Annotated in this window: 47 protein-coding genes, 1 tRNA gene and 2 pseudogenes; 37 read left to right on the top strand and 13 right to left on the bottom strand. The window is 64.0% G+C overall.

The annotated features are described in order from the left end of the window. The first annotated feature begins 246 nt into the window (after positions 1-246). The 6 genes from ACE04A_RS01185 to ACE04A_RS01160 all read left to right on the top strand — a co-directional run bounded on the left by ACE04A_RS01185 (position 247) and on the right by ACE04A_RS01160 (position 6,725). On the top strand, positions 247-1,446 hold the full coding sequence (locus tag ACE04A_RS01185) for an ABC transporter substrate-binding protein (RefSeq protein WP_100854998.1): 1,200 nt from the start codon (positions 247-249) through the stop codon (positions 1,444-1,446). Between the two features lie 121 nt (positions 1,447-1,567). Continuing rightward, positions 1,568-2,434: a branched-chain amino acid ABC transporter permease gene (locus ACE04A_RS01180; protein ID WP_100854997.1), complete on the top strand. Its 867-nt coding sequence runs from the start codon at positions 1,568-1,570 to the stop codon at positions 2,432-2,434. A gap of 22 nt (positions 2,435-2,456) precedes the next feature. Then, a complete protein-coding gene (locus ACE04A_RS01175) occupies positions 2,457-4,238 on the top strand; it encodes a branched-chain amino acid ABC transporter ATP-binding protein/permease (protein ID WP_100854996.1) in 1,782 nt (593 codons plus the stop codon). Beyond that, the gene (locus tag ACE04A_RS01170) at positions 4,231-4,935 is read left to right on the top strand and encodes an ABC transporter ATP-binding protein (protein WP_100854995.1); all 705 of its coding nucleotides are present in this window, start codon (positions 4,231-4,233) and stop codon (positions 4,933-4,935) included. The genes ACE04A_RS01175 and ACE04A_RS01170 overlap by 8 nt, the downstream gene beginning before the upstream one ends. A gap of 18 nt (positions 4,936-4,953) precedes the next feature. Then, positions 4,954-5,949, top strand: a complete 996-nt coding sequence (locus tag ACE04A_RS01165; protein WP_485819798.1) for an NAD(P)H-quinone oxidoreductase — start codon at positions 4,954-4,956, stop codon at positions 5,947-5,949. Positions 5,950-5,957: 8 nt separating this feature from the next. After that, positions 5,958-6,725 (top strand): SDR family oxidoreductase, encoded by a 768-nt coding sequence (locus tag ACE04A_RS01160; RefSeq protein WP_259249315.1) that lies wholly within the window; start codon positions 5,958-5,960, stop codon positions 6,723-6,725. A 48-nt stretch (positions 6,726-6,773) separates the two neighbouring features. On the opposite strand, the gene ACE04A_RS01155 is transcribed toward ACE04A_RS01160, so the two are convergent. Next, positions 6,774-7,436 carry a thiopurine S-methyltransferase gene (locus tag ACE04A_RS01155; protein ID WP_259249316.1) on the bottom strand — a complete coding sequence of 221 codons (663 nt, stop codon included), beginning with the start codon at positions 7,434-7,436 and terminating at the stop codon, positions 6,774-6,776. A gap of 236 nt (positions 7,437-7,672) precedes the next feature. On the opposite strand from ACE04A_RS01155, the gene ACE04A_RS01150 reads away from it, so the two are divergent. The 5 genes from ACE04A_RS01150 to ACE04A_RS01130 all read left to right on the top strand — a co-directional run bounded on the left by ACE04A_RS01150 (position 7,673) and on the right by ACE04A_RS01130 (position 11,295). Further along, positions 7,673-8,218: a sigma-70 family RNA polymerase sigma factor gene (locus ACE04A_RS01150; protein WP_438859785.1), complete on the top strand. Its 546-nt coding sequence runs from the start codon at positions 7,673-7,675 to the stop codon at positions 8,216-8,218. After that, positions 8,215-8,913 (top strand): anti-sigma factor, encoded by a 699-nt coding sequence (locus ACE04A_RS01145; protein WP_448717805.1) that lies wholly within the window; start codon positions 8,215-8,217, stop codon positions 8,911-8,913. Before ACE04A_RS01150 ends, ACE04A_RS01145 begins: the two co-directional genes overlap by 4 nt. Positions 8,914-8,999: 86 nt before the next feature. Beyond that, positions 9,000-9,548 carry a fasciclin domain-containing protein gene (locus tag ACE04A_RS01140; RefSeq protein WP_448717804.1) on the top strand — a complete coding sequence of 183 codons (549 nt, stop codon included), beginning with the start codon at positions 9,000-9,002 and terminating at the stop codon, positions 9,546-9,548. A 213-nt stretch (positions 9,549-9,761) separates the two neighbouring features. Next, the gene (locus ACE04A_RS01135) at positions 9,762-10,472 is read left to right on the top strand and encodes a tetratricopeptide repeat protein (protein WP_448717803.1); all 711 of its coding nucleotides are present in this window, start codon (positions 9,762-9,764) and stop codon (positions 10,470-10,472) included. A gap of 10 nt (positions 10,473-10,482) precedes the next feature. Then, positions 10,483-11,295, top strand: coding sequence for a hypothetical protein (locus tag ACE04A_RS01130; protein WP_448717802.1), 813 nt, complete (start codon positions 10,483-10,485; stop codon positions 11,293-11,295). Positions 11,296-11,326: 31 nt separating this feature from the next. On the opposite strand, the pseudogene ACE04A_RS01125 reads toward ACE04A_RS01130, so the two are convergent. From ACE04A_RS01125 to ACE04A_RS01115, 3 genes and pseudogenes are all read right to left on the bottom strand, one after another. After that, a pseudogene (locus ACE04A_RS01125) lies at positions 11,327-12,064 on the bottom strand (YoaK family protein); the annotation flags it as partial. A gap of 144 nt (positions 12,065-12,208) precedes the next feature. After that, the gene (locus ACE04A_RS01120; RefSeq protein ID WP_485819797.1) at positions 12,209-13,438 is read right to left on the bottom strand and encodes an SMI1/KNR4 family protein; all 1,230 of its coding nucleotides are present in this window, start codon (positions 13,436-13,438) and stop codon (positions 12,209-12,211) included. A gap of 124 nt (positions 13,439-13,562) precedes the next feature. After that, on the bottom strand, positions 13,563-14,609 hold the full coding sequence (locus tag ACE04A_RS01115; protein ID WP_485819796.1) for an aldo/keto reductase: 1,047 nt from the start codon (positions 14,607-14,609) through the stop codon (positions 13,563-13,565). A 319-nt stretch (positions 14,610-14,928) separates the two neighbouring features. On the opposite strand from ACE04A_RS01115, the gene ACE04A_RS01110 reads away from it, so the two are divergent. From ACE04A_RS01110 to ACE04A_RS01085, 6 genes are all read left to right on the top strand, one after another. Beyond that, positions 14,929-15,939, top strand: a complete 1,011-nt coding sequence (locus tag ACE04A_RS01110) for an AraC family transcriptional regulator (protein ID WP_259249323.1) — start codon at positions 14,929-14,931, stop codon at positions 15,937-15,939. Positions 15,940-16,040: 101 nt separating this feature from the next. Beyond that, entirely contained in the window at positions 16,041-17,033 is a 993-nt protein-coding gene (locus ACE04A_RS01105) for a LysR substrate-binding domain-containing protein (RefSeq protein ID WP_259249324.1), read from the top strand. Positions 17,034-17,150: 117 nt separating this feature from the next. After that, positions 17,151-17,777: an isochorismate family cysteine hydrolase YcaC gene (gene ycaC / locus ACE04A_RS01100; protein WP_259249325.1), complete on the top strand. Its 627-nt coding sequence runs from the start codon at positions 17,151-17,153 to the stop codon at positions 17,775-17,777. 140 nt (positions 17,778-17,917) lie between these two features. Continuing rightward, on the top strand, positions 17,918-18,481 hold the full coding sequence (locus ACE04A_RS01095) for a DUF3455 domain-containing protein (protein ID WP_259249326.1): 564 nt from the start codon (positions 17,918-17,920) through the stop codon (positions 18,479-18,481). Positions 18,482-18,601: 120 nt separating this feature from the next. Continuing rightward, complete coding sequence (locus ACE04A_RS01090; RefSeq protein ID WP_050448395.1) at positions 18,602-19,171, top strand: sigma-70 family RNA polymerase sigma factor; 570 nt, start codon at positions 18,602-18,604, stop codon at positions 19,169-19,171. Further along, positions 19,168-19,911, top strand: coding sequence for an anti-sigma factor (locus ACE04A_RS01085; protein ID WP_448717796.1), 744 nt, complete (start codon positions 19,168-19,170; stop codon positions 19,909-19,911). The genes ACE04A_RS01090 and ACE04A_RS01085 overlap by 4 nt, the downstream gene beginning before the upstream one ends. A gap of 13 nt (positions 19,912-19,924) precedes the next feature. Here the strand turns inward: ACE04A_RS01085 and ACE04A_RS01080 are convergent, their stop codons facing one another. Then, the gene (locus tag ACE04A_RS01080) at positions 19,925-21,073 is read right to left on the bottom strand and encodes a sterol desaturase family protein (protein WP_100854980.1); all 1,149 of its coding nucleotides are present in this window, start codon (positions 21,071-21,073) and stop codon (positions 19,925-19,927) included. Between the two features lie 251 nt (positions 21,074-21,324). On the opposite strand from ACE04A_RS01080, the gene ACE04A_RS01075 reads away from it, so the two are divergent. Then, the gene (locus ACE04A_RS01075; protein ID WP_050448397.1) at positions 21,325-21,549 is read left to right on the top strand and encodes an HP1242/YdcH family protein; all 225 of its coding nucleotides are present in this window, start codon (positions 21,325-21,327) and stop codon (positions 21,547-21,549) included. Positions 21,550-21,580: 31 nt separating this feature from the next. On the opposite strand, the gene ACE04A_RS01070 is transcribed toward ACE04A_RS01075, so the two are convergent. From ACE04A_RS01070 to ACE04A_RS01060, 3 genes are read right to left on the bottom strand one after another with little or no spacing between them, the layout of a single operon-like run. Then, entirely contained in the window at positions 21,581-22,567 is a 987-nt protein-coding gene (locus ACE04A_RS01070) for a Bug family tripartite tricarboxylate transporter substrate binding protein (protein ID WP_485819795.1), read from the bottom strand. Between the two features lie 30 nt (positions 22,568-22,597). Beyond that, the gene (locus tag ACE04A_RS01065; protein ID WP_438858096.1) at positions 22,598-23,824 is read right to left on the bottom strand and encodes a CaiB/BaiF CoA transferase family protein; all 1,227 of its coding nucleotides are present in this window, start codon (positions 23,822-23,824) and stop codon (positions 22,598-22,600) included. A 32-nt stretch (positions 23,825-23,856) separates the two neighbouring features. Next, positions 23,857-24,813, bottom strand: a complete 957-nt coding sequence (locus ACE04A_RS01060) for a hydroxymethylglutaryl-CoA lyase (protein ID WP_448717793.1) — start codon at positions 24,811-24,813, stop codon at positions 23,857-23,859. Positions 24,814-24,943: 130 nt separating this feature from the next. On the opposite strand from ACE04A_RS01060, the pseudogene ACE04A_RS01055 reads away from it, so the two are divergent. The 3 genes and pseudogenes from ACE04A_RS01055 to ACE04A_RS01045 all read left to right on the top strand — a co-directional run bounded on the left by ACE04A_RS01055 (position 24,944) and on the right by ACE04A_RS01045 (position 27,586). After that, positions 24,944-25,851: pseudogene (locus ACE04A_RS01055) on the top strand (LysR family transcriptional regulator). Between the two features lie 118 nt (positions 25,852-25,969). Then, entirely contained in the window at positions 25,970-26,572 is a 603-nt protein-coding gene (locus tag ACE04A_RS01050; RefSeq protein WP_100854976.1) for a LysE/ArgO family amino acid transporter, read from the top strand. Positions 26,573-26,677: 105 nt separating this feature from the next. Then, complete coding sequence (locus ACE04A_RS01045; RefSeq protein ID WP_448717792.1) at positions 26,678-27,586, top strand: DNA/RNA non-specific endonuclease; 909 nt, start codon at positions 26,678-26,680, stop codon at positions 27,584-27,586. 18 nt (positions 27,587-27,604) lie between these two features. Here the strand turns inward: ACE04A_RS01045 and ACE04A_RS01040 are convergent, their stop codons facing one another. Further along, positions 27,605-28,774 (bottom strand): zinc-dependent alcohol dehydrogenase, encoded by a 1,170-nt coding sequence (locus tag ACE04A_RS01040; RefSeq protein ID WP_485819794.1) that lies wholly within the window; start codon positions 28,772-28,774, stop codon positions 27,605-27,607. Positions 28,775-28,982: 208 nt separating this feature from the next. Here ACE04A_RS01040 and ACE04A_RS01035 point away from each other — a divergent pair, with 208 nt between their 5' ends. Continuing rightward, on the top strand, positions 28,983-29,552 hold the full coding sequence (locus ACE04A_RS01035; RefSeq protein WP_448717790.1) for a DUF4142 domain-containing protein: 570 nt from the start codon (positions 28,983-28,985) through the stop codon (positions 29,550-29,552). An 89-nt stretch (positions 29,553-29,641) separates the two neighbouring features. Further along, a complete protein-coding gene (locus ACE04A_RS01030) occupies positions 29,642-30,148 on the top strand; it encodes a YciE/YciF ferroxidase family protein (RefSeq protein ID WP_485819793.1) in 507 nt (168 codons plus the stop codon). 39 nt (positions 30,149-30,187) lie between these two features. On the opposite strand, the gene ACE04A_RS01025 is transcribed toward ACE04A_RS01030, so the two are convergent. Continuing rightward, complete coding sequence (locus ACE04A_RS01025; RefSeq protein ID WP_485819792.1) at positions 30,188-30,706, bottom strand: hypothetical protein; 519 nt, start codon at positions 30,704-30,706, stop codon at positions 30,188-30,190. Between the two features lie 99 nt (positions 30,707-30,805). Here ACE04A_RS01025 and ACE04A_RS01020 point away from each other — a divergent pair, with 99 nt between their 5' ends. The 4 genes from ACE04A_RS01020 (at position 30,806) to ACE04A_RS01005 (ending at position 33,454) form a co-directional block, all read left to right on the top strand. Then, the gene (locus ACE04A_RS01020; RefSeq protein ID WP_448717787.1) at positions 30,806-32,104 is read left to right on the top strand and encodes an SDR family oxidoreductase; all 1,299 of its coding nucleotides are present in this window, start codon (positions 30,806-30,808) and stop codon (positions 32,102-32,104) included. Then, a complete protein-coding gene (locus ACE04A_RS01015; RefSeq protein ID WP_448717786.1) occupies positions 32,104-32,568 on the top strand; it encodes a DUF2269 family protein in 465 nt (154 codons plus the stop codon). Before ACE04A_RS01020 ends, ACE04A_RS01015 begins: the two co-directional genes overlap by 1 nt. 97 nt (positions 32,569-32,665) lie before the next feature. Further along, positions 32,666-33,211: a DUF305 domain-containing protein gene (locus ACE04A_RS01010; RefSeq protein ID WP_485819791.1), complete on the top strand. Its 546-nt coding sequence runs from the start codon at positions 32,666-32,668 to the stop codon at positions 33,209-33,211. 21 nt (positions 33,212-33,232) lie between these two features. Next, positions 33,233-33,454: a hypothetical protein gene (locus ACE04A_RS01005; RefSeq protein ID WP_448717784.1), complete on the top strand. Its 222-nt coding sequence runs from the start codon at positions 33,233-33,235 to the stop codon at positions 33,452-33,454. 47 nt (positions 33,455-33,501) lie between these two features. Here the strand turns inward: ACE04A_RS01005 and ACE04A_RS01000 are convergent, their stop codons facing one another. Then, complete coding sequence (locus ACE04A_RS01000; protein WP_279997197.1) at positions 33,502-34,338, bottom strand: FadR/GntR family transcriptional regulator; 837 nt, start codon at positions 34,336-34,338, stop codon at positions 33,502-33,504. A gap of 140 nt (positions 34,339-34,478) precedes the next feature. Here ACE04A_RS01000 and ACE04A_RS00995 point away from each other — a divergent pair, with 140 nt between their 5' ends. From ACE04A_RS00995 to ACE04A_RS00950, 10 genes are all read left to right on the top strand, one after another. Further along, a complete protein-coding gene (locus ACE04A_RS00995; protein ID WP_448717783.1) occupies positions 34,479-35,267 on the top strand; it encodes an SDR family NAD(P)-dependent oxidoreductase in 789 nt (262 codons plus the stop codon). Between the two features lie 61 nt (positions 35,268-35,328). Further along, entirely contained in the window at positions 35,329-36,294 is a 966-nt protein-coding gene (locus ACE04A_RS00990) for a Bug family tripartite tricarboxylate transporter substrate binding protein (protein ID WP_448717782.1), read from the top strand. 61 nt (positions 36,295-36,355) lie between these two features. After that, a complete protein-coding gene (locus ACE04A_RS00985) occupies positions 36,356-36,988 on the top strand; it encodes a glutathione S-transferase family protein (RefSeq protein ID WP_279997194.1) in 633 nt (210 codons plus the stop codon). A gap of 5 nt (positions 36,989-36,993) precedes the next feature. Further along, positions 36,994-38,544 carry an acetolactate synthase large subunit gene (locus ACE04A_RS00980; RefSeq protein WP_485819805.1) on the top strand — a complete coding sequence of 517 codons (1,551 nt, stop codon included), beginning with the start codon at positions 36,994-36,996 and terminating at the stop codon, positions 38,542-38,544. A gap of 37 nt (positions 38,545-38,581) precedes the next feature. Further along, complete coding sequence (locus ACE04A_RS00975) at positions 38,582-39,688, top strand: enolase C-terminal domain-like protein (RefSeq protein WP_448717781.1); 1,107 nt, start codon at positions 38,582-38,584, stop codon at positions 39,686-39,688. A 169-nt stretch (positions 39,689-39,857) separates the two neighbouring features. After that, entirely contained in the window at positions 39,858-40,754 is an 897-nt protein-coding gene (locus ACE04A_RS00970) for a LysR family transcriptional regulator (RefSeq protein ID WP_100854965.1), read from the top strand. A gap of 141 nt (positions 40,755-40,895) precedes the next feature. Then, on the top strand, positions 40,896-42,089 hold the full coding sequence (locus tag ACE04A_RS00965; protein WP_448717779.1) for a CaiB/BaiF CoA transferase family protein: 1,194 nt from the start codon (positions 40,896-40,898) through the stop codon (positions 42,087-42,089). Further along, a complete protein-coding gene (locus ACE04A_RS00960) occupies positions 42,086-43,033 on the top strand; it encodes a hydroxymethylglutaryl-CoA lyase (RefSeq protein WP_448717778.1) in 948 nt (315 codons plus the stop codon). Before ACE04A_RS00965 ends, ACE04A_RS00960 begins: the two co-directional genes overlap by 4 nt. A 135-nt stretch (positions 43,034-43,168) precedes the next feature. Beyond that, the gene (locus ACE04A_RS00955; protein ID WP_259249341.1) at positions 43,169-44,155 is read left to right on the top strand and encodes a Bug family tripartite tricarboxylate transporter substrate binding protein; all 987 of its coding nucleotides are present in this window, start codon (positions 43,169-43,171) and stop codon (positions 44,153-44,155) included. Positions 44,156-44,463: 308 nt separating this feature from the next. Continuing rightward, on the top strand, positions 44,464-45,531 hold the full coding sequence (locus ACE04A_RS00950; protein ID WP_279997189.1) for a type VI immunity family protein: 1,068 nt from the start codon (positions 44,464-44,466) through the stop codon (positions 45,529-45,531). A gap of 188 nt (positions 45,532-45,719) precedes the next feature. Here ACE04A_RS00950 and ACE04A_RS00945 read toward each other — a convergent pair. Both ACE04A_RS00945 and pstB read right to left on the bottom strand, forming a co-directional pair. Beyond that, positions 45,720-45,796 (bottom strand) — tRNA-Pro (locus ACE04A_RS00945). A 122-nt stretch (positions 45,797-45,918) separates the two neighbouring features. Further along, entirely contained in the window at positions 45,919-46,695 is a 777-nt protein-coding gene (gene pstB, locus ACE04A_RS00940) for a phosphate ABC transporter ATP-binding protein PstB (RefSeq protein ID WP_050449049.1), read from the bottom strand. Positions 46,696-46,719 lie beyond the last annotated feature (24 nt).

Raw genomic sequence — 46,719 nt, 5'->3', positions numbered from 1 at the left:
CGCGCCCCCCCCCCCCCGGAACGGCACCGTCCGCCTGACGGAATTTTGCGCTTTATTTCCCATACTATCGGCCGCTAAGGCTTTATTCATGCGGCTTTAGGGAATTCCCCGATTCGGCTTGAAGCGACCCCCACTAGAATCCAATTCGGGGTTTTTGTACCTGGCCGGCACATATATCATATATTTAAAAAAGACGGACAACACTCAAAACAGTCCGCATCCCATACCGACAAAGGAGCGTAGACAGTGTTCAAGTTCAACAAGATTATTTTGGCGCTGGGCGTGTGCGGCGCACTGGCAAGCGGCACCGCGGCGGCCGACATGAAAGTGGGCGCCCTCTTCCCGTTCAGCGGCGCGCTTGCGCTTCTGGGACAAGAGAGCTATCGCGGGCTGGAGCTTGCCGTCAACGAAATCAACGCCGCGGGCGGCGTCAACGGAGAAAAGATCGAACTCATCAAGGCGGACGCCGTGGACCCGACGCAAGCCGTGTCGGAAACCAAGCGCCTGATCTCGTCCAACGTGGTGGGCGTGTTCGGCAGCTACGCCTCGGGCATCTCGTACGCGGCCACGCCCGTGACCGAACTGGCCGGCGTGCCCTATTTCGAACTGGGCGCCACCGCCCACAAGATCACCACGCGCGGCTACAAGTACCTGTTCCGCAGCAACCCCAACACGGCGCTGTACGGCGTGTCGGTGGTCAACGCGCTGCATGACACCATCGCCCCGGGCATGGGTCTGAACCCCAAGGACATCAAGATCGGCATCATCCACGAAGACGGGCCGTATGGCACCGACGTGGCGGCCACCGAGAAAAAACGCGCGCAGGAACTGGGTTACACCGTGGCCGAAGTACTGCCCTATTCGGCCAAGACGGTGGACTTGTCGTCGTTGATCCTGCGCTTGAAGGGCGCCAAGGTCGACGTCGTGCTGCAAACGGCCTACCAGAACGACGCCATCCTGTACTTCAGCCAGGCACGCGCGGCGGGCTTCAAGCCCAAGGTCGTGATTGGCGCGGGCGGCGGCTATTCCCTGGCCGACACGGCCAAGGCCGTGGGCGCCGACATGAACGGCGTGTTCGACCTGGACTTTCCCCAATCGTCCATCAACCCGGCCGGCGCGCCGGGCCTGGATAAATTCCTGGCCGCCTACAAAGCCACCTACAAGAGCGACCCTCAGTCCGGCCACAGCCTGACGAACTACGTGGGCGCCAAGGCCTTCTTCGAAGCCATCGGCAACGCCAAGTCCACCGACAAGGACAAGATCCGCGAAGCTGTCCTGGCCTACAAGAAGCCGGCCGGCCAAACGGCCAACGGCTGGGCGTTCGACTTCGGCGAAGACGGCCAGAACAACGCGTCGACGTTCTACGTCATGCAGTGGCAGGACGGCAAGCTCGTCACCATTGCGCCCAGCAACCTCGCACTTGGCAAGCCCATCTTCAAGAAGTAAGCGCGACGCCAGTGATCAGGCGCTCGGGGGCGCCTGACGTTTCCCGGGATTGTCGCGCCCCGGCGCGGCCGACTTCACAGCGGCCACGCCGGGGCCGCGTCCCGCTCTAAGAGGTTGCACCATGGATATTTTCATTCAACTGGTCATCAACGGCCTGTTGCTGGGCGGCGCATACACCATCATCAGCCTGGGGCTGACGTTGATCTTCGGCGTCGTGCGCGTCGTGAACTTCGCGCATGGCGAGTTCCTGATGGTTGGCATGTACCTGGTTTATTTGATTGCCGCGCAATTCGGCGTCCACCCTTATGTGGGCCTGGTGCCGGTAGCGGTGATTCTGTTCGCGCTGGGCGCGCTGACGCAAAAAGGCATCATCCAGCCGCTGTTGAACGCCGACCAGCACATCCAGATTTTCGCCACGGTGGGCGTGTCCACCATCTTGCTGAACCTGGCGCTGGTGATCTTCGGCGCCAACGTGTATCGCGCGCCGGTGGAGTTGGGCACGAACGCCATCGATGTGGGCAATTTCTCGATGGTGACGGGCCAACTGATCACCTTCGTCATTGGCATCAGCCTGGCGATATTGCTGCATCTGTTCATGCATCGCACCTATCTGGGCCGTGCGCTGCGCGCGGTGGCCCAGCATCGCTATGCCGCCACGCTGATGGGCGTGAACGTCAACAACGTCTACGCCATCGCCTTCGGCCTGGGCACGGCGTTTGTCGGCATCGCGGCGGGCTTGCTGGCGCCGCAGTATCCGGTGTTTCCGACAGTGGGCACGTACTTCGTGCTGACGGCCTTCGTGATCGTGGTGCTGGGCGGACTGGGCAGCCTGTACGGCGCCGTGGCCGGCTCCATGATCATCGGCATCGTGGATACGCTGGCCGGTTATTACATCGCCCCCGACCTGAAAGAGGTCGTGTATTTCGGGATCTTCCTCTTGATCCTTGTCTTGCGACCGAACGGCCTGTTCGGCGTCGGTACAGAGTGATCAGAGCCACAAGGAGCGAGACGTGTTTCCCGACTTTCGAAGCCCCAAAGCCTACGTCAGCCTGATTCTGCTGATTGTGATGTTCCTCGTGCCCGTCGTCATGGGCACGCCTTTCTGGACCAACCTGTTTGTCTTGCTGTTCGTCTTCGCCTCGCTGTCCGTGGCGTGGAATATCGTGGGCGGCTATGCGGGCCAGCTTTCGCTGGGCCATGCAGTGTTCTACGGCATCGGCGGCTACACCGCCACGCTGCTGACGCAGAACTTCGGCATCTCGCCGTGGATCGGCATGCTGGCGGGCGCGGCGATCTCGGCGGCCGTGGCCATCCTGATCAGCTATCCCACCTTGCGGCTGCGCGGCCCGTTCTTCGCGCTGGCCACCATCGCCATTCTTGAAGTGGTGCGCCTGCTGGTCATCCACGAGGAAAGCTGGACGGGCGGCTCCAGCGGCATCAGCCTGCCGTTGAATATCGGCTGGGCATGGATCGTGTTCCGCGAAAAGCTCAACTACGTGATCATCGCGTTCGGGCTGTTCCTGTTCGTGACCTGGGTGTCGTGGGCGATACGCAAGTCACGCCTGGGCCATTACCTGATCGCCATCCGCGAACGCGAAGACGCCGCGCTGGCCGTGGGCATCCATACCGTGCGGGTGAAGATCATCGCGGCCGTGGTGTCCGCCATGCTGACCAGCATCATCGGCACCTTCCACATCACCTACCTGACCTTCGTGGACCCTAGCTCGGCGTTCTCGTTGGAACTGTCGATCCAGGTTGCCATGTTCGCGCTTATCGGCGGCCTGGGCACCGTGGCCGGCCCCATCGCGGGCACCTTCCTGGTGCTGCCCATCGCGGAGCTGGCGCGCGGCTGGTTGTCCAGCGTGGGCAACGGCATGCACGGGCTGATCTACGGCCTGATCCTGGTGGCCGTGGTGCTGACCATTCCGCGCGGACTGGCCGGAGCGTTCGGCCCCGCCATCGAACGCGGACTGGCGCGCTTGCCGTATCTGGGCACGCCTCGCAAGAAGCGGCAATTGGCTGACGAACTGCGCCTGCACAGCGCCACCCGCTCCGAGCAGCCGGTGTTGAAGGCAGACAAGCTGTTCAAGAGCTTTGGCGGCCTGCGCGCCACCAACGACGTGTCGCTGACGCTGAACCAGAACGAAATCCTGGGCATGATCGGGCCGAACGGCGCGGGCAAGACCACGGTGTTCAACCTGCTGTCCGGATTTCTGTCGCCAGACAAGGGCGATATTTCGATGCTGGACGCGGACGGCAACTGGGTCACGTGCAAGACGCCGGACGAGTTCGCACACAAGGGGCTGGGCCGCACGTTCCAGATCGCCAAGCCTTTCACTGGCTTGACGGTGTTGGAAAACATCATGCTGGGCGCGTTCATCCGCACGTCGAACCGTGATGAGGCCGAGCAGATTGCGCTGAAGGTGGCCGAGCAGACGGACTTGACCAAGTACCTGAACACCGAGGCGCGCAGCCTGACGGTGGGCGGCATGAAGCGTCTGGAAATCGCCCGCGCGCTGGCCATCAAGCCGCGCATCCTGCTGCTGGACGAAGTGATGGCTGGGCTGAACCCGACCGACATCGAGAAGTCCATCCAGATGATCCGGCGCATCCGCGATTCCGGCGTGTCGGTGCTGCTGATCGAACACATGATGCAGGCCACGATGGCACTGTCCGACCGCATCATCGTCCTGAACGAAGGTGGCGTGCTGGTCAGCGGCGCGCCGAAGGACGTGGTCGAGAACCCCGCCGTCATCGAGGCGTATTTGGGCAAGGAGTACCAGGATGCTTAAGGTGTCGAATCTGACGTCGGGCTATGGCAAGAGCCAAGTGCTGAACGGCTTGAACTTCGAGGTCAACGCGGGCGAAATCGTGACCCTGATCGGCGCGAACGGGGCGGGCAAGACCACCACCCTGAAAACGCTGTGCGGCGTCATTCCCACGCTGCAAGGCAAGGTGGAATTCGAAGGCCGCGACCTCACCAACCACAACCCCTACGACATCGTGGACGCCGGCATCACGATGATTCCAGAAGGCCGCCAACTGTTTCCCCACTTCACGGTGAAAGACAACCTGCTGATGGGTTCATACAAGCGCGCCGCGCGCCCCATCGTGCAGCAGAAGATGGACGAGGTGCTGCGCATTTTCCCGCGCGTGAAAGAACGCCTGTCGCAGTACGCCGGGTCATTGTCGGGCGGTGAACAACAGATGGTGGCCATCGCGCGCGGCATGATGGCCGATCCGAAGCTGCTGGTGTTCGACGAGCCGTCGCTGGGCTTGTCGCCCCTGCTGGTGCAGCAGATGTTCGACATCATCCGCGACGTCACCTCGCATGGCGTGACGGTGCTGCTGGTCGAGCAAAACGTATTCCGCACCCTGCGCCTGGCCGACCGTGGCTACGTGCTGGAAAACGGCGCCATCGTGCGCACCGGCACGGGCGCCGAATTGCTTAGCGACCCGCATGTAAAGAAGGCCTATCTAGGCCATTGAAACCAGGATCTTCCGCTTATGACCCTACGCTGCACATTCATCGACCATGGCAAGGGCGGCACGCCTGATTGCATGCAGGTTGCCCAACGCGACATGGAAGCCCCCACCGGCCGGCAGGTGCTGATCGAAGTGGCCTACGCCGGGGTCAACCGCCCCGACGTGCTGCAACGTTCGGGCTCGTATCCGCCGCCGCCCGGCGCGTCGCCGTATCTGGGGCTGGAAGTGTCCGGCACCATCATCGGCGTCGGCCCCGACGTCACCGCGTGGAAGGTGGGCGACACCGTCTGCGCGCTGACGCCCGGTGGCGGCTACGCCCAGTATTGCCTGGCCGACGAACGCCACTGCCTGCCCGTGCCGCGCGGCATGGACCTGCTGACCGCCGCGGCCATTCCCGAAAACTACTTCACGGTCTGGACCAATGTGTTCGACCGCGCGCGCCTGGCGGCCGGCGAAAAATTCCTGGTGCATGGCGGCTCCAGCGGCATCGGGCTGACCGCCATTCAATTGGCGCGCGCGTTTGGCGCCGAAGTCTGGACCACCGTGGGCAACGCCGCCAAGGCCGAGGCCTGCCTGAAAGCCGGCGCGCATCACGCCGTGCTGTATCGCGACACCGACTTCGAAGCCGAGGTGCGCCAGGCCACCCAAGGCGTGGGCGTGGACGTCATTCTGGACATGGTGGGCGGGTCTTACATCAACAAGAACATCAAGCTGCTGGCCGTGAACGGGCGGCTGGTGCAGATTGCTTTCCTGGAAGGCAGCAAGGCCGACATCGATGCCCTGCCCATCATGACCAAGCGGCTGCAATTCACGGGATCCACGCTGCGCCCGCGCTCGGACGATGACAAGGGCGGCATCGCCCAGGCGCTGGCCGCGAAGGTGGTGCCGCTGATGGAACAAGGGCAATGCCTGCCGCTGATCCACGAGGTATTCCCGCTGGCGGATGCGCCCCGCGCGCACGCCCTGATGGAAAGCAGCCAGCACATCGGCAAGATCATGTTGAAGGTGGGTGCATGAGTGCAGACATGAAGGCTCGCTTCGATGGCCAGGTCGCCATCGTGACGGGCGCGGTAGGCGGCATCGGCTCGGCCATCGTCGAAGGCTTTCTGGCCGAAGGCGGGCGCGTGGGGCTGATCGATTTCAATGCGCAGGCAGGCGCGGCCTACGAACAGGCGCTTAGAAAGCGCGGCCATGACGTGGTGTTCGTGCCGGCCGACGTGGCGCACTACGAGCAGTGCCAGGCCGCCTACGACCGCATCACGGCCGAACTGGGCGCGGCCACAATCCTGGTGAACAACGTGGGCATTTCCCCCAAGACCGACGGCCGCGCGCTGAAGGTCTGGGAGATGCCGCCGGGCGAATGGGATAAGGTCGTGTCGGTGAACCTGAACAGCGTGTTCTACATGACGCACCTGGCCACGCCGCACATGGTCAAGCAGCGCCAGGGGCGCGTGATCAATATGTCGTCGGTGGCGGGCAAGGCGTACTGCGACATCGTGGCGGCGCATTACGCGGCCACCAAGGCCGGGCTGATCGGCCTGACCCGGCATTGGGCCGCCGAACTGGGCGAGTTCGACGTCACGGTCAATGGGCTGGCGCCCGGACGCATCAGTACGCCGCTGCTGAAAAGCGTGCCTCAGGAAATCAACGACGCCGTGGCGCGGGTGACGGCGCTGCGCCGCCTGGGCACCCCGGAAGAGGTGGCCGACGCCTGCCTGTTCTTCGCGTCCGATCAGGCCCGCTTCGTTACCGGCCAGGTACTGGATGTGGCGGGCGGCTGGCTGATGACCTGAAAGGCCTTCGCCCACTTCGCACCGCGCCGCCACATCCGGGTTCCGGGATCAGGCGTCTTGCACGCCCAGCCGGTACACCACGGTATCCAGCCGGCTGACGCCCGCGCTCTGGAACTTGGGCTCCTTGTCCAGGATGCCGCGGCGGTCGATGATGACGGCCGGGGCCACCCCGGTGAAGATGGCCTGCACTTCGCTGTCCACCACCGAGAATGGCGGCCCCGCCATCTCTTCCTGCGGATAGTCCAGCGTGATCAGCAGGCCCCGGCTGGCGGGCGATAGCTGCCCGTAGACGTGACGCACGTAGTCTGCCCGCATGTCTTCCGGCAGCGCGACCAACGCCGCGCGGTCGTAAGCGCCCACGCAGTGCGACAGCAGTTGCGAATCCAGCTTGAAGATGTCGCCACAGATGATTTCAATATTGCCCGCCACGTAGTGCTTGCCGTAGACGGATTCATGCGTGACGGGTCGCAGCTCGTTTTCGGTGAAGAACTGTTCCACCGCAAGCTGGGAAAGCTCGATGCCCAGCACCGAGTGCCCCTGCGCCGCCAGCCACACCATGTCCAGCGATTTGCCGCACAGCGGCACCAGTACCCGTCCACCCTGCGGTACGGCCAACGTGGGCCAGTACTTCTGCAAGAGCGGCGTAATCCGGGTCTGATGAAAGTGCGTGCGCCCTTCGCGCCAGCGTTCCAACCAGAATTCTGCGTCCATGTCCTGTCTGCTCCTCCTGTGTGTCGATTGCAAGCTCTACGCTTTTGTCCGGGCCAGCCGGGGCCCGGGGGGGGTGTGCACGCGGCATGCCGAGTTTGCCGGGGTTTCCCGGTTTGCCTGACGCTGCCAAGTGTGCCGGGCATTGTAGTGCGCTGATCAGGGCCCCGTTCAATAGTGACGCCGGCGCCCTGGCCCGGTATGCTCTGCACCAGCGCGCCCTTCCCTCTTAGGAACCGATGCCCGACGCTCAACACCTGCAGGCCCTGCTTGTCCAGTGCGCGGAAAAACGCGAATCCGCACTGGCTGAGCTTTATCGCCTTGCGTCCCCGCATCTGTTTGCCCTGGCCAGACGTATGTTGAGAGACCAGGCCGCCGCGGAAGACGTGCTGCAAGAGTGTTTCGTATCGATCTGGCGCCAGGCCGGCCAATACCAGGCCGAGCAGAGCCAACCCATGACGTGGATGACCCGCATCGTCCGGAACCGCTGCATCGACCGCCTGAGGCGGCCCGACGTCGTGGTGCCGGACCCGGACGACACGCTGACGCTGGCAATGGCCGACGACGGCCCCGGCCCGCTTGCCCGTCTGGAAGCCAGCCAGGACGGCCGCCGCCTGGCCGACTGCATGGGCCAGTTGGAAGGGCCGCAACGGGTTGCCATTGCCATGGCGTTTTTTGATGACCTGGCGCATCCCGATATCGCGGCCCGCCTGGAGACGCCGCTGGGAACGATCAAGAGCTGGATACGCCGTGGCTTGCAACGGCTGAAAAGGTGCCTGGAATGAATTACCGCCACCCCGAACTGCAGGACCGCCTGGCCGCCGAGTACGTGCTGGGTGGCTTGCGCGCGGGTGCGCGGCAGCGCTTCATTACCCTGATGCGCGATGACGCCGGCCTGCGGCGCGCGGTTACTGAATGGGAAGACCGGCTGTTGCCGCTGGCGATGGCCCTGCCGCCCGAGACGCCACCCGCGCATGTCTGGCAGGCAATTGCCGCCCGCATTGCAGCGGCGCCCAAGTCTGTACCTACCTCCGCCGCCACGCGCACGCCTTCCGCGCCGCGTGGCCTGTCCTGGTGGCGCGCCTTGTCGGCCGGCTTGGCGACCGCCGTGGTGGTGCTGGCCTTCCTGATGCTCAAGCCGGCCCCCACACCGACCGAAGTACGCACCGTTGCCGTGCTGTCCGGCGAGAAGGCGCCCGGCGCCATGGTCGTGAATACGTTGCCGGACAACCGCCTGGCCGTGCAGCCCATGCAAGACCTGGTGGCGCTGGCCGATGGCCGCGCGCTGGAATTGTGGTCCATCACGCCCGGACAGGCGCCGCGCTCGCTGGGCCTGGTACTGCCCGGCCAGACCACGGTGCTGGCCCCCAGCCTGCTGCCGCAACAGGGCGACACGGTCGCCATTACGCTGGAACCGGCGGGCGGCGCGCCCGGCGGCATCCCCACCGGCCCGGTCGTCTTGAGCGGCAAGGTCATCTGACCAGGGTTAGTCCTTAGGCTGAACACGCATCCAATCGCAGGCTTGCCACGTATCTCCTCATGACGGCCACACAAAAGGAGATCGTCATGAAATTGCTAGCCTCGATTGCCATCGCTTGCTCGGCCCTGACCCTGTCGCCCACGTTCGCGGCGGACGTCATGGTGGGCGGCCAGCCGATGATGCCCGCCAAGAATATCGTCGCCAACGCGGTGAATTCCGCGGACCACACCACGCTGGTGGCGGCGGTGAAGGCGGCGGGCCTGGTGGATACGCTGCAAGGCAAGGGCCCGTTCACGGTGTTCGCGCCGACGAACGCCGCCTTCGGCAAGCTGCCCGCGGGCACCGTGGATACACTGGTCAAACCGGAAAACAAGGCCACGCTGACCAAGATCCTGACCTACCACGTGGTGCCCGGCAAGATGGATTTCGACGCGCTGGCAGCACGTATCAAGAAGGGCGGCGGCAAGACCGAGTTGACGACCGCCGGCGGCGGCAAACTGTGGGTGATGATGAACGGCAAGCACAACCTGACCCTGAAGGACGAAAAGGGCGGCGTGTCCACCATCAGCACCTATGACGTCTATCAGTCCAACGGCGTGATCCACGTGATCGACACCGTGTTGATGCCGAACTGATCGCTTGATTAAAAGCGGCCCCACGGGGCCAGCGTTCCAGCCCGGCCTGCGCGCCGGGCTTTTTGCGTTGGACTTTCTACGTTTGGCGCCTTTGTTTTTTACGGCGCGCCGCGCTTCCGGTATCGTAGGCATCCGTCCCCGCCCTGACGCCAGCACATCCCTCTTTCAAGGAACCATCGACCGCCATGCTTGCAACACTGAGCCGCCGTGTGCGTGCCTGCCTGCCTGCTCGGGCCGGCCCTTGCCTGCTGCATCGGCCTTGCCGTGTCGGCCGCCAATGCGCAACCCGCCGCGCCACTGGACCACGCGTACCAATCCGAACTGCGCGCGGAAAACGAGGCGCTGCAAACCCGCATCAAGCAACTGCCGCCCGCCATGCAAACGCTGAACACGCGGATCTCGGCCGCCTTGCGCGCGAACGATCCGCAGGAGGCGCAGCGCGTGGCAGAAGAAATGGCCAAGCAAGATCCGCGCAACGCCGACGTCCGGCTGTTCCTGGGCAAGCTGCAAGCGCAGCAAGGCAAGCTGCCCGCCGCCCAAGACCTGTTCGACGAGGCCATCAAGCTGAATCCGGACCATAAGTGGGCATACGTCAACAAGGCCGGCGCGCAGGCGCAGCGCGGGGATTTGCCCAATGCCTTGGCCACGACCCAAGCGCTGACGAATCGCTTTCCGGACTGGAGCATCGGCTACAACCTGCAGGCCTCGTTGCTGGACGGCATGGACCGCGAAGACGAGGCGCTGGCTGCCTACCAAAAAGCGGTGCGCGCCAAACCCGCCAGCGCGTTGATTCTGACCAATCAGGGTAATTTGCTGCGGCGCCTGGGTCGGCAGGCAGACGCGCGCCTGTCTTACGAAGACGCATTGCGAATCCAGCCGGGCTACCCGCTGGCCGAGTCGGCGCTGGCCGATCTGCGCAAGTAATCCGGTAGTCATGATGAAACGCCGTGCGCTGCTGAAGAGCCTGGGTCTGGGTGGGAGTTTGGGGGTGGGTCTGGGGGTGGGCCTGCGTTTGGGCTTGGGCGGGCTGATGATGGCGCCCTTGCGCGCCTTGGCCGCCACCGACCGCAAGCCAATCATTCGGCAAGTGTTCGCCCTGCCGCCCGGCGCCATTTCGATCTCGTCCCAGCACGCCGCTTTGATCCGCTTGCTGCGTGTGCAATGGATGCCGATCGAATCCGGTGCGCCGGGTATTGATTTCGAACAGCCGCTGCTGGGCGGGCCCGACACACTGGCCATCGCGCGCCGCGCGTTGAAGACGTCGGACGATGCGCTGGCCATCCGGCGCCTGGCCGAAGTGTGCCGCGTGCTGCCCGACTTCGTGGCGTCCGTGGGAAAACTCGCGCCCGGCCATTACCCGTTGCCGACCGAGATGAAAGCAGCGTTCGACTTTCCGCAAAGCGGCATGGACGCGCTAGGCGGCTTCACGCTGCGCGCCGAACACCTGGTTTTGTTGCGCGCCGCCGTCTGGCGCGAGGCAAGCCCGCAACAACTGGAAGCCGTATTACGCGAAGGAGATCAGTTCTGGCCGGCGCCCCTGATCGACGGCAAGCGGCCGTATGGCGACGCCAGCTACTACCAGGTCGACATGGCGCGCCTGCTGGGTGAGCCCTACCCCCTGGACGCCAAGGGCTACGCCATCACGGAACCGGCCAAGGACGCCCGGCTGGAAAAGCTGCATTACGAAACCTTGGCCGCGCTGCAGGTCTTCCTGGGCCACGCCGTCGCGCGCAAAGCCAAACGGTGAGGCCGCCGCGCTAGGCGCGGCGAATGAAGCTGCGGATGTCGTCCATGACCGGCACCGCGGCCAGCAAGGTCAGCAGCAGCGCCAGCGGCCAGGTGGAACCGAAGCCGAAGTGAAAGAACGAGTACGCGCCAGTCACGCCCCCCGCGAAGAACAGGGTAACCATCAGGCTCAGCACAATCAGCTTGCCCCGGTCGGCGAACACGGGCGGCTTGTGTTGCGTGTCGCTCTTGGCCACGTTCCAGTAAAACAGCTTGCCCAGTTCGATGCCGATGTCGGTCACCATGCCGGTGACGTGCGTCGTGCGGATCTCGGAGCGCGACACCTTGGTGATCATCGCGTTTTGCAGGCCCATGATGTAGCACAGCAGCATCACGGTGCCGGGCACATAGAACCAGCGCAGCGTTTCCAGGTTGGCGCCCAATAGGCCAAACACCAGTAGCAGCACGGCTTCCAGCAGCAGCGGCAAGGCGTATTCGCTGGCCAGGTGGGAACGCCGCCCGAAGTTGATCAGGAACGCGGAGCTGGCCGCCCCCGCCAGGAACGACAGCAAGGCCGCCACCCCCTGCAACACCACCACCAGGCCGCCCAGCGCCATGTGGTCGGCCATCATGGAAACGATGCCCGACATGTGCGAGGTGTATTGCTGCACGGCCAAAAAACCGCCCGCGTTGACCGCGCCGGCGGTAAAGGTCAGGAAGTAGGCAAGATGCCTGTTGGCTTGCGGGCTACGGCTGACCGCCGTCAGTCTGCGCAGATACGGAATGGCCACGCTTTTCCCTTCAAAACGTCCCGTCGAAACGTCGCTTCAAAACAAGAGCGCTCACGGAAACGCGAAGCACATTCTAGTCGGGGACGACGCGCCGTGGACGAGGGCAATGCGGGCATCACCCACGCTGGATAGACACCCGCAACGTCATAGCAAGAATTCCCGCAGATTGGCAACGCGTTCGGCCAGGCCGTCCGCGCCCAGGTAGTGGCTCAATTTGCCCGCGCGCACCTTGCGCAGGTCCTCCTGGTAGCTGTTGGCCATGGCGTCACGGACCTCTGCGTAAGCGGCGGCAATCCCGTCACCGCAGGCTACCGCGACGCGGCGCGCGGCTTCGGGTGCGCCGCAGGCCACGCAGCGGGCCACGCCCAGGGCATCGGCTTGGGCGCCTTGCGCCAGCAGCCGCTCGACGAGTTCCGCCGGAGGCTTGCGATCAAAGCGATGAATGGCCGTCGGGCTGGCCGCCGCCCCCGCTTGCAACAAGGCGGGGGCGGCGGCGCAAGCGTGCTGCATCAAGGCCACGTCCACCGGCGTGGCGCTGCCACGCAAGGGCTCGTCGAAACGCATGCCCTGCTCTGCCAATTGCCGCACCAGCGCCGCGTCATCCTTGCTGATGGCGTGCTGCAAGGCCAGGCCAGCCAGCCGCGGCGATTGCATCAGCGTGCCGGCCGCCAGCGGGCCACGCCAATCCACCCGCGCGCGCCGGTAGAACGCGACGAGCGCATCGGCCAGCGCTTGCGGCATGCCGTGATCCGACACCCGTTCGTCCAGATATTCCAGTAAGCGCACGCCGGGGCTATCCAGGTCGTCTTCCGGATCTGTCTCCAGGCACAGCGCGGCGAAGGCGGCGTGCAGATCCGGCGCAATCGTTGCAATGCCATCCTGTTGCAAGGCATGCGTCCAGCCGGGCAGGCCCTGCTTCCACGCCACGATGCTGCCGGCGCGAGGGCCAGGTTCCACCGCCACGTAGATGCGGTCGCAGTATTCAAAGCCGCCTATGGGCAGATAGCGCAGCGTGCCGTTCCAGGTCTCGCCGTCTTCGGTGGCGGCGGTTTCGGCGCACTCTTGTTCGTGTTCGATCCAGCCTTGCAGATCGCGATAGTGGTCGCTGCCGTCGTAGAACAGTTCGGCCCAGCTCAAGGCCTCTTCATTGCCGTTCATCCGCGCGTGCAAGTCGTAGGCCAGTTCGCCGCCGGCGGTCAGGCGCCACAGGTCGCGCAAGGCTTGTGGCAAGGGGCCGGCGCAGGCGGATTCAATCTCCGCGATGCGCGCATCGGACAAGGGCGGTTGCACCGCGATCAGCACGCGGTCGGCGAACAGCGCAATACCGTGTTCGCGCAAGACGCGCACATCGTCGGGGGAAAACGGGTGGGTCATCTGGCGTCTTCATTCGTTAAAGCTGCCAGGATTCTACTAGCGCCCGCGCCATCCGCATGCGCTGCCGCCGGGCCGGCGATCATTGTTGACGCGCGCGCGCCGGCCCGGCCCTGCCCCCTCGTGCTTACACCGCGCCAGACTCCATCAACTGCTGGCGGCGGAACTCGCCCTGGCGCACGTGCATCCAGCCGGGATACTCCGGCGGCAGCGCGCTGACTTTGTTCAAGGCTGCGAGCTCGTCTTGCGTCAACTTGATGGCGGTTGCCGCCAGGTTGTCGTCCAACTGGTCCACCCGCTTGGCGCCGATGATGACGCTGGTGACCACTTGCTGATGCAGCAGCCACGCCAGCGCCACTTGCGCGACGGATACGCCGCGCGCATCGGCCACCGACTTGAGCGCGTCGATGCTGTCGTAGGCGCGGTCGCGGTCCACGGGCGGGAAGTCGAAGGCGGCGCGGCGGCTACCGGCTTCAACGGAGCCACCGCGACCGTACTTGCCACTGAGCAAGCCACCGGCCAGCGGGCTCCACACCATCAGCCCGACACCTTCGCTTTGCAGCATGGGCACGAGTTCGCGTTCCAGGTCGCGGCCCGCGATCGTGTAGTAGGCCTGTAGCGATTCAAAGCGCGCCAGCCCCAGGCGTTCGGCAATGCCCAGCGCCTTCATGATTTGCCAGGCCGCCCAGTTGGACACGCCCACATAACGCACGTGACCGTGTTGGACCAAGGTATCCAGCGCACGCACGGTTTCCTCGATAGGCGTGGCCGGATCAAAGCCGTGGATCTGATAGAGGTCGATGTGATCCAACTGCAAGCGCGCCAGGCTCTTCTTCACGCCATCCAGAATGTGCACGCGCGAATTGCCACGCGCATTCACGCCCGCGCCGGTCGGGCCGAACACCTTCGTGGCGATGACCACGTCGTCGCGCGCCACTTTCAAATCGCGCAGCGCCTGGCCGGTGATGATTTCGGAACGGCCTTCCGAATACACATCCGCCGTGTCAATGAAGTTGACGCCCGCCTCCAACGCCCGGCCCACCAGCCGGTTGGCGTCTTCTTGTTGCAGGTTGCCGATCTTGCTCCACAGCTCGCCCTCGCCGCCGAAGGTCATGGTGCCCAGGCAGAGTTCCGAAACGAAAAGGCCTGTGCTGCCGAATTTCTTGTATCGCATGGTTGAGCTCCTGTCAGCGGCGTCGCGGGGTCCACGCGCCCCGGGATGGGACGCCGGACGCTTGCTTGCCGGGGTGGGAACAGTATGCGTCGACTAGCGGCGGCGCACGCTGCTTGATCCTGCCCTTTTTTTGCCTGATTCTCTGGCACGCCCTTAGGAGAATCAGGCATGCGCCCGATCCTCCTGATTTTTTGCCCATTTCTCCAGACCGAAAAAGTGGGCTGTGCACCGCAGCAAGACCACGCATACACTGAAAACCGTCCTACCCTCTGCGGCGCCGCCGGCTTACCCCGCGGACGGCGCGCCTTCCGGAGCTCCCATGCCTATTACTACCGCTCAGTCCAGTACCGTTCGCCCCGCCCCCGATCGATCCGCTACCGATCGATCCGACGATGCCGTCAACGTCGCTTCTCTGGACATCGCGTACGAACCGGCCCGTCGAGAGCTGCTTTGCACGCTGGACCGGATGACGGGCGATCTGGAAGGATCGCTGGACACGCCCATCGAAGGCCTCTATCTGCACCGGCTGTCGCAGCCCACCGGCGCCAAGCCGGGCTTGCAAAAAGCCGCGCTGGCGGTCATCGCGCAGGGTTCCAAGCGCCTGCTGATCGGCGATGAGAGTTTTGAGTACGACCCCTTCCATTACCTGATTTCCTCAGTGGACCTGCCCGTGGTGGCCAAGGTGTCGGTGGCCAGCCCGACGCTGCCCTACCTGGGCCTGCGGCTGGATCTGAACCCCGAGGAAATCGCCGAGCTGATCAGCGACGAGAACCTGCCGCCGCTGGTCCCCGCGGAAGCGTCACGCGCGCTGAGCGTGAATCCGCTGGGCGGCTCGCTGCTGGACGTGGTGCTGCGCTTGCTGCGCCTGTTGGACAGCCCGCGCGACATCCCCATCCTGGCGCCCATGGTCAAGCGCGAGCTGCTGTACCGGTTGTTGATGAACGGCCAGGGCGTGGTGCTGCGCCAGTCGGTGCTGCAAGACAGCCAGTTGAACCGCGTGGCCAAGGCCATCCGCATTTTGCGCGACAACTACGCCCAGCCGCTGCGCGTGGAGGAAATCGCCCGCGACGTACACATGAGCGTGTCGTCCTTGCACCACCATTTCAAGCAGGCCACCGCCATGAGCCCGCTGCAATACCAGAAGCACCTGCGCTTGCAGGAAGCGCGTCGCCTGATGCTGAGCGATGACGCGGGCGTGGCGCTGGCCGCGCATGCCGTGGGCTATGAAAGTTCATCGCAGTTCAGCCGCGAATACAGCCGTTTGTTCGGCACCCCGCCGCTGCGCGACAAGCAGCGCTGGAAAGAAGAATCGCTGGGCGCGGCCGCCTGACAGGATTTCCGCGCGGCCATTCGCTTTCCGTCTTCTGGCACGCACCGGCGCCGTTATATGCTCGCCGCTACGTCTAGAAATCGGAAATCGCGGAAACGGTCATGCATGACTTGAATGATCTCTATTATTTTGTCCAGGTGGTCAAGAACGGCGGCTTCGCACCCGCCGGCCGCGCGCTGGACATCCCCAAATCCCGCCTGAGCCGCCGCATCGCCCTGCTTGAGGAACGGCTGGGCGTACGCCTGATCCAGCGTTCCACCCGCAGCTTTGCCGTGACCGAACTGGGCCAGGAATATTTCGACCAATGCCTGTCGATGCTGGCCGGGGCCGAAGCCGCGCAAGACGTGATCGACCGCACGCACGCCGAGCCGCAAGGCACCATCCGCATGAGCGCGCCGCCCGCGCTCATCTACTACTTTCTGGGCGATGTGGTGGCGCGCTTCATGGAACGCTGCCCCAAGGTACACGTCTACCTGAAGAGCTTTTCACGCTCGGTGGACGTGCTGCGCGAAGGGTTCGACCTGGCCGTGCGCGTACGTTTCGGCCCCATGGAAAGCAGCGACCTGGTGATGAAGCACCTGGGCATGAGCTGCCAGAGCCTGGTTGCCAGCCCCGCGCTGGCGCGCTCGCTGCCGCCCAACGCCGATGTGGCCCAATTCGCCCAATTGCCCACCTTGGCGCTGGGCACCGAGCAACGTGAATGCCAGTGGCGGCTGGACGGACCCGACGGCGCCCGACTGAACGTGCCCTTCACGCCGCGCCTGGTCACCGACGACATGCTGGCGCTTAAGCAAGCCACCCTGCGCGGCGTGGGAGTAGCCGCCTTGCCGCTGATGATGATCCGCGACGAACTGGACGCCGGCACGCTGGTGCCGGTGGGCGCGCCCTGGGTGCCCGAGCCCGGGGCCGTCCATGCCGTCTTCCCGTCGCGGCGCGGCCTGCTGCCGGCGGTACGGGAACTATTGGATTTCATGGCGGCGGAGTATGGTGAAACGGCCCGGCGCGAATGCGATACGCAGCAGCGCCATGGCATTACCGGCCACAAATCCCTCGCAATCTCCCTCCCATCGCCCACCCAATCGTCCGATAAATAGAACGCTGAAGCGCAATTTGACCGACTACCGGGGTTATAGGCTGATATTTAGAATTCTGTTCATGCACTCAACGCGCAACACCGCGCACCACCTTGAAGACATAACGGAGCAAAAATCATGACCAAGCCCTACGTGAAACTGGACAAGAACGAAGCCGCCGTCCTGCTGGTTGACCACCAGGCCGGCCTGCTTTCCCTGGTGCGCGATTTTCAACCGGACCAATTCAAGAACAACGTGCTGGCCCTGGCCGACCTGGCCGAATATTTCAAGCTGCCCACCATCCTGACCACCAGCTTCGAAGACGGCCCCAACGGCCCGCTGGTCCAGGAACTGAAAGACAAATTCCCCACCGCCCCCTACATCGCCCGCCCCGGCAACATCAACGCCTGGGATAACGAAGACTTCGTCAAGGCCGTCAAGGCCACCGGCAAGAAGCAACTGATCATCGCCGGCGTGGTCACCGAAGTGTGCGTCGCCTTCCCCGCCCTGTCGGCGCTGGAAGAAGGCTTTGACGTGTTCGTCGTGACCGATGCATCGGGCACCTTCAACGAAGTCACCCGCAACGCCGCCTGGAGCCGCATGGAACAAGCCGGCGCGCAACTGATGTCGTGGTTCGGCGTAGCCTGCGAACTGCATCGCGACTGGCGCAACGACGTGGAAGGCCTGGGCACCCTCTTCGCCAACCACATTCCTGATTACCGCAACTTGATGGCGTCGTACTCGGCCAACCGCAAGGCCAACTAAGCCGCGCTTTTCCCCCGCAGGCCGGATGCAGAAATATTTGCATCCGGCCTGCATCCAATTCGGCCTCCCGCGTGTAGTACCTGTACCGGCGCGCATGGTGCGCGTCGTCTACAGACCTTTCACGTCGCTGGAGACCGCTCATGAAGACCCAACGTTCGCACCGCATCCCCGTCGTTACCGGCCTGTTCGCCGTGTCGCTCCTGGCCGCCTGCGGCTCGATGAGTTCCAAATCCATGGCCTATTCCCAAGCCAACCTGCCCGCCAGCATCCAGGTGCCGGCCGGCAACAAGGTGGCCTGGGAAACCGTGGGCGTGGGCGAAATCACCTACGAATGCCGCGCCAAGGCCGACATGAAAGACCAGGCCGAATGGGTGTTCGCCGGTCCCAACGCCGCGCTGAATGACCGCATGGGCAAGCAAGTCGGCAAATACTACGGCCCGCCCGCCACCTGGGAAGCCATGGACGGCTCGAAAGTCACCGGCAAGCAACTGGCCGTGGCGCCCGCCGGCGACGGCAACATCCCCTACCAACTGGTGCAGGCGAATCCGGCCATGGGCGCGGGCGCGATGACGGGCGTGACCTACATCCAGCGCGTCGCGCTCAAGGGCGGCGTGGCGCCGAAGACGCCTTGCACCACGGCGATGCTGGGCCAGAAAAGCGTGGTGAAGTACCAAGCTGACTACATTTTCTGGAAGGCGAACTAAGCCCGCCGGCCCGCCGCCCCCATCGGCGGGCCAGCGGTGGGAGAGTCCGGTAAGATGGCGCAACCTTCAACCGCGCATGGCGGATTCGCGCGGCCGCTCCCTTACCGTCCCTGCTCTCGCATGCCGAACCGCCTGACCCCGGATTTCGATTACGAAGCTGCCCTGCAGGCGTGCGCGGCGGGTCGCCGGCCCGCGCTGGAAGCGCTGTATCGGCAAGAAGGCCCGCGCCTGCTGGGCGTGGCCCAACGACTCCTGCGCGATCGCGCTTGGGCAGAGGACATCGTGCATGACGCCTTCGTCAAGATCTGGAACCAGGCCGACACGTTCGACGCATCGCGCGGATCGGGACGCGGCTGGGTCTACAGCATCACCCGCAATCTGGCGTTGAATGCGCTGCGCGACACCGCCCGCGAAACCGACGTTGACGACGACGCGGCCGCCGCCCTGGACGCGCGCGACGCCATCGAAGCCTGGCACGACACCCGTGACGCCTTCGACTGGCGCGCCAGCGCCGGACGCATCGGCCCCTGCCTGGAAGAACTGGAACCGGTACGCCGCAACTGCGTGCTGCATGCCTACGTAGAGGGGCTGACGCACAGCGAAATCGCCCAGCGACTGGGCGCGCCGCTGGGCACCGTCAAGGCCTGGATCAAGCGCAGCCTGCAAGCGCTTAAGGAGTGCCTGGCATGAGCGCTCCGCACTCCTCCCACGACGACATCGACGAGCTCGCCGGCGAATATGTGCTGGGCACCTTGTCGGCCACCCAACGCCGCGACGCGCAAGCGCGCATGACGCACGACGCCGACCTGCGCGCGGCGGTTGCACGTTGGGAAGCCCGGCTCTTGCCTTTGACGAACCTGTCCGAACCGATCGAACCATCCACCAGCCTTTGGCCTCGCATTACCCGCACACTGGATTCGGCACAGGCGCAGGCGCGGCCCGCTGTCGGCCTCAAGTCGAGCAGCGCGCCCAAGCCCGGGCTCTGGGACAGCCTGGCCTTCTGGCGCAGCCTGGCCGTGGGCGGCATGGCGGCGGTGCTGATCCTGGGCAGCACGCTGGCGCTACGCCCGGTGGCCACGCCCGATGCGCCGCAGTACGTGGTGGTGTTGGTGGCGCCGCAATCGCAGGCGCCCGGCTGGGTGGTGCAGGCGCAGGCCGGCCAAAGCGCCGTGCAACTGGTGCCGATCACCGCAACGGAAGTGCCGCCGGATCGTGCGCTGGAATTCTGGACCAAGGCCGACGGCTGGGCCGGCCCCGTATCGCTGGGCCTGGTCAAGCCCGGCGAACCGGTCCTGATCCCGCTGGACAAGCTGCCGCCGCTGGAACCCAACCAGCTTTTCGAGCTGACGCTTGAACCCAAGACCGGCTCGCCCATCGGCAAGCCCACCGGCCCGATTCAATTCATCGGGCGCGCGGTCAAGATGCTGTAGCGGGCAGAGACCTCTAGCGCTTGCGCGCGAAGGGATACACCTGCTGCGCCAGGAACGTCCCCGGCATGTCGTTGTCCAGAATCCCGTAGTTCTCGGGCAAGCGCTTGCCCACGCCGCGCACGGCGGTGCCAAAGGCGTAATCAATGAACGAGAAGTGCGCGGCGTAGTTCTTGTCGATGGCTTCGGTGTCTGACGAGTGATGCCAGTGATGGAAATCCGGCGTCACGATGATGTAGCGCAGCCAGCCCCACGGCAGCTTCACGTTGGAATGGATCAATACAGCCTGGAACCCGACGATGATGATGTAGGCGTCCAGCACCGCCTTCGAAAACCCCAGCACGAACAGCACGCCCAATACGGCCACGCGCGTGATCAGCAGTTCAACGATGTGCAGGCGCGAACCGGCCAGCCAGTCCAGCGTGCGCGTGCTGTGATGCACCGCATGAAAGCGCCACATGAACGGCACCTCGTGATAGACGCGATGCGCCGCGTACTGCGCCAGGTCCGCCACCAGCACCGCCACGAACAGTTCCAGCACATAAGGCATCGACTGGATGGCCGCCTGCAAGGGCTCATACGCCGCCCAGGAAAACAGCCGGTGGATGAAAAAGTTGATGCACAGCAGCACCGCGCCCACCGACAGGTGATTGAACAGGAAATGCTTCATGTCCACCTGCCATTCCCCGCGAAACACGGGCTGGCCGGGATACAGCGGCGTCAGCTTCTCGACAATGATGAAGACCATGCTGGACGCCAGCAGGTCCAGGATGAACCAGTCCAGGCCCAGGTACGGGTGGTTGCCGGTGTTGGACGACGTCACCACCACTTGGCTGCCGCCCGCCGCCACCGCGCAGCAAACCAGCGCGAAGGCCGAGATGTTCAGCCAGCGCTGACGCCCCAGCACGGTATTGGCAAGCGCAATGGAGCCCGACACCAGCAGCGCGGAAAACAGCAGCGTGCGCATCGCTTCCACGGAGTAGAAGGCGCGCAGTTCCGGCGTGGTGAGATAGGCGGGAAAGTGAAAAGCCAGCACCCCCAGCACGGCCAGAATGGCCAGGAACAGCGCAATCACGCCGCTGATCATGCCGGTGCCCGGGTTGATGCGCCCGTCCTTACTGAAAAGATCTAGAACTTGCCGAACACCGGAGGCGCGCTGTTTCATGTCTGCGATATGACTGACCACGGGGGCCAGAGTGTATCCCCGCGCAACCCCGGTCATGTAATCAAACGTGAATATCAACGACAAATTCAGCGCACGGTCGCATTGCCCTTGCGCGCGCTCAACCCGCTTGCCCCGCCCTGGCAGGGGGCGGGTTGACAATGAACAGTCGTTGGCGTGTCATGGGGACGCCGACGCTCGCCGCGCTTGGCGCGTGCCGGTCCCGTCAACGGGTTCCCAAGAGAGAGGCCCTAATGTTCCCTGAATATCGCCAACTCATTACGCAGCTGAAATCCGAGAACGCGCATTTCTCGGCCCTGTTCCAGCGTCACAACGACCTGGACCAGGAAATCCAAAATATGGAGGACGGCAAGGTGCCGTCCTCAAGCGCCCACATCGAGGTGCTGAAAAAAGAAAAACTGCTGCTCAAGGACAAGCTCTACGGCCTGCTAAGGGCGGCCGACCAGAACACCGGCTAAGCCCCAGCCTGTCCGCCACCGGCTACCTGCCCTACATCAGCTCCAGCCCCGCCCCCCGCACCACGACCGCGTACTTCGCCATTTCAGAACGAAAGTACGCCGCCGTCTGGTCGGGGGGCATCAGCAGAATCCGGGTGTTCTGCGCCGCCATGGCCTGTTTGACCTCGGGCGAATTGAACGCCCGACCCAATGCGTCGTAAATGCGGCGCACATCGGCCGCCGGCAATTTGGCCGGCCCCACCGCGGCGAACCAGCCACCGATCTCGTAATTCTCCAGCCCCTGCTCGCGCGCCGTGGGCAAATCAGGCAAGGCCGCCATCCGTTCGCCACCACAAGCCGCCAGTGCCTTGAGCGCACCGCTTTTTATCTGCGGCAGCACCGAAGGCAGCGACAAGACGCCGAAATCCACCTGCCCGCCTATCAGGTCCGCCATCATGGGGCCCACGCCCTTATAAGGAATGTGGCGCGCCTTGACGCCCGCCTGCTGCACGTACATCTCGGCGGCCAGATGCAGGATGGTGCCGTTGCCCGACGAGGCGTAGTTATAGCGGCCGGGTTCGGCCGACAGCAACGCGGTCAGCTCCTTTAGGTTGCCCGCCGCGATCTGCTTCGGGTTGGCCACGATCAGAAACGGCGTCATGCCCACCATGCTGATCGGCGTAATGTCGGTCAGCGGGTCGAACGGCAAAGACTTATAGACGCTGGGAAAAATCACATGGTTGTTCGACAGCATGCTTAGCGTGTAGCCGTCCGGCGCCGACCGCACCAACGCGGACGTGCCCACGATGCCGCCGGCGCCCGGCTGGTTTTCGACCACGACCGTATGGCCCAGCGCAGCGGACAGCGCCGGGCCGACCGACCGCGTGATCGTGTCCACGCCTGAACCCACCCCCACGGGCAGAATGAACTTGATGGGCCGGTCCGACTGCGCCCTGGCCAGGGCTGGCGCGCCCAACATCGTCACGCCCAGCGCTCCCAGTAGTTGTCGGCGGCTCCACCCCGCGCGTTGATTGCTCATGTTTGTCTCCTGTTGGCTTTTTGTTTCCCATCACGCTACCGCGCCCTGCTCCCGCAGCGCCGCAATCTGCGTTGCGTCATAACCCAGGTCCGCCAGCACGGCGTCCGTGTCCACGCCCAAGGTCGGCGGGTGCAGCCGCACCCCCAGCCGGTGTCCGTCCATCATCAAGGGGAACAACGCCGCGCCCGCGGTCTGGCCGGCGCGTTCGCCGTCGGGCAGCCGGATGTCGGCCAGCCCGCCCGTGGCGCGCAGATGCGGGTCGTCATAAAGCGCTTCGGGTTTGACGATAGGCGCGAACGGCAAGCCGATGCGTTCGAATACGCTTGAGAGTTCCGCCGCGCTGTAGCCGGCCAAACGCTCGCGCAGGTCGGCCAACAAGGTGGGGCGCAGACGCACCCGGTCATTGTTGGTGGCCATGGCCGGATCGCGCTTCAAGTCATCGAATCCGAAGGCGTCGCAGAAGGTGATCCACTGCGCATCGCTGACGGCCGCCAGGAAGATCTGCTCGCCATCCTTCACGGTGAATACGTCGTACAGCGCCCAGGCGGATACGCGATCGGGCATTGGTGCGGACGGCTGGCCGGTAATGGCGTACTGCAGCATGTGCTGGCCCACCAGGAAGACGTTGTTCTCGAACAGGGCCGACTGCACTTCCTGCCCCCGGCCCGTAATGCCCCGCTGGATCAGCGCGGCCATGGCGCCGATGGCGCCGAACATGCCGCCCATGATGTCGTTGACGCTGGTGCCCGCGCGCACCGGGTCGCCAGGCCGGCCGGTCATGTAGGCCAGCCCCCCCATCATTTGCACGACTTCGTCCAGGGCGGTGCGCATCTCGTAGGGGCCGGGCAGAAAGCCCTTGTGGCTGACGTAGATCAGCCGGGGGTTGTCTTGCGACAGCGAGGCGTAGTCCAGCCCGTACTTGGCCATCGTGCCGGGGCGAAAGTTCTCGGCCACCACGTCGGCGCTGGCCGCCAGTTTGCGCGCGGCGGCGGCGCCCTCGGGGCTTTGGATATCCAGCGCGATGCTCTTCTTGTTGCGGTTGAACATCGGGAAGAAGCCCGCGCCCACACCCAGCAGATGCCGGGTGCGATCCCCCCGCACCGGTTCCACCTTGATGACTTCGGCGCCCAGGTCCGCCAGCACCATGCCGCAGGTCGGGCCCATCACCATGTGCGTGAATTCGACCACGCGCAAGCCGGCCAGCGGCAATGCACGGGGAGACGGGGGCGTAGCAGTATCTTGAATCGGTTGTGGCATGGGTAAGCTCGAAAGATATTGGGCGGGCGCAATCAGGCAGCCGCGCCGGATAGGGAATGGAACGTCTTGGGCAGGCCGGCCTGCCACAGCGCGCCGTGCAAGGGCTGGTCCGGCAGCCAGACGCCAACCTTCTGACGCAGCGCCAGCAATCGGCAGATGTCCACGCCGGTGGCGATGCCCATGCTTTCCAGCATGAAAACCAGGTCTTCCGTGCTGACATTGCCGCTGGCGCCGGGGGCATGCGGGCAGCCGCCGATGCCCGCCAGGCAAGCGTCAAAACGCGACACGCCCGTTTCCAACGCGGCCAGCACATTGGCCAGCCCCAAGCCCCGCGTGTCATGAAAGTGCGCGCAGCACAGGCGGTCGCCCGCCAGGCGGCGCGCCTCGTCGAAAAGCCGCCGCACCGCAGCGGGGTCGGCGTAGCCCACCGTATCGGCCAGGCTGACGCGGTCGGCGCCCGCATCCAGCAAGGCCTGCATCAGCCGCAATACTTCCTGCGGCGGGACATGGCCCTGCAAGGTGCAGCCAAAGGCCGTGCCCACCCCGCCTTCAATCAGCATCGACGACCCGGCCGCATCGCGCGCCGCGCGCATCTGGCCCACCATCGCCACCACCTCATCCGGGGTCTTGCGCAGGTTGGCCAAGCTATGGGCATGGCTGGCCGACAAGGGCACCAGCATCAGGTCCGCGCCGCTGGCCAGCGCGCGTTCGGCGCCTTTCAAGTTGGGCACCAAGACCGACACCGTTAATCCGTCCAGGCCTTTGGCGTGGGCCACCAAGGTCTCGGTATCCGCCAACTGGGGCAACAAGCGGGCGGGTACGAATGACCCCACTTCAATCTCGCGCTGGCCGGCCGCGTAGGCGGCATCGATCCATTCAAGCTTGGTTTGCGTGGGCATCACGACGGACAGGCTTTGCAAGCCGTCGCGCAGCCCCACTTCGCGCACCGTGGCGCGGTTCGGAAAACAGGAGGACGGGGCGATCGGCATGGCAGCGGCGTTATCCAGTAGGGCTTCATCAAGCAACCAAGCCAGTTTAGATATTCTCGATTCACGCACAAGCGGTATTCTGGAACGACTAATATTCCATTCTGGAACTTCTTAATAAGGCGGCCCCGCCATGCGCGACCTGGACATCACCACCCTGCGCCTGTTCATCTCCGTCTGTGAAACCGGCAACATCGCCCGCGCCGGCCAACACGCCAACATCGTCGGCTCGGCCATCAGCAAACGCCTGGCGCAGTTGGAAGACACCGTGGGCGCCAAGCTGTTGACGCGCAAGCGTCGGGGCGTCGAACCCACCGAGGCCGGCGAAACCCTGCTGGAACACGCGCGCGCGATACTGGCCAGTTCGCAACGCATTGAACGCGACATGTCGGCCTACGCCAGCGGCGTGAAGGGGCAGGTGCGCATCCTGGCCACCGCGTCCATTCTGGCGGAATCCCTGGCCGAGGACATCGCGGCATTCCTGCAAGCCGCCCCCCACCGCAACATCCGCGTAGACATGGAAGAGCGCGTCAGCCAGGACGTCGTGCGAGAGGTCAAGGGCGGCATCGCCAGCCTGGCATCTGCTGGGACGCGGCCGACTTTCATGGGCTGGACACCCGGCCATACCGGGGCGACCGCCTGGCTGTCGTCACGGCGCCCGATCATCCGCTGGCCGAACGCGACGCGGTCTGGTTCGACGAGGCCTTGGACTACGAGCACGTCAACATGCCCGCCGCTAGTGCGGTCTTGCGCATGTTGCAAACCGCCGCCAACCAAAGCGGCAAGTCTTTGCGCCACCGCGTCACCGTCAGTAATTTCGACTCCGCGTTCCGCGTCGTGCTGGCAGGCCTGGCCATCAGCGTGGCGCCCATCGAGGTGGCCACGCCCTATGCCCTGGCCCATGGCCTGCGCGTGTTGCCCTTGCATGACCCCTGGAGCCATCGCCGCTTTGCCATCTGCATGCGCGACGCGCATTCGCTGTCGGCGGCGGCCAGCCTGTTGCTGGACCATCTGGTCGCGGCGGGCCGGGCGTCGGGGTGACACCTGGCCACCATGTTGTGTAGACGAACTAATGTTGATTTAGATTATTTAGTTTTTCTAATCCCCTGTCAGCGGCTAGTCTGTCGGCCTTTCCATAAGGGTTGCCACGAGAGTTGCCATGACGACCGCATTCATTCCCGGGTTCCTGCTCGGCCTTAGCTTGATCGTCGCCATCGGCGCGCAAAACGCTTTCGTCCTGCGACAAGGCTTGCGCCAGGAATACGTGTTCGCGGTCTGCCTGACCTGCGCCGCCTCAGACGCCATCCTGATTGCGGCGGGGGTGGCGGGCTTTGGACTGGCGGCCGACACACTGCCCTGGCTGGAACCCGCCATGCGCTACGGCGGCGCGTTGTTCCTCTTCCTCTACGCCGCGCGCAGCTTGCGCTCGGCCTTGCGCGCCCAGCACGACAGCCTGGCGCCTTCCGCCCGCCAAACCACCGGGCTTGCCGCCACCCTGGCCGCCTGCCTGGCGTTCACCTGGCTCAACCCGCATGTGTACCTGGACACCGTGGTGCTGCTGGGGTCGATATCCAGCCAGTACGACGGCGCCAAAACCGCCTTCGCGCTGGGCGCCATGTGCGCGTCGTTCACGTTTTTCTTCACGCTGGGCTATGGCGCCCGGCTGCTGCGACCGCTGTTTGCGAACCCCAACGCCTGGCGGGTGCTGGACGGCTGCGTGGGCGTGGCGATGTTTGCGATCGGATTGAAACTGGTGTTGTGACGAACTGTTGTTGTAGCGGACTGAGCTTGCGGTCGCCCGCAGTCAGTCATCTACAATTCGGCGACGCTGGCCCTACGGTGGCCCAGCCCGCAACACACAGGTAGCATGACGCGCGCGAAGAAAACAGCATCAACAAGAAAACGCCCGGTAGCTCGGGGCAATAGCAAATCGGCAAGCCGTGCCTATCGGTTCTTCAGGGCGCTTCTGGTTTCGTCACTGGCCAGCTTCGGCGCCACCACCTATGTCTTGAAGCCGCAATGGCCCGCGCAGTTCTCGCCGGATGCCATCCTGGCGCGCTTGGGGTGGCCGGCCCAGGAAAAGTTTGCCCCGGCTGCCATCCCTTCCGGGGCGTTGACCCACACTCGCTTCGCCGACTGCCCGCAGTTTTTCCCATCCGGCAACCTGCCCGTCGTGCCCTCGGCCCCCGCGCTGCGCGAGCTGTGCTTTTCAGCCTTTGCCGTCTTGCACAACGGACAGACGAAGACGCCGGTATTTGTCGCCGAACGCCTGAACCGCAAGCTGCTGACGCAGGCGCAGGGCTTGCAGCGCACCGACAAGTTCTACGCCGAAGCCCGCCTGCCCAGCGGCGAACGCGCCAGCCTGGACGACTACAAGGGGTCCGGCTACTCGCGCGGCCACATGGCGCCCGCCGGCGACATGTATTCCCGGGACGCCATGGCGCAAAGCTTTTCGCTTGCCAACATGGTGCCGCAAGACCAGACGCAGAACGCCGGCCCCTGGAGCCGCATCGAGCAAGACACCCGCAAGTTCGTCATGCGCGCGGCGGGCGATGTGTATGTCTATACCGGCCCCTACTACGCCGGCAAGCCTGCATCCATCGGCTTCGGCGTGGCGGTGCCCAGCCACGTCTACAAGGTGGTGTACGACGCCACTACCCGGCGCTCATGGGTGCACTGGCAGGCCAACAACGCCAGCGCAAAAGAAAGCGCCCCGATCAGCTACGAAGAATTCGTCCGCCGCACGGGGATGCAGTTGCTGCCGTCCGGCTCCTAGGGGCCCGCGCGCCTGGCCTCAAGGGTTCAACACCACCTTGATGCACCCGTCCAGCTTGTCTCGAAACGTCTTGTACATATCGGGGCCGGCTTGCAGGCGTTCGTGGTGGGTAATCACGAACGACGGATCGATGCGGCCATCGACAATCAAATCCAGCAATTCGTCGGTCCAGCGCCGCACATGGGTCTGGCCCATGCGCCAGGTCAGCCCCTTGTTCATCGATGCCCCAAACGGAATCTTGTCGATCAAGCCGCCGTACACGCCCGGCACCGACAAGACCCCGCCCGGCCGGCACACGTAGATCATTTCGCGCAGCACGTGCGGCCGGTCGGTTTCGGCGCCCACGGCTTGCTTGACCCGGTCATACAGTTCGCCCATGGTGTGGCTGGAGTGCGATTCCATGCCGACGGCGTCTATGCATTTCTCCGGCCCCTTGCCCTGCGTCAGCGCTTGCAGCCTGTCGACCACGCTTTCTTCTTGAAAGTTGATCGGAATGGCGCCGCCATCACTGGCCATCTTCAAGCGTTCGGGAACGTCGTCGATGCAGATTACTTGCTTGGCATTCAGCAAGACCGCACTGCGCACCGCCATCTGGCCCACCGGACCGGCGCCCCAGATCGCAACCGTGTCGGTGGGTTCAATCTCGCATTGCACCGCCGCCTGCCAACCCGTGGGAAAGATGTCACCCAGAAACAAGACTTGATCATCGCTAAGTTCGGGTGGCACCGGGATGTGCGTGGTATCGGCCCACGGTACCCGCACGAATTCTGCCTGCCCGCCCGCGTAACCGCCCGTCAAATGGCTATATCCGAACAAGCCGGCCGTGGTATGGCCAAACATCTTGGCCGCCGCATCCGCGTTCCGGTTGGTGCGTTCGCAGACCGAGAAATTGCCTCGCAGGCACTGCTCGCATTGACCGCAAGTAATGGTGAACGGAATCACCACGCGGTCCCCCACTTTCAGGCGCTTGGCTTCACTGCCCACCTCCACCACTTCTCCCATGAATTCATGCCCGAGTACGTCTCCGGACTTCATTTGCGGCATGAAGCCGTCGAATAGATGCAGATCCGAACCGCAAATGGCGCAGGCGCTTACCTTGATGATGGCGTCGCCTGGATGTTCCAGGGTTGGATCAGGAACGGTGTCGTACCGGACATCGTGTTTGCCGTGCCAGCAGAGTGCTTTCATGTGTATCCCCTTTGACATGCAATCGCAGGGTTGCGGTCGCGGGGAATGGGCAGCAACTATCGTGCCTCTGGCGTGCCTCGCCAGCGTTGGCCGCAGCGGATCCTGGCCAAGCAGGTACGCGGCTTGCTCTCTCACGGTGCGCGGCCGGCAAATCCTGCCGGAACCAGCGGCCACGTTCTGCCGGCGCGTATCACCCAGGAGATAGGAAATGAACAAGCCCGTGTTGAGCGCAAGCCTATGCATCGCGTTATTCCTGGCCGCGCCGGGCTTCGCATTTGCGCAACCCGCCCCCGACCCCAGCGCACCCGGCTCGTCCGCATCGATCACGCAATTGAACAGTGAGGACCGAGGCTTTCTGACCAAGGCGGCGGAATCCGGCTATATGGAAATCGCGGGCGGCAAGCTCGCCTTGAAAAAATCCCGCAACGCTCAAGTCAAGCAATTCGCCCAGAAGATGATCGACGAGCACACAAGGCTGGGCGAGCAAATCCAGGCGCTGGTCAAGAAGAAGGGTTACGAGACGCCCAAGCAACCATCGCTGGTCCAGGCCGCCAAGCTGAAAGCGCTGGAGCTGCGCGACGACGGCTTTGACGAAGCCTATGGCGATGAGATCGGCGTGGCGGCGCACGAGGACGCTATCGAGCTATTCGAAGAGGCCGCCGGACACGCCACGGACAACGATCTGAAGCGCTTCGCCGCCGACACGCTGCCCCTGTTGAAGCGCCATCTGGACATGGCCCGCGCGCTGCGCAAAGCGATCAAAGCCCCGGCAAGCTGACCGGGTTTGACCGCAAGCGCACACAGGCATGGTGTTTGCTGAAAGCGGCTGGGCCAATCATGGCCGTCTATCACCCACGGGAGCAGAACATGACGCAGAAGACTTTGCAGGATCTCTTCATTCACGAACTATCGGACATCTACAGCGCCGAAAAGCAACTGACACGAGCGCTGCCGAAGATGGCCCGCGCTGCCAGCGAACCCTCGCTGGCAGCCGCCTTCACTCAGCACCTGGAGGAAACACGGGGTCAGGTGGAACGCATCGACAAGATTGTAGAATCGGCCGATTTTCGTCTTAAGCGCATCAAGTGCGCGGCGATGGAAGGCTTGGTGGAGGAAGGCCGCGACGTGATGGAAGACGTAGAAAAAGGCCCGGTGCGCGACGCGGCTTTGATCGCGGCGGCGCAGAAGGTCGAGCATTACGAAATTGCCAGCTACGGCACCTTATGCACCTTCGCCAAACAACTTGGCATGACCCAGGCGCTGACCTTGTTGAAGGAAACGCTGGCCGAGGAAAAGGCCACCGACGAGAAGCTCAGCATGCTTGCCCTGCAGCAAACCAATGCGGAAGCCGCGCAGGCGGGCAAGGCGAAATAAGCAGCAGAAGCCAGGGTCGGGGCAATCCCGTCGCATTCGTCACGGGGCTCGGCGCAGGCTTCGGCGTGGCGGACGACGCGGGGTTCGAGACTCGCCCCGCGACAAGCCACCGGACGCCCGCGCGATGCCCGCGCCGAACGCAATATAGACCAACAGCAGCGCGCCGCGCGTCAGCCGCTGTTCGAAGCCAGGTTGCAGCCGTTTGGGGGTGAGCTGGTAGTCGGCGAAGCAGGACGTCGCCGCCACCAACGCCCCTTCCACCCACGGCCGCTTTCCCCACGAGGTCTGCTGCGCACTTGCGCTGGCGCGCGCGTGCAGGGTCGCCCAGAAAATCGAGGCCGCGTGATGGATCAGCAAGCCCGGCACCGTGTGCTGCCAGCTTATGTCGTCCTGATGCAGCGCGCGATCCCCCCACACCCACTGGCTGGTGGCATTGGTCGCGGCAGCCATATGCCCGGCTTGTCGCCGCGACAAGGCCATCAGCGCCAACGTCGACAACGCGCTGGCGGCACTGCCACTACGCACTCCTTCCCGAAAAGCCTGGCGCCATTCGTGCATGTCAGTCTCCCAAGTTTGATCCTTGTTGGTACCCGCGGGTATGGCGATTGCTGCTCGTTGCAGCCCCTGACTCCGCCCTAGCGACAAAAGGGAACGCCAATGAAAATTCTGCTGACTGGTGCTCATGGATTTATCGGCGGTCGATTGGCAGACGCCTTGCGCAACGACGGCCATCATCTGGTTTGCCTGGTTCGCACGCCGCGCGCCGACGATCTGAACGTGCCGCGAGCAAGATACGTGCCCGCCGACTTTGCCCGTTTGACCCGCATTGAAGACTGGTTGCCGCACCTGTCAGGCGTTCAGGCCGTCATCAACACCGTGGGCGTATTCCGCGAAACCCGCACCGCGCACTTTTCAGATGTGCACGGAAACGCGGCGATCGCGCTATTCGCAGCGGCCCGGCAATGCGGCGCGCAGATCGTCCAGTTTTCCGCCTTGGGCGCGGACGCCGACGCCCGTACCGGCTTCCATCTGAGCAAGCGCGTGGCGGACGATGCGCTACGGGCGGCAGGTTCCGCCGCGTACATCGTGCAGCCGTCGTTGGTATACGGAACGGGCGGGGCCAGCGCGGCACTATTCAACCTGTTGGCCGCCCTGCCCGTCGTCGCGTTGCCGGCGGGCGGCTGGCAACGCATTCAACCCGTATATGTCGACGACGTCGTCGATGGCGTTCGGGCGATGCTCGCACAACCGGCGCACGCCCCCACCACCATTGCGTTCTGCGGCCCCGAACCCGTGACGGTTCGGAAATACCTGGCGTTGCTGCGGCAAGGCTTCGGGATCGCGGGGCGCCAATGGATCATCGCCGTGCCCACTGGCCTTGCGCACCCCATCGCCGTGGCCGCGCAATGGCTACCGGGGTCGTTGATCCACCCCGATAGCCTTGCCATGCTGAATCGTGGCAACACTGGTAACCCCGCCCCCTTTGCCGCCTTGCTCGGCCGTTCCCCCACCGCCCCTAGCGCCTTCATCAAGGCGCAAGAGCAAGGCCCGCTTCACGCCGAGGCCAGCCTGCGTCTCATGCTGCCGATCATGCGCTTGTGCATTGCCGCCGTCTGGCTATGGACGGCCGCGGTATCGCTGGGCTTGTACCCCATCGCCGACAGCCTGGCGCTGCTGGCGCGCGCCGGCATCCCCCCCGCGCTCGCACCGGCAATGCTGGCAAGCGCCGCGGGGCTGGATCTGGCGCTGGGTGTGCTGACCCTGATGAATCTGGGCGGACGCAAACGCTGGGTCTGGGTGGCGCAAATAGCGTTGATTCTTGGCTATTCCGCCATCATCAGCTTGCGCTTGCCCGAACAATGGCTACATCCATTCGGACCCCTCTCCAAGAACCTGCCGATGCTGGCCGTGCTGGCCTTGCTGTATCTCTGCGATAGCCGGGCGGGGAGACGTTGATGGATTACTTTTGGTTCAAGCTGCTGCACATCCTGTCCTCGACGCTGCTGTTCGGCACCGGCGTCGGGTCCGCTTTCTACCTGCTTTGCGTGGTGCGGGGCCGCGACCCCAAGGTGGTAGCCGCCGTGGCCCGCCTGGTGGTGATGGCCGACTGGTTGTTCACCGCGACCACGGCGGTCATCCAGCCGCTGACGGGCTGGTATCTGGTGCACCTGATGCAGCTTCCATGGAGCACGCCGTGGCTGTCCGCGTCCTTGATCCTGTACGCGATCGCCATCGCATGTTGGCTGCCCGTGGTCAGGCTTCAAATGCTGATGCGCGACAGCGCCACGGCCTCGGCGCAAGCCGGGCAACCACTGTCGCCCACGTTCATGCGCTATTTCCGCGCCTGGTTCGTGTTGGGCTTTCCCGCGCTGGGCGCTTTTCTGGGCATTTTCTGGTTGATGGTGTTCAAGCCGGCGTAGAGGGCAATTCCGGACCGCCTGGATTCCAAGCGCTCAATTCCTCTCGGAACAGAACTTGCTGCGCGGCGGGCATGTGTATACCCGCGGGAGTCGGCCCATGGACAAATCGTCAAACAACACTCAAAAGAGGGGTTACGCCCGCTTCGCACTGATGATCGTCGTAGCGACGACCATCATGTACGGCTTGATGTACTTGAACGTCTATGCCCTGTCGCATATCTATTTCAGCCAACCGCGGCTGTGGATGGCCGTGATCATGGGCGCCGTCATGGCGGTGGTCATGCTGGGATTCATGCTGTCAATGTATCGCAACCGGCGCATCAACCTGGGCATCGTCATCGGCAGCGTGGTCGCCTTCGCCGCCGCATTGTGGCTGGTGCGCAGCCAAGCCACGGTGGACGATATTTCGTACATGCGGGCCATGATCCCCCACCACTCCATTGCGATTCTGACCAGTGAACGCGCGCACATCCGCGACCCGCGCGTTCGCAAACTGGCGGATGGAATCATCCGGGCACAGGTCAAGGAAATAGGCGAAATGGAACGGCTTATCGCCGACCTGGAAAAGAATCCGCCGCCCGAAGGCAGCCCGGAGCTTCGCGACTACCGAGAACTAGGCCTGCCGGCGCCCAAGCCGGAATAACCCACGCACCAGGAGAGAAAAATGAAAACGCAGATCAGCTATCGCAAACTTGACGGCGGCGACGGTGTCGCCTTGGTCAATGGCGGCATTTCGGAAATGAGCCAGGCAAAGCGCGAACTGGCGAACTGGCTGGAGTTGCCTGAAGCAGGCGTTCCCGATGGTGGGCAAGAGGACGTGGACGCGCGCCTGCGCCAGGGGGGTATCGCACCTGATTCGATTCAGTTCGCCCATATCAGCGAGTAGCCCATGTCGACGGGCGCGTCGGCGGACCGCCGGCCAACGACGTGCCCTTAACGCTTGCGCGCGACCGTGGGCGAAAAGCTTGCGTCCAGCGTCCGCATTCTGGAGTTGTAGATATGCTCGCGCATCGCGTCACGCGCCTCTTCGGGCTGCTGCTTGCTGATGGCTTGAAAAATGCGCTCGTGCTCTCGCTGCACTTGTTGGCCGCGAGTGACCGCGCTGGATAACGCCAGGCTGCGCATCACACGCATGTAATCGAATATCTGCTTGGATAGCGATTGCAGCATCGTCACGAACAAGTCATTTCCACAGGCGTTCGCGATCGCTTGGTGGAACCGGAAGTCAGCCTCGTTGCCCACCTGGCGAGCATCGAACGCGACGCGCATGTCTTCCAGCGCAGTAGCCATGGCTTGCAGATCACCTTCGCTGCGACGTGTCGCCGCCATGCAGGCAGCGTCACCTTCTAGCGCACTGCGCAATTCCATGCAGCGCACCAGCTCTGCCAGCCCGCCTATCGGCGCCAGTTTCACCAGTTCAGGGCTGGGCCGCCGACGCACATACGAGCCGGCGCCGCGCTGGGAAATAATGACGCCGTCGGCCTGCAACCTGAATAGCGCTTCGCGCACCACGGGGCGGGAGACGCCGAAAGTCGCGCACAAATCCATCTCGGAAGGCAGCCGGCTTTCTTCCGGATATTTTCCGTAGGTGATCTGCTGTAGCAACCGATCGTAGAGTTGGTCGGCCAGTCGGGGCGGACGCTGAGCGCGCAAGTCTTGCGCTTCGGAAGATTCACTTTCCGGGGCCGGAGCCCGATTGTCTGTTTTAGGTCTGGACATAGAAGTTCCGGGGATCAGATGGCCGCGTGGTGCCAGAGCTGGGCGGCGCACTGATTGGCGGCCAGTATAGCTGTGCCCCGCATTTGGCCTGGATGGACACCCTTCAAAATAGTTGCCTTACAACTTAACAATGATGTAATTTAGCGCAAACGATGAAACGTAGCCATGACTGCCACCGGAGACAAATCAAGATGGACTTGCGGATTGCGGGCAAATGGGCGCTGGTGTGCGGCGCCAGCAAAGGATTGGGGCGCGGATGCGCGCAAGCGTTGGCGTCCGAAGGCGTGAATCTTGTGATCACTGCCCGCCACCCGGACACGCTGGAAAGCACAGCTAGAGAACTACGCATGCTGGCGCCAAATGTCGAGATCCGTACCGCCGTTGGCGATATCGCCACCGAGCAGGGCCGGGAAGCCGCGCTGGCGCAAGCCCCCGTCATCGACATCCTGATCAACAACGCAGGCGGACCGCCCGCGGGCGATATGCAGGATTGGACGCGCGACGACTGGATCCGCGCACTGGACGCGAACATGCTGGCGCCGATTGCGTTGATCAAGGCCACTGTCGACGGCATGGCCGAACGCGGCTACGGCCGGGTCATCAACATTACGTCGTCGGCCGTCAAAGCACCGATCGCGGCATTGGGACTATCGAACGGCGCGCGTTCCGGCCTGACCGGGTTCATCGCGGGGTTGGCGCGGCAAGCCAAGCTGGCTGGACGAAATGTCACCCTGAACAACGTGCTGCCCGGCACCTTCGATACAGACCGCCTGCGCAGCAATCTGACCGCGATGGCTGGGCGCGCGAATGCGTCGGTCGAGTCCTATACCGATCATCGGCGCGAGGCGATTCCCGCGAACCGATTCGGCACACCGGCAGAATTTGGTGCCGTCTGCGCATTCTTATGCGGCATGGATGCCGGCTACCTGACGGGGCAAAACATTCTGCTGGATGGCGGCGCCTATCCAGGCACGTTCTGATCCGTTCCCCTTCTGTAAGCAGTACCTATAAGCAGTAGAACAAAGAACACGGAGACAACCAATGTTCAAAATACTGTTACGCGCGACCTGCGTCGCACTCGGGCTGTCTATCGCCCCCGCTTCCGCTCTGGCGCAAGAGGGGCAACCCATACAACTGATCGTTCCCTACAACCCGGGAGGCGGCTCCGATCTCTTCGCCCGCCTGGTCGCGCCAGGGCTGGGCAAGGCCATGAACCAAACCGTGATCGTTGAAAATCGCGCGGGCGCGGGGGGCATCATCGGCACCGAGGCGGTGGTCAGGTCAACGCCGCCCAACAAGATGCTGCTGGTGTCGGATTCCGCTGTCTACTCCATCATTCCCTCGCTATACACACCCCTTTCGTACTCCCGCAAGGACTTGATCCCCGTGGCCAATCTGGCCACGTTCGGGAACGTGCTGGTCGTGCCCGCGAACTCGCGTTTCAAGACGTTCCAGGATCTGCTGGAAACCGCGCGGAAGTCCCCGGGCAAGTTGTCGATCGGGTCGTCTGGAACGGGCGGCATTACGCACTTGGCGGCTGAAAGACTCATGGAACAAGCCAAGATCAAACTCGTGCACGTTCCGTACAAAGGCAGCGGCCCCGCGATTACCGACACCGCGGGTGGCCACATCGACATGGTGTTCACGGGATTGCCATCCGTGTTGGAGTTGCTGCGGTCCGGAAAGCTGCGTGCATTGGCGATCGCTACCGACAAGCGCTCCCCGTATGCGCCCGAGATCCCCACGATCAGCGAATCAGGAGTACCAGGATTTTCGGCGCTGATATCCCAAGGCTTGTTCGCGCCCGTCAATACGCCCCCCGAAACCGTTCAGAAGCTGAATCAGGCCGTGCAGGACTTCATGAACCAGCCCGACACCAAAGAGACACTGAGAAAAATGATGGTGGAACCCGTGTACCAGTCGTCCGCCGAATACAAGACCTGGCTGGACAAGGAAGCTAGTGAATGGGCAGCGCTGATCAAGCGCGCCGACATCAAAGTGCAATGACGGTGACAGGTGGCCGCCCCCCGTCAGCCACCCGCTTGCCCTGCCATAAAGGACAGATTCGATGATAGATCTCTACGCCTGGCGCACCACCAATGGCCTGCGTGCCACCATTGCCCTGGCCGAATGCGAATTGCCGCATCGCGTCATCCCCATCGATGTGGGCGCCGGCGCGCAAAAGTCGCCCGACTACTTGAAGATAAATCCCGCCAGCCAGATCCCCGCCATGGTCGATCCAGATGGGCCAGGCGGCCAGCCGCTGGTACTGGCCCAGTCGGGCGCCATCGTGCTGTACGCCTGCCAGAAAGCAGGCCGCTTTGTTCCCGACAACGCCGCCGACCGGGCCATAGCAATGCAATGGGCCTGGCAAGCGGGCACCGATATAGGCGGCACCAGCGCTTCGATGAACCAGGTGGAAGTGGTGTCGCCGCTGAAAGTGCAAGAACACATCGACCTGTTCCAGAAGCGCTTCGCCCGCTATTTCCGCATCGTCGAGGAACATCTGGCCAAGCGCGATTACCTGGCCAACACCATCAGCTATGCGGACTTCATCCTGTATCCCAACTACGCGCTGCGCCGCAACCTGCTTGACCCGGCGGCATTCCCGGCGCTGGCGGCCTGGGCTGACCGCATGAGCCAGCGTCCCGGCGTCATCGCGGGCATGCGCTTGCATGCCGACACGGGGAAGTCGCCATGACGCCGATAAACGGCGCCGAAGCGCTGGTGCGCACGTTGGTCAATGCAGGCGTCACCACATGTTTTGCGAATCCGGGAACATCGGAGATGCACTTTGTGTCGGCGCTGGATCGAGTCCCCGGCATGCGCTGCGTGCTGGGTTTGGCCGAGACCGTCGTGACGGGCTGCGCCGACGGTTATGGCCGCATGATGGGGCGCCCCGCCGCCACCCTGCTGCATTGCGGCCCAGGGCTGGCCAATGGATTGGCAAACCTGCACAACGCAAAGCGTGCCTACACGCCCGTCGTCAATATTGTGGGCGACCACGCAACCTACCACGTCGCCTACGACACGCCGTTGACGTCCGACGTGGAAAGCCTGGCGCGGCCCATGTCGCAATGGGTACGTCTGTCGCGCCATGCCCGTAGCGTGGCCGATGACGCCGCGCTGGCGGTACAGGCCGCCCGCACGGCGCCAGGCGGTGTGGCCACATTGATCCTGCCCGCCGACACAGCCTGGACGGAGTCCGACGGCCCGCAACGACCCCACCCGGTGCCGGCCCGCCGTCAGGCCAGCAGCCAGCACATCGACCAGGCTGCGCGCGCCTTGCGTGCCCAGGGCGCCGACGGCGCCGCCATGATCTTGCTGGGTACTGGCGGGCTGACGGAAGCGGGCCAGCTGGCCGCCTGGCGTATCGCCCGCGCCACGGGTGCGGCACTGCGCACCACCACTTTCGTGGCACGCATGCCGCGCGGACACGGGCGGCCGCCTATCGACCGATTGCCGTATGCCGTGAACCAGGCGCTGGCCACGCTGGCGCCCGTCCGCACGTTGATCCTGGCCGGGGCACCGGCGCCCGCGGCGTTCTTTGCGTATCCCGACAAGCCCAGCGAGTTGTGCGCCCAGGGGACGACGGTGATCCCGTTGGCCGGCGTCGACGAAGATGCCGAGGCAGCGCTGATTGCACTGGCCGAAGCACTGCGGGCGCCACGGCAGGTCGATCTTGGATTGCCCGCGCCGGAAACGGGCATGCCCAGCGGTGCGTTCACGCCGGCGGCGTTTGGCCAGGTGCTGGCGCGCCTTCTGCCGCATGACGGCATCGTGATGGAAGACGCCGTCACATCCGGACGCGGGCTGTTCACGCCGACTTTCCAGGCCGCCGCACATGACTGGCTGCAGAACACCGGCGGCGCCCTTGGCGGGGGCATTCCCACCGCCACCGGCGCGGCGATCGCGTGCCCAGACCGCCCCGTGATTTGCCTGCAAGCCGATGGCGCCGGCATGTATTCGCTGCAAGGCCTGTGGACGCAAGCCCGCGAACGTCTGAACGTCGTGACCATCGTCTTCGCGAACCGGGCCTATGCCATTTTGCAAGGCGAACTGCGCGCCGTCGGCGCGGTGCCGGGCCCCGCGTCCGACGCGCTGTTCAGCTTGAACGACCCCGCGCTGGACTGGGTACGACTGGCCCAGGGCATGGGCGTGCCCGCTGAACGCACCGACACCATGGAAGGGCTCGCCGACGCCTTATCGCGCGCCTTGCATGCGCAAGGTCCCTACCTGATTGAACTGCTGTGTTGAACCAGGCGGCCGCACGCCGCGATGAACGGGAGCCTTCATGAAAATCGACAACGTCAGTCTTACGCTTTTCGCCTGGGACGACATTCCGCCAACCAGCTACGCCGCGCACACCGGCAAGTTTGCCGGTTCCAGCAAGCTGGGGCTGCTGTCCATCCAGACCGACGCGGGCGTGACGGGCCACGCCTTCCTGGGATCGGCCTATTACCCCGCCGATCTGGACGGCCCAAACCTGATCAAGTACCTGAAGCCCATACTGATGGGCCAGAACCCGCTGGACCGGGAACGCCTGTTCCAGGCCATGTGGCGGCGTTCGCGGACGACCACGGTGCGCACCATCGGCGCCTGCGACGTCGCGTTGTGGGACATCGCGGGCAAGGTCGCCGGCCAGCCCATCCACCAGTTGATCGGTGGCTACCGCAACAAGATCAAAGCCTACGCCAGCTCGATGATCCTGGACTCGGTCGAAGAATACGCCGACGACGCGCGTCACTATCAAGCGTTGAACTGGGCCGCCTACAAGATCCATCCGCCCCACCCCTGGAAAGAGGACATCCGCGTATGCGAAGGCGTGCGCAAGGCCGTAGGCGACGACTACCTGCTGATGCTGGACGCCGCCTGGGCTTATCAGTATCCCGAAGCCGTGCGGGTAGGACGTGCGATAGAGGAATTGGATTACTACTGGTACGAGGACCCGCTGCAGGATTCGGACATCTACAACTACGTAAAGCTGAAGCAGCAACTGCACATCCCCATCATGGCAACCGAGGCCCCGGCCGCCGTCCTGGATGCCTATGTGCCGTGGATACAGCAAAGCGCGACCGACTTCCTGCGCGGCGATGTCCCGCTGAAGGGCGGCATTACCAACATGCTGAAGACGGCGCATCTGGCCGAAGCGTTCCGCATGAATTACGAAATCCACCACGGAGGAAATTCGTTGAACAACGTGGCGCAACTGCACGTGGCCATGGCGCTGAAGAACACCGAGTTCTTCGAAGTGCTATTGCCCGGTGGGGCACAGAAATACGGTCTGATCGAGGACATAGAGCCGGACGCCGAGGGCTACGTCCATGCACCGACCGGCCCCGGACTGGGGGCGAAGATCGACTTCGATCTGATCGAGCGAAAGCGCGTCGCGATGCTGTGACGGCAGGCGGTCCACCGGTGTGCGCCACCCGACCGCTCCGGGTAGCCTGATCGCGCCGTCGACCCCATCAAGGAAGAATGGAAGAATTCGGACATAATTATTGCCCTGGCGGCCCGGCTACAGCATTCAGCCCGCCACCGCCTTGGCATACCCCGCGCCGGATTTTTCCATGAACCTTGCCCGTATCGACCTCGTCACACTCGCCCTGTTTGTTGCCGTTGCGCGCCAGGGCAGCATCTCGGCTGGCGCGCGCCAATCGCATCTGGCGGTGGGGGCGGCCAGCAAGCGGATCTCCGACCTGGAAACCGCCCTGGGCACCGCGCTGCTGTACCGCAACGCCGCCGGGGTGGAACTGACCGATGCCGGCCAGGCCTGCCTGGTCCACGCGCTGCGCGTGTTGCAGGAAGTGGAGCAGATGACGGGCGCGCTGTCGGATTTCGCGCAAGGCGTGCGCGGGCAGGTGCGCATTGCCGCCAATACCTCGTCGCTGACGCAGTTCCTGCCCGAAGACCTGGCCGCCTTCATGGATGGCCACCCGGCCGTGCGCATCGACCTGGAAGAACAGAACAGCAGCGACATCGTCACCGCCGTGCTTGAGAACCGCGCCGATATCGGCGTATTCGCCGACCGTACGCCCGCCGACGGCTTGTCGACCTTCCCCTACCGCTTGGATGAACTGGTGGTGATCGTGCCACAGCGCCACCCCTTGGCTTCTGAGGCGCAAGTGGCGTTTGCGGACACCTTGGCCTACGACTACGTGGGCCTGCCGCCGGCCACGTCGCTGGCTACCCGTTTGTCCGACGAAAGCGGTCGTCTGGGGCGAGCGATGCGCTTGCGCATCCAGGTGCGCAGCTTTGACGCGATCTGCCGCATGGTCGCGGCGACCCGTGGCGTGGGCATTCTGCCCCGCATCGCGGCCGAGCCGCATGCGCGGTCGATGCCGATCAAACTCATTCCCCTGACCGACGAATGGGCGCGCCGCTGGCTGCTGCTGGGCGTGCGCGACGCCGACACGCTGACCGTGGGCGCGCGCCTGTTGCTGGCCCATCTGCGCGGCGATAACTAAGGCACTAAGGCGAAGCCGCTGCGGGTTTGCCCGGGGTTTCTCGTTCTGGGAACACCCCTTTCCCCGATTGTCCATTCCGCCCGGCGTCGCTTTGCGCGCACACTGCCGCCTATCAATATCGAGTGTCGCCAGGGAGGCGAAATGGCTGGGCAGATTCTTGCTGGCATCCGCGTGCTGGAGCTGGGTCAACTGATAGCAGGGCCGTTCGCCGCCAAGACCCTGGCGGATTTTGGCGCTCAGGTCATCAAGATCGAGCCCCCCGGGCAAGGCGACCCGCTGCGCAAATGGCGTTTGCTGCACGAAGGCACGTCCGTGTGGTGGGAAGCGCAGTCGCGCAACAAGCAGTCGGTGTGTGTGGACCTGCGTCAGCAGGAAGGCCAGGACATCGTGCGCCTCTTGGCCCAGCAGGCCGACGTGCTGATCGAAAACTTTCGCCCCGGCACCCTGGAAAAATGGGGCTTGTCGTGGGAAGCCCTGCATGAACTGAACCCGCGCCTGATCATGCTGCGTATCTCGGGCTATGGCCAGACCGGCCCCAAGGCGCGCGAGCCGGGCTTTGCCGCCATCGGCGAAGCCATGGCCGGGCTGCGCTACCTGAACGGTGAGCCGGGCCGCGCGCCGGTGCGGGCGGGCCTGTCGCTGGGCGACACCATCGCGGGCCTGCATGGCGCGCTGGGCGTGATGATGGCGCTGTACCAGCGCGATGCGCGTGGCGGCGTGGGCCAAGTGATCGACGCGGCGCTCTACGAAAGCCTGTTCAACCTGAGCGAAAGCCTGTTGCCGGAATACTCCGTGTTCGGCGCCGTGCGCGAACCGGCCGGCGCTGCGCTGCCGGGCATTGCGCCGTCCAACGCCTATCCGTGCCAGGACGGCTACGTGCTCATCGCCGGCAACGGCGACGCCATCTACGCCCGCCTGATGGCACGCATCGGCCGCGACGATCTGGGCCAGGACCCGGCCTTGGCGCACAACGATGGCCGCGCTCGACGCGTGGCCGAGATCGACACCGCCATCGGTGCTTGGACGCAAACCCGGCTGATCGACGACGTGTTGGCCGCGATGCGCGAAGCTGACGTGCCGGCTGGCCGCATTTATTCGGTGGCGGATATTGCCGCCGACCCGCACTACCGCGCCCGCAATGCCATCACCACCGTAGAATCCGCCGCCGGCGTGCAAGTGGAAATGCCGGCCGTCTTTCCGTATCTGTCGGCCAACCCCGGCGCGGTGCGCGAACGCGCGCCTACCCTGGGCGAGCACACCGACCCCGTGCTGGCGCAGGCGGGCTTGTCGGACGAACAACGCAACGCGCTGCGCGCCAAGGGAGTGATTGCATGAACACCGGCCCCGCAAAGATCGAGATCAACGAAGTTGGCCCCCGCGACGGCCTGCAAATAGAAAAAGCCTTGGTAGCCACCGACGACAAGGTCGCCTTCGTGGACGCTCTGTCCGACTGCGGCTTTGCGCGCATCGAAGTCACCAGTTTCACGTCGCCCAAGGCCATCCCCGCGCTGGCCGACGCAGCGGATGTAATGCGCCGCATTCGCCGCCATCCGGGCGTGATCTATACCGCGCTGGTGCCCAACATCCGCGGGCTGGAACGCGCGTTGGAAGCCGGCACCGACGAAATGAACCTGGTCATGTCGTGCAGCGAGACGCATAACCGCGCCAACCTGCGCATGACGCGCGAGCAGTCGTATGCGGAACTGTCGCAGGTGCTGGCCGCAGCGGGCCGCAGCGGCACGCCGTGCAATGTGTCCCTGTCCACCGCCTTCGGTTGCCCGTTTGATGGCGACGTGCCGGTGGATCAGGTGCTGGACCTGGCCACACGGCTGGCGGACGCCGGCGCCACCGGCATCACCCTGTGCGACACCACCGGCATGGCGTTCCCGACGCAAGTGGCCGGCCTGTGTGAACAGGCGTCCACGCGCCTGCCCGGCGTGGCGCTGACCGTGCACCTGCACAATACGCGCGGCATGGCGCTGGCCAATGCGATGGCCGCCTGGCAAACCGGCATCACCCGCTTTGACGCGGCGGCCGGCGGCCTGGGCGGATGCCCGTACGCGCCCGGCGCCAGCGGCAACGTCAACACCGAAGAACTGGTGCACATGTTCGCCTGCATGGGCGTGGATACCGGCGTGTCGCTTGCGCCGCTGCTGGCCATCGTGCGCGGCTTGCCTGCACTGGTGCAGCGCGATCTGAGCAACGCCTTGCTGCAAGCAGGCCCCCGCCTGGCGACCCACGCCGCGCCCGCCTGGCTGGCCGAGAGATTTCCGCAATAGTCGCGATGTAGTGCAGTACCGATGCACTGAAGTACCGATGTAGTGAAGTACCGATGTAGTGAAGTACCGATGTAGTGCAGCCGTTTATCCGTTTTTTGTTTTGACCACACCTATAAAAAACCAAGGAGACATTCCATGGCATTCCCCTGCCTGCCCACCATCCTGCGCGCCGGTATCGCCGCCGCCCTGACCCTAGGCGCCAGCGCCGCCAGCGCCCAAGCCGACTTTCCCAATCGTCCGGTCACGCTGATCGTGTCCGCCGCGCCCGGCGGCACCACGGACATCGCGGCCCGCCTGATCGCCCAGCCCCTGGGCGCGGCGCTGGGCCAGAGCGTCGTCGTCGAGAACAAGCCGGGCGCCTCGGGCGGCATCGCCGCGCAGACGGTGGCCCGCGCCAAGGCCGACGGCTACACGCTGCTGCTGCAATACTCCGGCTTCCAGGTCATCACGCCCCACGTCACGCCCACCGCCGGCTGGGACCCGATCAAGGACTTCGCCCCCGTCGCCAACGTGCTGTCGGCACCGCAAGTCGTGGTGGTGCGCCCGGACCTGCCCATCAACTCGCTCAAGGAACTGGTGGCTTACGCCAAGGCCAATCCGGGCAAGCTGAACTACGCATCGTCCGGCAACGGCTCGCTGCAACAGGTGGCCACCGAACTGCTGAACCAGATGGCAGGCACGCAGATCACGCACATCCCCTACAAGGGCACCGGCCCCGCGCTGAACGACCTGCTGGGCGGCGCCGTGGACATGACCATCACCACTCCCCCGCCGCTGTTGGGCCAGATCGCCGCCGGCAAGCTGCGCGCGCTGGCCGTCACCGGCAACACCCGCCTGCCGTCCCTGCCCAACGTGCCCACCGCCGCCGAGGCCGGCTATCCCGACCTGATCGTGTCATCCTGGTTCGCCATGTACGCCCCCAAGGACACGCCCGCCCCAGTCGTGGACAAGATCGCCGGTGAAATCCAGAAAATCATGAAGACCGACGCCTTCCGCCAAAAGGCCGCCGAACAAGGGGCGGAAGCCATCTTCATGGGGCCGAAGGAACTGGGTGCGTATACGCAATCGGAACTGGACCGCTGGGGCAAGGTAGTCAAGGCCGCGAAGATCACGGCTAACTGAGTAAAGGCTTTCTGAAATGAAAAAGGCCGTTAGTGAGAATGCTCACTAACGGCCTTTCATTTTTTGGTCGGGGCGGTGGGATTCGAACTCACGACCCTCTGCTCTCAAATCGACCCAATGCGACTGCAATCGGGTGGAGGGGCGCGAACGCCAGGCCGAAGAGTTAGACAAGTACGCTGTGCCAGCCAGGCACTCTACACTTTGCTGCGACTGTATTTGCGCGGCCGCTTGCCGCCCCTGCCCGGTGGAACCCCGGTGCCCGCACCCGCTATACCCTGAGATGACCTATGCCAGACCTTGATCCCAACATGAGCGACGAAGCCTTCGCGGCCGTACTTCGCGAGACCACGCAAGCTCAGCAGTTTCCCGGGGCGATGCTCATGCCGAAGAGTCGTCACGACTATGTGGGCGCGGTCATTGCCATCACCGGCACCTTATATTTTGAGGGTGGCTACACGCAGTCCAAGCGGGAGGCGATCGCCCAGTGCTTTGACGAATACCGGGCTCATGTAGGTGAGGCGCTAACGTGGCTGTGGCGTGAGGAGCCCGCGTCAGGCCCGCCATGCATGCCCTACGCCAAGGCCGCACCAATACGTGACTTCTTCAAGGCGCTTGATCAGAACGAGCAGATAGCCCTGCAGTACACGAGCGGCTCCAAGCGCGAGGATGCCGGGCCGTATTCCTTCTATGTCAACGCTGAACCAGCCTGGATCGCCAAGAAGACCGGTCAGCTGGATGTCTTGCAGTTCGCGCTACCCTTCGTCGACATAATCGAGCGGCCCACCGCCTTTCAGGCCATGTTCGTTGAATTTGCGCGTCGGCTCCAAGCATTTCACGGCCATGGAGGCTTCGGCTTTGTATTGTCCCCTTCCGAATGGAATAGTAACCAGCCTACCGAGGCATTTACCTCCGAACAAGCGCGTGGGGTGGATGTCGGCGCACCTGCATTCTCAGCCGCCAAGCTCAAGCGGAATGCATTCAAAACGGTTTCTTGGTTGACTGCCATCAACCACGACATGGTGGCGCAAGCCGGGGGGCTACACACGCTGCGCTCAGAGTTGCCACCTGACTGGTTCGCCTTCTATGACTACGACAGCGGCATCGTTATTCAAGCGGGCAATGAGCCGGACCTTGCCCCGACCGCAATTGATGGCAAACCGCCGCAGTACGTTCTTCCCAACGCGGTACTCAAGCCTCTACGCAGTTCAGCATTCTGGTTGCATCTGATCGCCAGTGCCGCTGGCGAGCCCCGTCTGACTGGCCTCAAGGGAGAAGCCTGGATCCAACGCTTCGATGTCGCGGACGAAGAATTACTCGATTTTAAAGCGCGACTCCTCGATACGCCGAGACTAGACGCTGAGCACACACTAGGCTAAAGGCTGTAGCACGCTTTTCTCAGTGCTTACGGTCGATTGATCCGGTTCGCGACTCTCTTGCCGGGTGAGACAGCATAAAAAAGCCCCTCCTATGCGGCGCGTAGGAAGGGCTTTTGCAACTAGTCCACTAGCTAGTCCACTAAAACAAAGCAGAACTGCGGGACATCACCGTAAGGTCTTGATTTTATTGGTCGGGGCGGTGGGATTCGAACTCACGACCCTCTGCTCCCAAAGCAGATGCGCTACCAGGCTGCGCTACGCCCCGAAGGGTGGCAACTATACCAGAATCCAGGCCGCCCGGGGCGCTGCGCGCCAGGCTGTGTTTCTGGGGCGCGCCATTCCGGGCGCGCCGCTTTCTTGCATCACCAGGTCAACCCGGCACGGAAATCAGCCGAAGCGGCCCGTGATGTAGTCCTCGGTTTCCTTGCGCGACGGCTTCACGAAGATCTGGTCGGTCTGGCCGAATTCCATGAGCTCGCCCAGGTACATGTAGGCGGTGTAGTCCGAGCAGCGCGCGGCCTGCTGCATGTTGTGCGTCACGATGACGACGGTGTAGTCGTTCTTCAGTTCGGCGATCAGCTCTTCGATCTTGGCGGTGGAAATCGGGTCCAGCGCGGAACACGGCTCGTCCAGCAGCAGCACTTCCGGCTTGATGGCCACGCCGCGCGCAATGCACAAGCGCTGTTGCTGGCCGCCCGACAGGCTGTTGCCGCTTTGGTGCAGCTTGTCTTTCACTTCGTTCCACAGCGCGGCCTTGCTCAAGGCCCATTCCACGCGCTCGTCCATTTCACCCTTGGACAGGCGCTCGAACAGGCGCACGCCAAACGCGATGTTGTCGTAGATGCTCATCGGAAACGGCGTGGGCTTCTGGAACACCATGCCGATCTTGGCGCGGATCAGCGAGATATCGGTCTTGGTCGTCAGCAGGTTCTCGCCGTCCAGAACGATCTCGCCCTCGGCGCGCTGGCCCGGGTAGAGTTCAAACATTCGGTTGAACGTGCGCAACAGCGTCGACTTGCCGCAGCCCGAGGGGCCGATGAAGGCGGTAACCTTCTTCTCCTGGATCGACATGTTCACATTGCGGATCGCATGGAACTTGCCGTAGTAGAAGTTCAGGTTCTTGACCTCGATCTTGTTCTTGACGGCGGTAGCGGTGTTTTCCATTTCTCTTCCCTTGGCTCCGGGGGG

The organism is Achromobacter colocynthidis, assembly GCF_057334535.1.
Note: the sequence above shows the minus strand (reverse complement) of the source record. Positions and strands in the feature narration are given on the sequence as shown.

Excerpts from the sequence above, each read along its gene's own strand:
- ACE04A_RS01145 (WP_448717805.1), top strand. The coding sequence starts at position 8,215 with ATGAATTACCGCCACCCCGAACTGCAGGACCGCCTGGCCGCCGAGTAC.
- ACE04A_RS01080 (WP_100854980.1), bottom strand. The coding sequence starts at position 21,073 with ATGAAACAGCGCGCCTCCGGTGTTCGGCAAGTTCTAGATCTTTTCAGT.
- ACE04A_RS01035 (WP_448717790.1), top strand. The coding sequence starts at position 28,983 with ATGAACAAGCCCGTGTTGAGCGCAAGCCTATGCATCGCGTTATTCCTG.
- ACE04A_RS00970 (WP_100854965.1), top strand. The coding sequence starts at position 39,858 with ATGAACCTTGCCCGTATCGACCTCGTCACACTCGCCCTGTTTGTTGCC.
- ACE04A_RS01115 (WP_485819796.1), bottom strand. The coding sequence starts at position 14,609 with ATGCGATACAAGAAATTCGGCAGCACAGGCCTTTTCGTTTCGGAACTC.
- ACE04A_RS01025 (WP_485819792.1), bottom strand. The coding sequence starts at position 30,706 with ATGCACGAATGGCGCCAGGCTTTTCGGGAAGGAGTGCGTAGTGGCAGT.
- ACE04A_RS00975 (WP_448717781.1), top strand. The coding sequence starts at position 38,582 with ATGAAAATCGACAACGTCAGTCTTACGCTTTTCGCCTGGGACGACATT.
- ACE04A_RS01180 (WP_100854997.1), top strand. The coding sequence starts at position 1,568 with ATGGATATTTTCATTCAACTGGTCATCAACGGCCTGTTGCTGGGCGGC.
- ycaC (WP_259249325.1), top strand. The coding sequence starts at position 17,151 with ATGACCAAGCCCTACGTGAAACTGGACAAGAACGAAGCCGCCGTCCTG.
- ACE04A_RS00985 (WP_279997194.1), top strand. The coding sequence starts at position 36,356 with ATGATAGATCTCTACGCCTGGCGCACCACCAATGGCCTGCGTGCCACC.
- pstB (WP_050449049.1), bottom strand. The coding sequence starts at position 46,695 with ATGGAAAACACCGCTACCGCCGTCAAGAACAAGATCGAGGTCAAGAAC.
- ACE04A_RS00990 (WP_448717782.1), top strand. The coding sequence starts at position 35,329 with ATGTTCAAAATACTGTTACGCGCGACCTGCGTCGCACTCGGGCTGTCT.
- ACE04A_RS01155 (WP_259249316.1), bottom strand. The coding sequence starts at position 7,436 with ATGGACGCAGAATTCTGGTTGGAACGCTGGCGCGAAGGGCGCACGCAC.
- ACE04A_RS01065 (WP_438858096.1), bottom strand. The coding sequence starts at position 23,824 with ATGCCACAACCGATTCAAGATACTGCTACGCCCCCGTCTCCCCGTGCA.
- ACE04A_RS01120 (WP_485819797.1), bottom strand. The coding sequence starts at position 13,438 with ATGACCCACCCGTTTTCCCCCGACGATGTGCGCGTCTTGCGCGAACAC.
- ACE04A_RS01045 (WP_448717792.1), top strand. The coding sequence starts at position 26,678 with ATGACGCGCGCGAAGAAAACAGCATCAACAAGAAAACGCCCGGTAGCT.
- ACE04A_RS01140 (WP_448717804.1), top strand. The coding sequence starts at position 9,000 with ATGAAATTGCTAGCCTCGATTGCCATCGCTTGCTCGGCCCTGACCCTG.
- ACE04A_RS01015 (WP_448717786.1), top strand. The coding sequence starts at position 32,104 with ATGGATTACTTTTGGTTCAAGCTGCTGCACATCCTGTCCTCGACGCTG.
- ACE04A_RS00950 (WP_279997189.1), top strand. The coding sequence starts at position 44,464 with ATGAGCGACGAAGCCTTCGCGGCCGTACTTCGCGAGACCACGCAAGCT.
- ACE04A_RS01090 (WP_050448395.1), top strand. The coding sequence starts at position 18,602 with ATGCCGAACCGCCTGACCCCGGATTTCGATTACGAAGCTGCCCTGCAG.
- ACE04A_RS01075 (WP_050448397.1), top strand. The coding sequence starts at position 21,325 with ATGTTCCCTGAATATCGCCAACTCATTACGCAGCTGAAATCCGAGAAC.
- ACE04A_RS00960 (WP_448717778.1), top strand. The coding sequence starts at position 42,086 with ATGAACACCGGCCCCGCAAAGATCGAGATCAACGAAGTTGGCCCCCGC.
- ACE04A_RS01170 (WP_100854995.1), top strand. The coding sequence starts at position 4,231 with ATGCTTAAGGTGTCGAATCTGACGTCGGGCTATGGCAAGAGCCAAGTG.
- ACE04A_RS01085 (WP_448717796.1), top strand. The coding sequence starts at position 19,168 with ATGAGCGCTCCGCACTCCTCCCACGACGACATCGACGAGCTCGCCGGC.
- ACE04A_RS01030 (WP_485819793.1), top strand. The coding sequence starts at position 29,642 with ATGACGCAGAAGACTTTGCAGGATCTCTTCATTCACGAACTATCGGAC.
- ACE04A_RS00995 (WP_448717783.1), top strand. The coding sequence starts at position 34,479 with ATGGACTTGCGGATTGCGGGCAAATGGGCGCTGGTGTGCGGCGCCAGC.
- ACE04A_RS01095 (WP_259249326.1), top strand. The coding sequence starts at position 17,918 with ATGAAGACCCAACGTTCGCACCGCATCCCCGTCGTTACCGGCCTGTTC.
- ACE04A_RS01010 (WP_485819791.1), top strand. The coding sequence starts at position 32,666 with ATGGACAAATCGTCAAACAACACTCAAAAGAGGGGTTACGCCCGCTTC.
- ACE04A_RS01160 (WP_259249315.1), top strand. The coding sequence starts at position 5,958 with ATGAAGGCTCGCTTCGATGGCCAGGTCGCCATCGTGACGGGCGCGGTA.
- ACE04A_RS01165 (WP_485819798.1), top strand. The coding sequence starts at position 4,954 with ATGACCCTACGCTGCACATTCATCGACCATGGCAAGGGCGGCACGCCT.
- ACE04A_RS01130 (WP_448717802.1), top strand. The coding sequence starts at position 10,483 with ATGATGAAACGCCGTGCGCTGCTGAAGAGCCTGGGTCTGGGTGGGAGT.
- ACE04A_RS00965 (WP_448717779.1), top strand. The coding sequence starts at position 40,896 with ATGGCTGGGCAGATTCTTGCTGGCATCCGCGTGCTGGAGCTGGGTCAA.
- ACE04A_RS01005 (WP_448717784.1), top strand. The coding sequence starts at position 33,233 with ATGAAAACGCAGATCAGCTATCGCAAACTTGACGGCGGCGACGGTGTC.
- ACE04A_RS01050 (WP_100854976.1), top strand. The coding sequence starts at position 25,970 with ATGACGACCGCATTCATTCCCGGGTTCCTGCTCGGCCTTAGCTTGATC.
- ACE04A_RS01150 (WP_438859785.1), top strand. The coding sequence starts at position 7,673 with ATGCCCGACGCTCAACACCTGCAGGCCCTGCTTGTCCAGTGCGCGGAA.
- ACE04A_RS01070 (WP_485819795.1), bottom strand. The coding sequence starts at position 22,567 with ATGAGCAATCAACGCGCGGGGTGGAGCCGCCGACAACTACTGGGAGCG.
- ACE04A_RS01105 (WP_259249324.1), top strand. The coding sequence starts at position 16,041 with ATGCATGACTTGAATGATCTCTATTATTTTGTCCAGGTGGTCAAGAAC.
- ACE04A_RS01020 (WP_448717787.1), top strand. The coding sequence starts at position 30,806 with ATGAAAATTCTGCTGACTGGTGCTCATGGATTTATCGGCGGTCGATTG.
- ACE04A_RS00955 (WP_259249341.1), top strand. The coding sequence starts at position 43,169 with ATGGCATTCCCCTGCCTGCCCACCATCCTGCGCGCCGGTATCGCCGCC.
- ACE04A_RS01060 (WP_448717793.1), bottom strand. The coding sequence starts at position 24,813 with ATGCCGATCGCCCCGTCCTCCTGTTTTCCGAACCGCGCCACGGTGCGC.
- ACE04A_RS01110 (WP_259249323.1), top strand. The coding sequence starts at position 14,929 with ATGCCTATTACTACCGCTCAGTCCAGTACCGTTCGCCCCGCCCCCGAT.
- ACE04A_RS01040 (WP_485819794.1), bottom strand. The coding sequence starts at position 28,774 with ATGAAAGCACTCTGCTGGCACGGCAAACACGATGTCCGGTACGACACC.